General features: G+C 69.8%; 45 protein-coding genes, 1 tRNA gene, 2 pseudogenes and 1 riboswitch (1 of these 49 running past the window's edge). Of the genes and pseudogenes, 20 read left to right on the top strand and 28 right to left on the bottom strand.

Annotation, left to right across the window (positions count from 1 at the left end; all coding sequences use genetic code 11):
* The 3 genes in view from ACFU53_RS09545 to ACFU53_RS09535 are tightly spaced (at most 9 nt apart) and all read right to left on the bottom strand, a layout consistent with a single transcriptional unit that may run on beyond the window.
* Positions 1–767: the 5' portion of a cystathionine gamma-lyase gene (locus ACFU53_RS09545; protein WP_383988223.1), read on the bottom strand. 379 nt of this gene lie to the left of the window's left edge; the window shows 767 of its 1146 coding nt (coding positions 1–767); the start codon lies at positions 765–767; its stop codon lies beyond the left edge, outside the window.
* Positions 764–1255 carry a low molecular weight protein-tyrosine-phosphatase gene (locus tag ACFU53_RS09540; protein WP_383988220.1) on the bottom strand — a complete coding sequence of 164 codons (492 nt, stop codon included), beginning with the start codon at positions 1253–1255 and terminating at the stop codon, positions 764–766. The genes ACFU53_RS09545 and ACFU53_RS09540 overlap by 4 nt, the downstream gene beginning before the upstream one ends.
* 9 nt (positions 1256–1264) lie before the next feature.
* Positions 1265–1642 (bottom strand): phage holin family protein, encoded by a 378-nt coding sequence (locus tag ACFU53_RS09535; protein ID WP_383988217.1) that lies wholly within the window; start codon positions 1640–1642, stop codon positions 1265–1267.
* 57 nt (positions 1643–1699) lie between these two features.
* On the opposite strand from ACFU53_RS09535, the gene ACFU53_RS09530 reads away from it, so the two are divergent.
* From ACFU53_RS09530 to ACFU53_RS09515, 4 genes are all read left to right on the top strand, one after another.
* On the top strand, positions 1700–2017 hold the full coding sequence (locus tag ACFU53_RS09530) for a cupin domain-containing protein (protein ID WP_383988214.1): 318 nt from the start codon (positions 1700–1702) through the stop codon (positions 2015–2017).
* Between the two features lie 164 nt (positions 2018–2181).
* Positions 2182–2394: a DUF5326 family protein gene (locus ACFU53_RS09525; protein WP_045558480.1), complete on the top strand. Its 213-nt coding sequence runs from the start codon at positions 2182–2184 to the stop codon at positions 2392–2394.
* 686 nt (positions 2395–3080) lie between these two features.
* Positions 3081–3806, top strand: a complete 726-nt coding sequence (locus ACFU53_RS09520; RefSeq protein ID WP_383988282.1) for an IclR family transcriptional regulator — start codon at positions 3081–3083, stop codon at positions 3804–3806.
* Between the two features lie 98 nt (positions 3807–3904).
* Positions 3905–4342: an SsgA family sporulation/cell division regulator gene (locus ACFU53_RS09515; RefSeq protein WP_005482911.1), complete on the top strand. Its 438-nt coding sequence runs from the start codon at positions 3905–3907 to the stop codon at positions 4340–4342.
* 30 nt (positions 4343–4372) lie between these two features.
* Here the strand turns inward: ACFU53_RS09515 and ACFU53_RS09510 are convergent, their stop codons facing one another.
* Positions 4373–5863, bottom strand: coding sequence for a YibE/F family protein (locus tag ACFU53_RS09510; RefSeq protein WP_383988210.1), 1491 nt, complete (start codon positions 5861–5863; stop codon positions 4373–4375).
* A gap of 71 nt (positions 5864–5934) precedes the next feature.
* Positions 5935–6091: riboswitch (TPP riboswitch) on the top strand.
* On the opposite strand from ACFU53_RS09510, the gene thiC reads away from it, so the two are divergent.
* Positions 6084–7910, top strand: coding sequence for a phosphomethylpyrimidine synthase ThiC (gene thiC / locus ACFU53_RS09505; RefSeq protein WP_383988207.1), 1827 nt, complete (start codon positions 6084–6086; stop codon positions 7908–7910). Its footprint overlaps the riboswitch before it by 8 nt.
* Positions 7911–8141: 231 nt before the next feature.
* Here the strand turns inward: thiC and ACFU53_RS09500 are convergent, their stop codons facing one another.
* The 3 genes from ACFU53_RS09500 to ACFU53_RS09490 form a co-directional block, all read right to left on the bottom strand.
* Positions 8142–9020, bottom strand: a complete 879-nt coding sequence (locus ACFU53_RS09500; RefSeq protein ID WP_383988204.1) for a hypothetical protein — start codon at positions 9018–9020, stop codon at positions 8142–8144.
* Positions 9021–9203: 183 nt separating this feature from the next.
* A complete protein-coding gene (locus tag ACFU53_RS09495) occupies positions 9204–10298 on the bottom strand; it encodes a metallophosphoesterase (protein WP_383988279.1) in 1095 nt (364 codons plus the stop codon).
* A 198-nt stretch (positions 10299–10496) separates the two neighbouring features.
* Positions 10497–11609, bottom strand: coding sequence for a LacI family DNA-binding transcriptional regulator (locus ACFU53_RS09490; protein WP_383988201.1), 1113 nt, complete (start codon positions 11607–11609; stop codon positions 10497–10499).
* 413 nt (positions 11610–12022) lie between these two features.
* On the opposite strand from ACFU53_RS09490, the gene hisC reads away from it, so the two are divergent.
* From hisC to ACFU53_RS09465, 5 genes are all read left to right on the top strand, one after another.
* Positions 12023–13102, top strand: coding sequence for a histidinol-phosphate transaminase (gene hisC / locus ACFU53_RS09485; protein ID WP_383988198.1), 1080 nt, complete (start codon positions 12023–12025; stop codon positions 13100–13102).
* Between the two features lie 197 nt (positions 13103–13299).
* Positions 13300–14808: a cytochrome ubiquinol oxidase subunit I gene (locus tag ACFU53_RS09480; RefSeq protein WP_383988195.1), complete on the top strand. Its 1509-nt coding sequence runs from the start codon at positions 13300–13302 to the stop codon at positions 14806–14808.
* A gap of 27 nt (positions 14809–14835) precedes the next feature.
* The gene (cydB, locus tag ACFU53_RS09475; protein ID WP_383988192.1) at positions 14836–15840 is read left to right on the top strand and encodes a cytochrome d ubiquinol oxidase subunit II; all 1005 of its coding nucleotides are present in this window, start codon (positions 14836–14838) and stop codon (positions 15838–15840) included.
* Positions 15841–15948: 108 nt separating this feature from the next.
* The gene (cydD, locus tag ACFU53_RS09470; RefSeq protein ID WP_383988189.1) at positions 15949–19587 is read left to right on the top strand and encodes a thiol reductant ABC exporter subunit CydD; all 3639 of its coding nucleotides are present in this window, start codon (positions 15949–15951) and stop codon (positions 19585–19587) included.
* Positions 19588–19967: 380 nt separating this feature from the next.
* Positions 19968–21032, top strand: a complete 1065-nt coding sequence (locus tag ACFU53_RS09465; RefSeq protein ID WP_383988186.1) for a M23 family metallopeptidase — start codon at positions 19968–19970, stop codon at positions 21030–21032.
* Between the two features lie 117 nt (positions 21033–21149).
* On the opposite strand, the gene ACFU53_RS09460 is transcribed toward ACFU53_RS09465, so the two are convergent.
* From ACFU53_RS09460 to ACFU53_RS09435, 6 genes are all read right to left on the bottom strand, one after another.
* Entirely contained in the window at positions 21150–22019 is an 870-nt protein-coding gene (locus ACFU53_RS09460; RefSeq protein WP_383988183.1) for an HAD family hydrolase, read from the bottom strand.
* 244 nt (positions 22020–22263) lie between these two features.
* Positions 22264–23166 (bottom strand): LLM class flavin-dependent oxidoreductase, encoded by a 903-nt coding sequence (locus tag ACFU53_RS09455; RefSeq protein WP_383988180.1) that lies wholly within the window; start codon positions 23164–23166, stop codon positions 22264–22266.
* A gap of 36 nt (positions 23167–23202) precedes the next feature.
* On the bottom strand, positions 23203–23751 hold the full coding sequence (locus tag ACFU53_RS09450; RefSeq protein ID WP_383988177.1) for an RNA 2'-phosphotransferase: 549 nt from the start codon (positions 23749–23751) through the stop codon (positions 23203–23205).
* A gap of 123 nt (positions 23752–23874) precedes the next feature.
* On the bottom strand, positions 23875–24822 hold the full coding sequence (locus ACFU53_RS09445; RefSeq protein WP_383988174.1) for a MerR family transcriptional regulator: 948 nt from the start codon (positions 24820–24822) through the stop codon (positions 23875–23877).
* Positions 24823–25655: 833 nt separating this feature from the next.
* Positions 25656–27440 carry an SDR family oxidoreductase gene (locus tag ACFU53_RS09440; protein ID WP_383988171.1) on the bottom strand — a complete coding sequence of 595 codons (1785 nt, stop codon included), beginning with the start codon at positions 27438–27440 and terminating at the stop codon, positions 25656–25658.
* Entirely contained in the window at positions 27437–28285 is an 849-nt protein-coding gene (locus ACFU53_RS09435; protein ID WP_383988168.1) for a M24 family metallopeptidase, read from the bottom strand. The genes ACFU53_RS09440 and ACFU53_RS09435 overlap by 4 nt, the downstream gene beginning before the upstream one ends.
* A 352-nt stretch (positions 28286–28637) precedes the next feature.
* Here ACFU53_RS09435 and ACFU53_RS09430 point away from each other — a divergent pair, with 352 nt between their 5' ends.
* The 7 genes and pseudogenes from ACFU53_RS09430 to ACFU53_RS09400 all read left to right on the top strand — a co-directional run.
* On the top strand, positions 28638–29627 hold the full coding sequence (locus ACFU53_RS09430; protein WP_383988276.1) for an ABC transporter ATP-binding protein: 990 nt from the start codon (positions 28638–28640) through the stop codon (positions 29625–29627).
* The gene (locus ACFU53_RS09425) at positions 29617–30570 is read left to right on the top strand and encodes an ABC transporter permease subunit (RefSeq protein ID WP_383988165.1); all 954 of its coding nucleotides are present in this window, start codon (positions 29617–29619) and stop codon (positions 30568–30570) included. The genes ACFU53_RS09430 and ACFU53_RS09425 overlap by 11 nt, the downstream gene beginning before the upstream one ends.
* Positions 30567–31478, top strand: a complete 912-nt coding sequence (locus ACFU53_RS09420) for an ABC transporter ATP-binding protein (RefSeq protein WP_383988163.1) — start codon at positions 30567–30569, stop codon at positions 31476–31478. The genes ACFU53_RS09425 and ACFU53_RS09420 overlap by 4 nt, the downstream gene beginning before the upstream one ends.
* A 10-nt stretch (positions 31479–31488) precedes the next feature.
* On the top strand, positions 31489–32208 hold the full coding sequence (locus ACFU53_RS09415) for an ABC transporter permease (RefSeq protein WP_383988160.1): 720 nt from the start codon (positions 31489–31491) through the stop codon (positions 32206–32208).
* A gap of 193 nt (positions 32209–32401) precedes the next feature.
* The gene (locus tag ACFU53_RS09410) at positions 32402–32701 is read left to right on the top strand and encodes a hypothetical protein (protein WP_383988273.1); all 300 of its coding nucleotides are present in this window, start codon (positions 32402–32404) and stop codon (positions 32699–32701) included.
* 317 nt (positions 32702–33018) lie between these two features.
* A tRNA-Ser gene (locus tag ACFU53_RS09405) sits at positions 33019–33101 on the top strand.
* Between the two features lie 114 nt (positions 33102–33215).
* Positions 33216–34099, top strand: a pseudogene (locus ACFU53_RS09400) (IS630 family transposase); the annotation flags it as partial.
* A 21-nt stretch (positions 34100–34120) separates the two neighbouring features.
* Here ACFU53_RS09400 and ACFU53_RS09395 read toward each other — a convergent pair.
* From ACFU53_RS09395 to ACFU53_RS09345, 11 genes are all read right to left on the bottom strand, one after another.
* Positions 34121–34885 carry an alpha/beta fold hydrolase gene (locus ACFU53_RS09395; protein WP_383988269.1) on the bottom strand — a complete coding sequence of 255 codons (765 nt, stop codon included), beginning with the start codon at positions 34883–34885 and terminating at the stop codon, positions 34121–34123.
* A gap of 94 nt (positions 34886–34979) precedes the next feature.
* Positions 34980–35789, bottom strand: coding sequence for an HAD family hydrolase (locus tag ACFU53_RS09390; RefSeq protein WP_383988266.1), 810 nt, complete (start codon positions 35787–35789; stop codon positions 34980–34982).
* 71 nt (positions 35790–35860) lie between these two features.
* Positions 35861–37138: a serine--tRNA ligase gene (gene serS, locus ACFU53_RS09385; protein ID WP_383988157.1), complete on the bottom strand. Its 1278-nt coding sequence runs from the start codon at positions 37136–37138 to the stop codon at positions 35861–35863.
* A gap of 596 nt (positions 37139–37734) precedes the next feature.
* Positions 37735–38670: a prephenate dehydratase gene (gene pheA / locus ACFU53_RS09380; RefSeq protein WP_383988154.1), complete on the bottom strand. Its 936-nt coding sequence runs from the start codon at positions 38668–38670 to the stop codon at positions 37735–37737.
* Positions 38671–38894: 224 nt separating this feature from the next.
* Positions 38895–40316, bottom strand: a complete 1422-nt coding sequence (gene efeB / locus ACFU53_RS09375) for an iron uptake transporter deferrochelatase/peroxidase subunit (RefSeq protein WP_383988151.1) — start codon at positions 40314–40316, stop codon at positions 38895–38897.
* 8 nt (positions 40317–40324) lie between these two features.
* Positions 40325–42520 carry a copper resistance CopC/CopD family protein gene (locus ACFU53_RS09370; RefSeq protein WP_383988148.1) on the bottom strand — a complete coding sequence of 732 codons (2196 nt, stop codon included), beginning with the start codon at positions 42518–42520 and terminating at the stop codon, positions 40325–40327.
* Positions 42521–42534: 14 nt separating this feature from the next.
* A complete protein-coding gene (locus ACFU53_RS09365; RefSeq protein WP_383988147.1) occupies positions 42535–43005 on the bottom strand; it encodes a copper chaperone PCu(A)C in 471 nt (156 codons plus the stop codon).
* Entirely contained in the window at positions 43002–43673 is a 672-nt protein-coding gene (locus ACFU53_RS09360; protein ID WP_383988143.1) for an SCO family protein, read from the bottom strand. Before ACFU53_RS09360 ends, ACFU53_RS09365 begins: the two co-directional genes overlap by 4 nt.
* Before the next feature lie 140 nt (positions 43674–43813).
* Positions 43814–44560 (bottom strand): YcnI family protein, encoded by a 747-nt coding sequence (locus ACFU53_RS09355; RefSeq protein WP_383988139.1) that lies wholly within the window; start codon positions 44558–44560, stop codon positions 43814–43816.
* A gap of 165 nt (positions 44561–44725) precedes the next feature.
* Positions 44726–45541: a hypothetical protein gene (locus ACFU53_RS09350; RefSeq protein WP_383988136.1), complete on the bottom strand. Its 816-nt coding sequence runs from the start codon at positions 45539–45541 to the stop codon at positions 44726–44728.
* Positions 45538–45978 (bottom strand): pentapeptide repeat-containing protein, encoded by a 441-nt coding sequence (locus ACFU53_RS09345; protein ID WP_383988133.1) that lies wholly within the window; start codon positions 45976–45978, stop codon positions 45538–45540. The genes ACFU53_RS09350 and ACFU53_RS09345 overlap by 4 nt, the downstream gene beginning before the upstream one ends.
* 117 nt (positions 45979–46095) lie before the next feature.
* Between ACFU53_RS09345 and ACFU53_RS09340 the strand changes: the two genes are divergently transcribed.
* Positions 46096–46542, top strand: coding sequence for an ATP-binding protein (locus ACFU53_RS09340; protein ID WP_383988130.1), 447 nt, complete (start codon positions 46096–46098; stop codon positions 46540–46542).
* A 633-nt stretch (positions 46543–47175) separates the two neighbouring features.
* On the opposite strand, the gene fxsT is transcribed toward ACFU53_RS09340, so the two are convergent.
* The 4 genes and pseudogenes from fxsT to fxsA form a co-directional block, all read right to left on the bottom strand.
* Positions 47176–51147, bottom strand: coding sequence for an FxSxx-COOH system tetratricopeptide repeat protein (fxsT, locus tag ACFU53_RS09335; protein ID WP_383988127.1), 3972 nt, complete (start codon positions 51145–51147; stop codon positions 47176–47178).
* 92 nt (positions 51148–51239) lie between these two features.
* Positions 51240–52487 (bottom strand): TIR-like protein FxsC, encoded by a 1248-nt coding sequence (locus ACFU53_RS09330; protein WP_383988124.1) that lies wholly within the window; start codon positions 52485–52487, stop codon positions 51240–51242.
* 114 nt (positions 52488–52601) lie between these two features.
* Positions 52602–55057: pseudogene (locus tag ACFU53_RS09325) on the bottom strand (FxsB family cyclophane-forming radical SAM/SPASM peptide maturase).
* Positions 55058–55084: 27 nt separating this feature from the next.
* A complete protein-coding gene (gene fxsA, locus ACFU53_RS09320) occupies positions 55085–55282 on the bottom strand; it encodes an FxSxx-COOH cyclophane-containing RiPP peptide (RefSeq protein ID WP_383988121.1) in 198 nt (65 codons plus the stop codon).
* 382 nt (positions 55283–55664) lie between these two features.
* On the opposite strand from fxsA, the gene ACFU53_RS09315 reads away from it, so the two are divergent.
* A complete protein-coding gene (locus tag ACFU53_RS09315) occupies positions 55665–56603 on the top strand; it encodes an intradiol ring-cleavage dioxygenase (RefSeq protein WP_383988118.1) in 939 nt (312 codons plus the stop codon).
* A gap of 9 nt (positions 56604–56612) precedes the next feature.
* Entirely contained in the window at positions 56613–57443 is an 831-nt protein-coding gene (locus ACFU53_RS09310; protein ID WP_383988115.1) for a triphosphoribosyl-dephospho-CoA synthase, read from the top strand.
* Positions 57444–57671: the final 228 nt, after the last annotated feature.

The following is a 57671-nucleotide window of genomic DNA, read 5'->3' as shown; positions in this document are numbered from 1 at the left end:
TGGAGCGTGGCGAGCGAGCGATGCGCGAGCCATGCCTCCATCGGGCCCGGGATCGCCCCGACGATCTTGCGCCAGCGTCGTACTGCGGCCATCAGCGAGGGGTCGCGCCCGACGACGTACCCGAGCAGGACGTCCCCGTGCCCGGTCAGCTGCTTGGTACCGCTGGCCACGGCGAAGTCGGCGCCCAGATCCAGCGGCCGCTGCCCGAGCGGGGTCGCCAGGGTGTTGTCGACGGCCACGAGACAGCCACGCGCACGTGCCTCCTCGCTGAGCCGCCGTACGTCGCACACGTCCAGCCCGGGGTTCGACGGCGTTTCGAGCCACAGCAGCTTGGCGCCGTCGAGAGCATTGAGCTGGGAGTCGCCGCCCGTCGGGGCGCTGCGCACCTCGATGCCGTACGACCGCAGCTGCTCACCGGCCAGAGGCAGCACGTTGTAGCCGTCGCTCGGCAGGACGAGGACGTCCCCGGTGCGCAGCTGGGAGAACAGGACGGCAGAGATGGCAGCCATGCCGGAGGCGAAGACGACTGTTTCTGCGTCATCCTGCCCAGGGGCCTCCAGTTCGCCGATGGCGCGTTCCAGGAGGGTCCAGGTGGGGTTCTGGTCGCGCCCGTAGGCGTACGGGCCGGTGGGCTCGCCCGGCAGATGGTAGTGGGCGGCGAAGACCGGCCCCGGCAGGGTCGGCTCGTGCTTGACGGGCTCGGGCAGTCCGACCCGCACCGCGCGGGTGCCGTCACCGGGGCCCGCAGCGCGATTCTCCGTGCTCATGCGGCCTGTCCCTCCACCTTCTCGCGTACGGCGGCCAGCAGACCGGGGCTCGCCGCCTCCACGAGCTCCAGGCACTCCTCGAAGCCGTCCATGCCCCCGTAGTAGGGGTCCGGAACGTCGAGGTCGTCGCCCGCGGCGGGGTCGTAGGAGCGCAGGAGCCGGATCTTGTCCGCGTCCGTCGCGGTGGGCGCGAGGCGGCGCAGGGCCTTGAGATGGCCTTCGTCGAGGGCGATGACGAGGTCTAGGCGGGAGAACCAGGAGGTCTGGAACTGCCGGGCCGCGTGGATGCTGCCGTAGCCGTTCGCCTCCAGGACGGAGACGGTGCGCGGATCGGCGGCGTCGCCCTCGTGCCAGCCCCCGGTGCCCGCGCTGTCGACCACGACCAGGCCGTCGAGCCCGGCCTCCTCTATGCGGGCGCGGAAGACGGACTCGGCCATCGGGGAGCGGCAGATGTTGCCGGTGCAGACGAAGCAGACTCGGTAGGTCATGCCGGACCCTCAGTCGCCGTCGGGCAGGACGAGGGAGAGCGCCCAGGAGACGATCGAGATGATCAGGCCGCCGAGGACAGCGGTCCAGAAGCCCTCCACGTGGAAGCTCAGCTCGAGATTGTCGGCCAGCCATGAGGTGAGCAGCAACATCAGGGCGTTCACGACCAGTGTGAACAGGCCGAGCGTCAATATGAACAGCGGTAGGGTCAGCAGCTTCACGAGAGGCTTGACCACCGCGTTCACCAGGCCGAAGACGAGGGCGACCAGCAGCAGCGTGCCGACCTTCTTGCCCGTGCTGTCCCCGGTCAGCGTGATCTTGTCGAGCAGCCAGACGGCGACAGCCAGTGCGCCCGCGTTGGCGATCGTCTTGACTAGGAAATTCATCATGTGTCTGATCGTGGCAGAAGCGATCGGTACGAGCACTGGGCAGGGGCGACTAAGTCGATGAAGGCATTCCGGTTGGATGAGCTGGAGGCGGAGCGCGCCGCCAACGACGGTGCCTACCTGCAGTTTTTGCGCGAGCGGAACATGTCGGTCGGCCTGTACGCGCTCGACGCCGGCGAGCTCGACCCGCAGAATCCGCACAGCCAGGACGAGGTGTACCTCGTGGTCAGCGGCCGAGCCGCGCTCACGGTCGGCTTCGAGACCACCCAGGTCGCGCGCGGCAGTGTCGTGTACGTGCCCGCCGGGGTCGCCCACAACTTCCACCACATCACCGAGGACTTGAGGGTCGTGGTGGTGTTCTCTCCGCCGGAGGGCTGAGGTCCGCTTCGGCATTCCCTAGGGGGACGATCAGGGTCGGACAAGGGGTGCGAAGCGCCCGGACGGCCCCTTCGCGGCCCTAGCATCGGTGGCAGGACAGCAGAAGGCCCGGAATCAGTGCCCCGGTGGCGGGGCGACGGGTGGAGACACAAGGAGCAAGGGCGATGCGGGAGATCTTCGCGGGGATGCCGTGGTGGGTGAAGTGGATCGCGGTGCCGGTCATCGCCCTGCTGGTGTTCGGAGGGCTGATAGTCAGCGTCGTCCAGGTCGTGGTGGGCCTGCTCTTCAAGGTGCTGGTCTTCGTGGCGCTGGTCGGCGGACTGATCTACGTCGTGAGGAAGTTCACGGCGGGCTCCTCGTCGCGCGGCGACTGGTGAGGCGTCAGCACCACGTAACAGCTGAGGCGTGAGTGGGTGATGCCCGGTCAGGGCGCGGCGGTAACAGGAACGTGAGGTTCCCTCGCCCGAGGGAAGTTTCCCGGCGGGGCCGTCTGCGGGCGGTGACGGGCGGCTAGAGTCCGGGAACTCGTCGCGGGCTCGACCCCGCGGGCGGCGCATCTCCCTCCCGTGTCCCCGCACGGGCGGCCCTCCTCGCGCTTCGGGAGTGACCCTTGGCCACGGCTGACACCGCACCCGCAGAACCGCTCTCCTCGTCCGGGCGGCCGCGCTCCCGGCCGGCACAGAGCGCCGTTCCTCCCACACAGCCGGGCCCGCGATCGACACCGCCAGCTGCCGTCGAGCAGCCGCGTCTCCGGGCCGCGGAGACTCATGTCCCGCCGCGTACGACGCCCTCGAAGGCTCCGGCTCCTCCCGTGCAGCCACGTACTTCGCCGGGCGAGGAGAACGTGCGATGTCCCGAGCCTCCCGCGACACAGATGCGGACGCAGTCACCGGCCCTGCCACAGGCGCAGCCACCGGCACCGCCGCCCCGGGGCAGGGCGCAGGCGGCGGGGCCCGTCCGCCCCGTGCCGTCTCACGGACACGGTCCTGGAAGGGGAGCGCGCATCCCGTCCCCGGCATCGCCGACCGTGTCGGAGGCGAACTCCGGCACCCTGATCGGCTCCGTGCAGCGGGCGATGCGGCTGCTGGAGGCCGTCGCAGCGCGGGAGCACGGGGCGCCCGCCAAACAGTTGGCGCGGGACGCCGGGCTCGCGCTGCCCACGGCGTACCACCTGCTCCGCACCCTGGTGCACGAGGGCTATCTGCACCGGGAGAAGGGCCTGTTCTTCCTCGGCGAGGCGGCCGAGCGGCTGAGTAGCAGCGGAGCACAGCAGAAACGTCGCAGCACGGTGGGCGAGGCCCTGGCGCACTGGCGGGACGCCCTCGGCGTACCCGTCTACTTCGCGATCTACCGGGACGGCGAGATCGAGGTCATGTGCGTCGCCGACAGCCCGAACACCCCGGCCGTCGAGGAGTGGGCCGATTTCCGTGAGACGGGTCACGCACACGCCATCGGGCAGTGTCTGCTGTCCCAACTGAGCGACGAGGCCCGCCGCGACCACCTGGACCGCTATCCGGTGCAGTCGCTCACCCCGTACACGGTCCGTGACGACGAGACGCTGCTACGGCGCCTGGATCGGATCGGGCGGATGGAACCGGTCGTCGAGCGGCAGGAGTACGCCCTCGGGACGGTCTCCGCCGCGATTCCCATCACCGCGGGGACGACCGCCGGGACCCTTGCCATCTCGCTGCCCTCGCATCAGGCGGACAGGCTGCTGCCCGCCGCCCATCAATTGCAGACCGAGATCGGAAAGCTACTAGGGACACTCGCGATCTCTATCAGCATCTGAAAAATCACTCCTTGTGATCTCCCGTGTACTTTCAGCAAACTTCCAGGGGTGTCAGGCGGATGATTCCTGGCCAGTCGACGAACACGGCGGGGTAGGCGATGCGCGAGTCGGTACAGGCAGAGGTCATGATGAGCTTCCTCGTCTCGGAGGAGCTCTCCTTCCGCATCCCGGTGGAGCTGCGTTACGAGACCTGCGATCCCTATGCCGTGCGGCTGACCTTCCACCTGCCCGGCGATGCTCCGGTGACCTGGGCGTTCGGGCGGGAGCTGCTCATCGACGGCGTGGGGCGGCCATGCGGGGACGGGGACGTCCACATCGCGCCCGCCGATCCGGAGACGTTCGGCGAAGTCCTGATCCGGCTTCAGGTGGGGACCGACCAGGCGATGTTCCGGGTCGGGACAGCGCCCCTGGTGGCCTTCCTGGACCGTACGGACAAGCTGGTGCCGCTCGGGCAGGAGCGTTCCCTCGCCGACTTCGACACGCTGCTCGACGAGGCTCTGGACCGCATCCTGGCGGAAGAGCAGAGCGCGGGCTGAACCGTTACGGCGCCAGGGTGCCGTAACGCTTCAGCGCTTCCGGCGGCGGCCTCTTCCCCCACGTGCCGGAGCGGGGACGGCCGCCGCTTGCGGGGCACCCGGGCGGTCGGCCGAGACGACCAGGGCGGCCAGCGCGGTGGTCACCGGCACCGAGGCCACCAGGCCGATCGAGCCGATGAGCGTGCGCACGATCTCCTCGGCGACGAGCTCGCTGTTGGCGACCGTGCCGACACTGCTCTGTGCGATCGAGAAGAGCAGCAGCAACGGCAGTGCGGCGCCGGCGTAGGCGAGGACGAGGGTGTTGACCACCGAGGCGATGTGGTCCCGGCCGATCCGGATACCCGCGCGGTACAGCCCCCGCCAGCCCATCGCCGGATTGGCCTCGTGCAGCTCCCAGACCGCCGACGTCTGTGTGACCGTAACGTCGTCGAGCACACCGAGCGAACCGATGATGACGCCCGCGAGCAGCAGACCGCTCATGTCGATCGTCGGGTACAGCCCATGGATCAGGCCGGTGTTGTCGTCCGTGTTGCCGGTCAGATAGGCCCAGCCGATGAACAGCGAGCCCAACAGGCCGATCAGCAGCAGCGAGATCAGGGTGCCGATCACCGCGACCGATGTGCGGGCCGAGAGCCCGTGGCACATGTACAGCGCGATCAGCATGATGGCGCTCGCCCCGACCACCGCCACCACCAGCGGATTCGAGCCCTGCAGGATGGCCGGCAGGATGAAGAGGGTCAGCACCAGGAAACTGATGGCCAGTGCGACCAGGGCCATGACACCGCGCAGCCGACCCACCACCACGACGACGAGCGCGAAGATCCCGGCGAGCAGCGCCATCGGGACCTTCCGGTTCACATCGGTGACCGAGTACTGCAGGTCCTTGGGTGCGGCGGGTTCGTACGCGACTACGACCTCCTGGCCCTGCTCCAACTGCCGTGACTGGTCCGGCTGAACGATCTCCGTGAACGTTCGGCCCTTGTCGTCGCCGGTGTCGACCCGGATCGTGGCCTTCTTGCAGGTGCCGTTCGCTTGTTGCTGGGCGGACGAGCCCTCGGCGGTGGACGTGTCGCCGGTCGGGGTGTCTCCCGACGCGTTCACCGACGAGCAGTCGACCTCTTCGACCTTGGTGACGGTGGCCTGTTGCGTCTGCCGATCGAAGCCCACCCCGGTGCGCTCGTGCGCCGGGGCGCCGCCGGGCCAGAGAACGACGAGGCCCACGACGACCGCGGTCGCGAAGGGGATCAGCACCGCCGCGATGACCTTGCGAAGGTGCTGCGAAACAGGCGCGGCGGGCCCGTGGCTGTGGGAATGGCCGTGGCCGCCGGCGGAGGACGGGCCTTGGCCATGTCCGTCACCGGGGCCATGGCCGCCTCCAGAGCCGTGGCCACCCCCGGAACCGTGGCTGCCGCCGGAACCGTAGCCGTGGCCACAGTCGGATCCATGCCCATGGCCGTTTCCGGGGCCATGGCCGTGGGGCGGCTCGGGGGGCGGAGGCGGGGGCTGCTGCGTCGTGGTCACCGACCGATCATCGCAAGAACGAGCGATGCCCACTGTTCACCGCGCCACATCTGCCGCTAGCGTGGAGGCACCTTTGCACACGCGGGAGCTCGGAGCACCGGGCTGAGAGGGCGCTGACCTCCGCAGACGCGATGTTTCACGTGGAACATCGTCGGGCGGAAATCGCTGCGTCGACCGCTGAACCTGTTACCGGGTAATGCCGGCGTAGGGAGTAGGTCTCATGACCATCGAGGACACACGCACGCCTGCCTCCAGCCAGACGGACGGGACATCTGCCTCGTCCGAGGGCGAAACGAACCAGGGCGAACAGCCTCTGGAGGCCGGGAAGTCCATCGGCTGGCACAAGGCGTACATCGAGGGTTCGCGCCCCGATCTGCGGGTGCCGGTCCGCCAGGTGCACCTCACCAACGGGCAGTCCGTCACCCTGTACGACACCTCCGGCCCGTACACCGATCCGTCAGCGGAGACCGACGTCAGGCGGGGACTGCTACCCCTTCGCGGGAACTGGATCACAGCCCGGGGAGACACCGAGGAGTACGCGGGCCGTCCCGTCCGCCCCGAGGACGACGGGATCAAGCACACCTCGCCGCGTGGCGGGCTGCGCAACCTCGACGCGGTTTTCCCGGGGCGGCCGCGACTGCCGCGCCGGAGCTGTGACGGCCGGCCGGTGACCCAGCTCGCGTACGCACGACGCGGGGAGATCACCCCCGAGATGGAGTACGTGGCCGTACGGGAGAACGTCTCGCCGGAGGTCGTCCGCGAGGAGATCGCCGCGGGCAGGGCCGTACTGCCCGCGAACGTGAACCACCCGGAGATCGAGCCGATGATCATCGGTAAACGGTTCCTCGTGAAGGTCAACGCCAACATCGGCAACTCCGCGGTCTCCTCCTCCATCGAGGAGGAGGTCGAAAAGATGACCTGGGCGACCCGCTGGGGCGCCGACACGGTCATGGACCTGTCCACCGGCCGGAACATCCACACCACTCGCGAATGGGTGCTGCGCAACTCCCCCGTCCCCATCGGCACGGTGCCGCTCTATCAGGCGCTGGAGAAGGTAGACGGCAAGGCCGAGGAGCTGACCTGGGAGATCTACAGGGACACGGTCATCGAGCAGGCCGAACAGGGCGTGGACTACATGACGGTCCACGCGGGCGTGCGCCTCGCGTATGTGCCGCTCACCGCGAACCGCAAGACCGGCATCGTCTCGCGCGGCGGCTCGATCATGGCGGCCTGGTGCCTGGCGCACCACAAGGAGTCGTTCCTCTACGAGAACTTCGAGGAACTGTGCGAGATCCTCGCCGCCTACGACGTCACATACTCGCTCGGCGACGGCCTTCGGCCGGGCTCCATCGCGGACGCCAACGACGAGGCGCAGTTCGCGGAGTTGCGCACGCTCGGGGAACTCAACCGGATCTCGAAGCGTTTCAATGTGCAGACCATGATCGAGGGCCCGGGACATGTCCCGATGCACAAGATCAAGGAGAACATCGACCTGCAGCAAGAGATCTGCGATGAGGCTCCGTTCTATACGCTCGGCCCGCTGACCACGGACGTCGCACCGGCGTACGACCACATCACCTCAGGCATAGGGGCCGCGATGATCGCGTGGTGGGGCACTGCGATGCTCTGCTACGTGACGCCCAAGGAGCACTTGGGGCTGCCCAATCGTGACGACGTGAAGACCGGCGTCATCACCTACAAGATCGCGGCCCATGCGGCGGACATCGCCAAGGGACATCCGGGCGCACAGGAGTGGGACGACGCGTTGTCGGACGCCCGCTTCGAGTTCCGCTGGGAGGACCAGTTCAACCTGGCCCTCGACCCCGACACGGCCCGTGAGTTCCACGACGAGACCCTCCCGGCCGAGCCGGCCAAGACGGCCCACTTCTGCTCCATGTGCGGACCCAAGTTCTGTTCGATGAAGATCTCCCAGGACATCCGTCGTGAACACGGCGGTTCCCGGGGTGAGATCGAGGCGGGTATGGCTCAGAAGGCCAAGGAGTTCGCGGAGGCGGGGAACCGGGTCTATCTGCCGATGGCGGACTGAGACGCGTCGGCGCCGAGAGTCGCGCGGACGGCGGCCGTGGTCCGGTCGTGCTGCCGCTGCCGCTGCCGCTGCCGCTGCCCGTGCGACGAGCGGTGCTCTTCCGGCCGGTTGCCGGGAGAGCCCGCCGCCGCGGGTGGGGGGTGCCGTGGGGCTGTTCCGGCCGAGGGCCGGATCGTGCCGGGTGGCCGCCGAAGCCCGGTGGTTTCCGGGGCGGCGGCCGGAGCCCGGGCGCTACTCGGGATGGTGCTCAGGGCCGCCGAAGTCCGGGCTCGAGAAGTCCGGGCTGCTGTAGCTGGGGCGGGAACCGGTGCTGCCGCTGTCCGGGCTGCTGCTGAAGCTCGGGCGGTTGTAGCCGAGGTGCGGCATGCGGCTGGGCGGGGCCGGCCGGTCCGGCTCGCTCCGCGCCGCCGGGCCCGCATTCGCCAGGGCGTCGCGGAGGAACGGCAGGATGCCGCGCTCCCGGAGCGCTTCGCGCCAGGCTTCCCTGGCCCGGGTCACCTCCTCGTTCAGCTCGCTGCGCGTTCCGTCGTCCAGGAGGGCGGTGGCGTTGTTACGCAGGGCGGTGAGCAGGAGGCCGACGGCGGCCACCAGGATCGCCGCCGCGGTGACCGCGCCGAAGACCCACCCTGTGGTGAGGAGCGTCTCGGCGATCGCTCGCTCGGGGTCGAGGACCTTCATGCCGTACCCCACGAGCAGGAAGAGCACCGCGGCGGTTCCGGCCAGGACGGGAGCGAGCACCGCGGCGACGGCACCGGCGCCCGCGCCGGCCGCCTCGGTGACCTCGCCGACGGTGGCCGCGAGTCCCACCGCGGTGCCGTCCGGTTCGCTGGAGCCGGATGCCGTCCCCTCATGGGCGGGTGCGGTGGCCGACGACGGGCTGCGGAATTCGTCGCGGACCTTTACGTAGTACTGGTATTCGGTCGTCGCGGCGGCCGTGATGATCGCCGTGGCGTTGAGGGCCATGGTGCGCAGCTGTTCGGGGTTGAGCCGCTGGAGGCCGGCGGCGAATTCCGGGCGGTGTGGTGCGGAGCGCAGCGCCTCGCCGAGGATCCGCTCGTACTCCTGGCGGTCCTCACTGAGCAGGTGCTGCGGAACGCTGTTCATGTGCATCCCCCGATGCTCCGTAGGGCTTGTGGCTCGGCATGCTGACGAGCCGTCGGGCAGAAACGGAGGGGAGCCTGCTACGGATAAGCCGATGGTAGAGCGGTGACGGCAGGCGGTGACAGGGGGTTTGAAAAAATTGGCCCCTGGCCAGCGAAGTCTTCCGACGCCAAACGCCTGCCCGTTGAAGGCTCAGGTACGCAGCGGAAGTTCCTGGACCAGCAGCTTTCCAGCCATGGTCACGCCGCCGTCCATGGCGACGGCCAGACCGTCCGCATAGGTGAACGGCCCGTCGACCGAGGGGCCCGTGCCGTCCTCGCCGTCCTCCGAGCCCACCTCGCCCAAGAGGTACGGAATAGGGCTGTGACCATGGACGATGCGGGTGCCACCATAGGTCTCCAAGAGCGAGCGCACGGCATCGGCGCCGCCCTCGTCGCGGAAGGAGAAGCGCCGGGTGAACTTGCGGAAGAGGTCCCAGACCTCGTCCGCGTCGTTGCGCGTGATCGTCTCGCGGACGGTGTCGTTGACCGCCTCGATGGAGTCGCCGTAGTCGCGGTAGGCGGTGGTGTCGGAGTGCACCAGGAGATGGCCGTCGACCTCCTCCATGGCATCCAGGCGGGCCATCCACTGGAGGTGGTGGTCCTGGAGGCGGTCCATGTCGGTCTTCTGGCCGCCGTTGAGGAGCCAGGCGGCCTGGAAGGTGGCGGTGCCGGCGCCGGAGTTGACGGGGGTGTCGCCGAACCGCTTGGCGCCGAGCAGCAGCAGCTCGTGGTTGCCCATGAGGGCCTTGCAGTAGCCGCCGGCTGCGGCCGCCTCGGCGGACAGGCGCATCACGAGGTCGATGACGCCGATGCCGTCCGGGCCGCGGTCGGTGAAGTCGCCGAGGAACCAGAGCCGGGCGGTGCCCGCCGACCAGTTGCCCGCTGCGTCGACGAGGCCCTTTTCTTGGAGCGCGGCGAGGAGCTCGTCGAGGTAGCCGTGGACGTCCCCGACGACGAAGAGCGGACCCGGCTTGGCGGAGGACTGCTCGGCCGCCGCGGCTTCCGGGTCGATCGCGACCTGAAGCGTGTCACCCCGGTTGATCACCGGCAGGTCCCGCTGGGTCGGTGTGTACCCCTCGGGGTAGCCCTCTGGTTCCTCGGGAGGCCTGGAGGCCTCGCCGGGGTCTGTGGTGTGTCCGTACGGACCGGCCTCGTGGACGTACGCGGGCACGCGAAAATCGCGCACCGTCGGCGTCCGCACCTCGGGTCCCTGACCGGCCCCCTGAGTCATCGACCCCTCCACCACCATCGCCCGCATCTGCACCGCATCGGACTGCCTGGTCGCAGCGGCCCGCGGTGTGTGCGCCCATCATAGGAATGCGGATCGCGCCATGTGATGACCCAGGGGTGGTGAAATGGCGCAGGGCCCCAGTTCGCTGCGGTTTTCTCCCGAATTGGGCGGGCTCTCCCCGCCCAAATCCCGTTCGGATCCTCAGCTCGGGCGTCAACCCTGCTCAGGTGATCGTGGCGGGCTGACCGTCGTACGCGGTGGACGCCGCTCGGACGAGGTCCGCACGATCAGCTCCGTCGGTATCACCTGCTCGACCGGTTGGTCCGATTCGACCCCCTCGATGGCGTCGATGAGGAGTTGGACCACAGCTGTGCCGATCCGGCGCGGCTTGAGCGAGAGCGTGGTGATCGGCGGTTCGGTGGTCGCGTACACGGCGGACTCGCTGCAGCAGACGAGCAGCAGGTCGTCGGGGACGCGCAGACCGTACCGCCGGGCCGCGGCCAGCAGGTCGGTGCCGTTCGGGTCGAAGAGGCCGTAGACCGCGTCCGGACGGTCCGGACGGGCCAGCAGTCGGTCGGCGGCGATGGCCCCCGCGCACGGATCGTGCGCCGGATAGGCCTCGTACACCGGATCCTGGCCCACGCGCTCGCACCAGCGCAGGTATGCGGTGGTGGAGAGGTGCGTGTACGTGTCAGTCGTCGTGCCCGTGAGGAGTCCGATCCGGCGGGCGCCCGCGTCGGCCAGGTGGTCCAGGATGCCGAGGACCGCGTCCTCGTGGTCGTTGTCGACCCACGCGGTGACCGGCAGTGAGCCGGCCGGACGGCCGTCGGAGACCACCGGTAATCCCTGGCGGACCAGTTCGCTGACGACCGGGTCGTGGTCGGAGGGGTCGATGACCACGGTTCCGTCCAGGGCGACGTTCGACCACACGTCGTGCCGCGAGGTCGCGGGGAGGATGACCAGGGCGTAGCCCCGGGCCAGCGCGGCCGAGGTGGCGGCCCGCGCCATTTCCGCGAAGTACGCGAACTCGGTGAAGGTGAAAGGTTCATCCCCGTATGTGGTCACGGTCAGGCCGATGAGGCCGGACTTGCCGGTTCTGAGGGTTCGGGCCGCCGCCGAGGGGCGGTAGCCAAGTCGGTCGGCGACCTCGCGTACATGGCGTCGGGTGGCGTCCGGGAGCCGGCCCTTGCCGTTGAGGGCGTCGGAAACGGTCGTGATGGAGACTCCGGCGGCGGCGGCCACGTCCCGGATGCCCGCCCGGCCCGAGCGGCTGCCTCGGCGGGGAGTTTCCGCGCGGCTCACCTGGTGCTTCCCTGCTGCTGTCATGGCGAGCCGATAGTAGGGCTCATGCGGTGGGGTAGTGCGGACGCATATGCACTCGTTGACAGGCACGTTTCTGCATGGTCACCAAGGATCAATTTCCTTGCATTGCAAGGGAGTTAAGCGATCCAATGTCACTACGTGACTTGTCGACGCGTATGGGCCTGCCAAGTAGCTCATGTTTCGAAGAGGTCTCAACTCACCTGCACGGGTGATGCGCGCCACGGCGTGAGCCACCGGCGCGTGCGCCTGCGAGCAGCGCGCCCCCCTGATTCGTACGCCTTCATGCGCTGATGCCCATGGGACCTGCGGGACGTCAGAAGCGCGGACATGGGGTGGACGCGGTTGTCCACAGGCCATTCGCAGGGGCCCCGAATCCTCATAAGGTGAGAAGCATTACGTCGACGAGGAGGACTGCGGTGAGCGAGACGAGCCCCAAGCTGCGATCCGAGCTGGAGGGTATCCCCACCTACAAGCCCGGCAAGCCGGCCGCGGCGGGCGGCCCGGTGGCGTACAAGCTGTCCTCCAACGAGAACCCCTATCCGCCGCTGCCCGGCGTGCTGGAGAGTGTGACGGGGTCGGCCGCGTCCTTCAACCGGTACCCGGACATGGCGTGCACGGGGCTGATGAACGAGCTCGCGGACCGCTTCGGAGTGCCGGTCGCACACCTGGCCACGGGCACCGGCTCGGTCGGTGTCGCCCAGCAGCTGCTGCAGGCGACCTCGGGCCCTGGCGACGAGGTGATCTACGCCTGGCGGTCGTTCGAGGCGTACCCGATCATCACGCAGATCAGCGGGGCGACGCCCGTGCAGGTGCCGTTGACGCCGGGTGATGTGCACGATCTGGACGCGATGGCGGACGCGATCACCGACCGGACCCGGCTGATTTTCGTCTGCAACCCGAACAACCCGACGGGGACGGCGGTCCGCCGGGCCGAGCTGGAGCGGTTCCTCGACCGGGTGCCCGGTGACGTGCTGGTGGTGCTGGACGAGGCGTACCGGGAGTTCGTGCGGGATGCCGAGGTGCCGGACGGCGTCGAGTTCTACCGCGAGCGCCCGAACGTCTGTGTGCTGCGCACCTTCTCCAAGGCGTACGGCCTCGCGGGACTCCGGGTGGGCTTCGCGATCGCCCGTGAACCGGTGGCGGCCGCTCTGCGCAAGACGGCTGTGCCGTTCGGTGTGAGCCAACTCGCGCAGGACGCCGCGGTCGCCTCGCTGCGTGCCGAGGACGCGCTCCTCGGCAGGGTCGGCTCGCTGGTCTGCGAGCGGAACCGGGTCGTCGAGGCGCTGCGCGGCCAGGGCTGGACGGTGCCGGAGACACAGGCGAACTTCGTGTGGCTGCGGTTGGGGGAGCGCACGGTCGAGTTTGCCGGTGTGTGCGAGCAGGCCGGTGTCGTCGTGCGGCCGTTCCCGGGTGAGGGCGTGCGCGTGACGATCGGCGAGACCGAGGCGAACGACATCTTCCTCAAAGTGACGGAGACGTTCCGCAAGGAGCTCTAGAGGGCTTCTGACCAGGGGGTTCGGGGATTTCCTCCGGACCCCTTGCTTTTTTGGGACCCCACGCTCCCGCGTCGAACGGGCATGCGTCATAATTGCTTGTGAATGTGAACGCGTTCACAAGCGCGTCCCGGTTGTCCTGAGATGTACGTGACAGGCGGGACAAACTGCCGCAGTGCCACGGCATGTAAGGAGAAGACGTGGACCTCGCTCTGGCGCCGGAGACTTTGGCGCGATGGCAGTTCGGCATCACCACCGTCTACCACTTCCTCTTTGTCCCCCTGACGATCTCGCTCGCCGCGCTCACCGCGGGCCTGCAGACCGCGTGGGTGCGCTCGGGGAAGGAGAAGTACCTCAAGGCCACCAAGTTCTGGGGCAAGCTGTTCCTGATCAACATCGCGATGGGTGTCGTCACCGGCATCGTGCAGGAGTTCCAGTTCGGCATGAACTGGTCCGACTACTCCCGCTTCGTCGGTGATGTCTTCGGGGCGCCGCTCGCCTTCGAGGCGCTGATCGCCTTCTTCTTCGAGTCCACCTTCATCGGCCTGTGGATCTTCGGCTGGGACAAGCTTCCGCAGAAGATCCATCTGGCCTGCATCTGGATGGTCTCGATCGGCACCATCCTGTCGGCGTACTTCATCCTCGCGGCCAACTCCTGGATGCAGCACCCCGTCGGCTACCGGATCAACGAGGCCAAGGGCCGGGCCGAGCTCACCGACTTCTGGCTCGTCCTGACCCAGAACACCGCGCTCACCCAGGTCTTCCACACCCTCTCGGCCGCCTTTCTCGCCGGTGGCGCCTTCATGGTCGGCATCGCCGCCTTCCATCTGGCCCGCAAGAAGCACATCCCGGTGATGAAGACCTCGCTGCGACTCGGCCTGGTCACCGTGGTGATCGCCGGCATGCTCACCGCGATCAGCGGCGACCTGCTCGGCAAGGTCATGTTCAAGCAGCAGCCGATGAAGATGGCCGCCGCCGAGGCCCTCTGGGACGGCGAGGCGCCCGCGCCCTTCTCCGTCTTCGCCTACGGCGACGTCGACGAGGGCCACAACAAGGTCGCCATCGAGGTCCCCGGTCTGCTGTCCTTTCTGGCCAACGACGACTTCGACTCGTACGTCCCCGGCATCAACGACGTCAACAAGGCCGAGCAGGCGAAGTACGGGCCCGGCGACTACCGGCCCAACATCCCCGTCGCCTACTGGGGCTTCCGCTGGATGATCGGCTTCGGCATGGCGTCCGTCGCCATCGGCGCCGTCGGACTCTGGCTCACCCGCAAGAGGTTCCTGCTGCCGCAGCACCTGCGGGTCGGCGACGACGAGGTACCGCATCTCGTGCTGCTGCCGAAGAAGGCCCTCGGTCCGGCCCTCACCAAGTGGTACTGGCGCATCGCGGTCCTGACCCTGGGCTTCCCGCTGATCGCCAGTTCCTGGGGCTGGATCTTCACCGAGATGGGCCGCCAGCCGTGGGTCGTCTACGGCGTGCTGCGCACCGAGGACGCGGTCTCCCCCGGTGTCTCCCAGGGCGAGATCCTCACCTCGATGCTTGTCTTCACCGCGCTGTACGCCATCCTCGCCGTCGTCGAGGTCAAGCTGCTCGTGAAGTACGTCAAGGCGGGGCCGCCCGAGCTGACGGAGGCCGACCTCAACCCGCCCACGAAGATCGGCGGCGACTCCCGTGACGCCGACAAGCCGATGGCCTTCTCGTACTAGGCCGCACCGGGCCAAGGGAGCACAGTCATGGAACTTCACGACGTCTGGTTCGTCCTCATCGCCGTCCTCTGGATCGGCTACTTCTTCCTGGAGGGCTTCGACTTCGGGGTCGGTGTCCTCACCAAGCTGCTGGCCAGGAACCGTCCGGAGAAGCGGGTCCTCATCAACACCATCGGGCCCGTCTGGGACGGCAACGAGGTGTGGCTGCTGTCGGCGGGTGGCGCGACCTTCGCCGCCTTCCCCGAGTGGTACGCCACGCTCTTCTCCGGCTTCTACCTGCCGCTGCTGCTCATCCTGGTCTGCCTGATCGTCCGCGGTGTCGCCTTCGAGTACCGGGTGAAGCGGCCCGAGGAGAATTGGCAGCGCAACTGGGAGACGGCGATCTTCTGGACCTCGCTGCTCCCCGCGTTCCTGTGGGGCGTGGCCTTCGCGAACATCGTGCGCGGAGTGAAGATCGACCGCGACTTCGAGTACGTGGGCACCGTGGCCGACCTGCTCAACCCCTACGCCCTGCTGGGCGGTCTGGTCACGCTGACGCTGTTCACCTTCCACGGAACCGTGTTCGTCGGCCTCAAGACGGTCGGGGACATCCGGGAGCGGGCGCGGAAGCTGGCGCTGCGCGTCGGGGCCGCGACGGCCGGACTGGCGCTGCTCTTCCTGCTCTGGACCCAGATCGAAAGGGGTGACGGCGTGTCGCTGGTCGCGGCGGTCGTGGCGGTCGCCGCGCTCATGACGGCACTGGCGGCGGTGCGAGCGGGGCGTGAGGGCTGGGCGTTCGCCCTGTCGGGGGTCACCATCGTGGCTGCCGTTGCGATGCTCTTCCTGACGCTCTTCCCGAACGTCATGCCGTCCTCGCTGAACGAGGACTGGAGCCTCACGGTCACCAACGCCTCGTCCAGCCCGTACACCCTGAAGATCATGACGTGGTGTGCGGTCATCGCCACACCGGTTGTGATGCTCTACCAGGGGTGGACGTACTGGGTGTTCCGCAAGCGGATCGGTATACAGCACATCGCCGAGTCGGCTCATTGAGTCCCGGTGGGGAGATGTGTTTGACGATGTTTCACATGAAACACACCTCCTCGGGCCTAAGAGGCATGTTTCACGTGAAACATGCCTGCTGAGAAGAGGGTGTTTCACGTGAAACCGATCGACCCACGACTGCTGCGGTACGCCCGCGCCACCCGCCTCTTCCTGATGGTGGTCGTCGGCCTGGGTGTTGTCGGGGCCGTGCTCGTCATCGCGCAGGCCATGCTCATCGCCGAAGTGGTGATCGGTGCCTTCCAGCACGGGATGTCGGTAGCCGAACTCCGCGCTCCCCTGCTGCTCTTGGCGGCGGTCGCGCTGGGGCGGGCCCTGGTCTCCTGGCTCACCGAGCTGGCCGCTCACCGGGCGAGTGCGGCGGTGAAGTCGGAGTTGCGGGGGCGGCTGCTGGAACGGGCCACCGCGCTGGGGCCCGGCTGGCTGAGCGGGCAGCGCACCGGCTCGCTGGTCGCCCTCGCCACCCGTGGGGTCGACGCGCTCGACGACTACTTCTCGCGCTATCTGCCGCAGCTGGGCCTCGCCGTCGTCGTGCCCGTCGCGGTGCTCGCGCGGATTGTCACCGAGGACTGGGTGTCGGCGGCGATCATCGTCGGCACGCTGCCGCTGATCCCGGTCTTCATGGTGCTCATCGGCTGGGCCACCCGCTCGCAGATGGACCGTCAGTGGCGGTTGCTGTCGCAGTTGTCGGGGCACTTCCTGGACGTCGTCGCCGGGCTGCCGACGCTGAAGGTGTTCGGCCGGGCCAGGGCTCAGGCCGAGTCGATCAAGCGGATCACTGGCGAGTACCGGCAGGCGACCATGCGGACGCTGCGGATCGCCTTCCTGTCGTCGTTCGCGCTGGAGCTGCTCGCGACGATCTCGGTCGCGCTGGTCGCGGTCACCATCGGCATGCGGCTCGTGCACGGTGAGATGGACCTGTACATCGGGCTGGTCATCCTCGTCCTGGCCCCCGAGGCGTATCTCCCGGTCCGGCAGGTGGGTGCCCAGTTCCACGCGGCCGCCGAGGGACTCGCGGCGGCCAAGGAGATCTTCGAGGTCCTGGAGACACCGATGCCGGCGTCCGGGACGGGGCCTGTTCCGTCCGCCGGTGACATCCACTTCGACGGGGTGACCGTCCGGTACCCCGGACGGTCGTACGACGCCGTCTCGGACGTTTCCTTCACGGTGGCCACGGGGGAGACGGTGGCCCTCGTCGGGCCGAGCGGCGTGGGCAAGTCGACGCTGCTGAACGTCCTGTTGGGGTTCACGAAGGCCACGGCGGGCGGGGTGCGGGTCGGGGGAGTCGATCTGACCTTGCTCGACCTGGACGAGTGGCGTTCGCGCGTCGCCTGGGTGCCCCAGCGGCCGCATCTGTACGCCGGGTCGATCGCCGACAACGTGCGGCTGGCCCGTCCGGACGCGGACGACACGACGGTACGGCGAGCGCTCGCCGACGCGGGGGCGCTGGACTTTGTGGACGCGCTGCCCGCCGGGGCCGAGACGGCCCTCGGTGAGGACGGCTCCGGTCTCTCCGCCGGGCAGAGGCAACGGCTCGCCCTTGCCAGGGCGTTCCTCGCCGACCGGCCCGTGCTGCTCCTCGACGAGCCGACGGCCTCGCTGGACGGGGAGACCGAGGCGGAGGTCGTGGAGGCGGTAAGGCGGCTGGCCGTGGGCCGGACCGTGCTGCTGGTGGTCCATCGGCCGGCGCTGCTGGGGGTGGCGGACCGGGTGGTGCGGTTGGAGGGGCGGGCGGCTGAGGTGCTGCCCACCCAGGAGTCCTTGTCGAGGGAACCGGCCGGTTCGCTCAGGCCCTCCGAGGGAGAAAAAGGAGAGGCTCAGGGAGAGTCCGGCGTTCCTGAAACCGTGGTCGGGCGGGCCGTCGGTGCGGGGGCGGGTGAGAAGACTGCTGCCGTAGGTGCGCCACTCGAGGCGGCTGGGGAGAGCGCAGGGGCAGGAGCGAAGACCCGGAGTGTGGTGCCTCGCCCCGACACGTCGCCCCACACCTCACGGCAGGGTGTACTGGGCCGCGTCCGCAACATGGCCGGGCCGCGGCGGGGCCGGCTCGCCCTCGCCCTGTTGCTCGGCAGCCTGGCGCTCGGTAGTGCCGTCGGGCTGATGGCGACTTCCGGGTGGCTGATCTCACGGGCCTCGCAGCAGCCTCCGGTGCTGTATCTGATGGTCGCGGTAACGGCGACGCGGGCATTCGGGATCGGGCGGGCAGTGTTCCGGTACGCGGAGCGGCTGGTGTCGCATGACACCGTGCTGCGGATGCTGGCCGACACGAGGGTGGCCGTCTACCGGCGGCTGGAGCGGTTGGCGCCCGCCGGGCTGCGGACGACCCGGCGGGGCGATCTGCTCTCGCGGCTGGTCGGCGATGTGGACGCCCTGCAGGACTACTGGGTGCGCTGGCTGCTGCCTGCCGGGGCCGCGATGGCCGTCTCCGCCGCCTCCGTCGGTTTCACCGCCTGGCTGCTGCCCGAGGCCGGTGCCGCTCTCGCCGTCGGACTGCTCGCCGCCGGGGCCGGCGTGCCCCTCGTGACCGGGGCCGTGGCCCGACGGGCGGAGCACCGACTGGCGCCGGCCCGCGGGGTGCTGGCCACCCGCGTGGCCGATCTGCTCACCGGCACCGCCGAGTTGACGGTCGCGGGCGCCCTGCCCGCGCGTTCCGCCGAGGCACGCCAGGCCGACCATGTGCTCACCCGGATCGCCTCCCGAGCCGCCACGGCCACCGCGCTCGGCGACGGGCTCACCGCGCTCGTCTCCGGACTCACCGTCGCCGCCACCGCGCTCTTCGGCGCACAGGCCGTTGGCGAGGGGCGGCTGAGCGGTGTGGCCATGGCTGTCGTCGTGCTCACCCCACTGGCCGCGTTCGAGGCGGTGCTGGGGATGCCGCTGGCCGTCCAGTTCCGCCAGCGGGTGCGCAGGAGCGCGGAGCGCGTGTACGAGGTGCTGGACGCCCCCGACCCCGTACGTGAACCGGAGGAGCCGGCCGAGGCGCCGGTGTCGCCGTTCCCGCTGCGGCTCGAAGGGCTCGGCGCGCGGTACGCCGGGCAGGGCCGAGACGCGCTCGCCGGGCTAAACCTCACCCTCGAAGAGGGGCGCAGGACCGCCGTGGTCGGCGTCTCGGGGGCGGGTAAGACGACGCTCGCACAGGTGCTGCTGCGATTCCTGGACGCGCGCGAGGGGACGTACACGCTGGGCGGCGTGGACGCGTACGCGCTCGACGGGGACGCCGTACGGCGGCTCGTGGGGCTGTGTGCCCAGGACGCGCACCTCTTCGACAGCTCGGTGCGGGAGAACCTGCTGCTCGCCCGGAAGGGCGCGGGCGAGGCGGAGCTGCGGGACGCTCTCGCGCGGGCGCGGCTGCTCGACTGGGCCGACGAACTGCCCGAGGGGCTGGACACCCTGATCGGCGAGCACGGGGCGCGGTTGTCCGGAGGCCAGCGTCAGCGGCTCGCCCTCGCCCGCGCGCTGCTCGCCGACTTCCCGGTCCTCGTCCTCGACGAGCCCGCGGAACACCTGGACCTGCCGACGGCCGACGCGCTCACCGCGGACCTGCTGGCCGCGACCGAGGGCCGTACGACCCTGCTGATCACCCATCGGCTGGCAGGCCTCGAGGCCGTGGACGAGGTGGTCGTGCTGGCGGAGGGGCACGTCGTGCAGCGCGGAACCTACGCGGAACTGGCCGTGGTCGAAGGCCCCTTGCGGGCGATGGTGGAGCGGGAGGCGGCGGGGGAGTTGCTGGCCGGGGTCTGAGCGCCTCGCTGGTTCACCGGAGAGAACCTCATCGCGGTTCTGCCGGGACGGTCGGCCGGGCGTACGGCTGACCGTCGCGGGCAACGACGCGGCATCCCCGAGGGCGGGCGGCGCATCGGCCTCCGCAACCCCGAACGGAGACAGATGCGCTGGGCGGGGCAGTTGGTACGAGGCGGGGATCGGGGACCATGTCCTGCCTTCGCGGTCTCCCTGACCAGGCCCGTCTCGTACTGACCAGCCCCGCCCGCAAGCCTCCGCGCCGAACACCCCGCAGTCGGGTCCCTGTTCAGCCCAACACTTTGGCCCGTCCGGGGCACTGCGTCCCCCAGCCGTACGACTCGAACGGGACTGCGGCGCCGGGCCGGGCCAGGATCGCTGACATGCGCTTCTCTCGTCGACACCCGCTGTTCGTCGTCGTGCTGCTGTGCGCCTCGGCGGTTCTCGTGGCCCGGCCGACGGCGGCCGACAGCGACGGCGGTGGGCCGCCGGGCGCGCCCGGCGAGCCAGGGATCAGCGCCCAGGTGGCGCGGCTGTTCGAGGAAGCGGCGGTCGCGACGCAGCGGTACGAGGTGGGGCGGCGGGCGGCGGCGGCGCAGAAGGTGGAGGCGGAGCGGCTGGAGACGCTGCTCGCGCGGGAGCGGAAGCAGACCGCGGTGCTGAACGCCGACCTCGGCCGGATCGCTCGCGCCCAGTACCGCGAGGGCGGCGGGGCGCCGTACACCGCGCAGATGCTGCTCGCGAAGGACCCGGAGGAGCTGATGCGCGGTCAGCGAGCTGTCTGGCAGGCCGATCTGGCGGTCAACAATGCCGTGGCCAAGAGCCGCCGCGCGGAGGCGAGGCTCGCCGAGGACGAGGCGAAGGCCGCGACGGCGTGGCGGGCGCTGGAGGGATGGAAGACCGAACTCGCCGGGATCAAGCAGGCGATCCAGCAGAAGCTCGAAGCGGCGCAGTGGACGCTCCAGGGGCAGGCCGACGCGGCGGTCGCGGCCGGTACCTGCCGGGGAGCCGCCCGGTTGGACCAGCCGGCCGGCGGGCCAACGAGCGCGTGGGTCGCGCCGGTGAAGAAATACGAGCTCTCCGCCGGGTACGGCAGCGGTGGTGAGCGCTGGGCCAGTCAGCACACCGGGCAGGACTTCGCGGTGCCGATCGGTACGCCGGTGCGGGCGGTCGGGGCGGGGAGTGTGGTGAAGGTGTCGTGCGGGGGCGTCTTCGGCATCGAGATCGTCGTCGAGCACGCGGACGGCTACTACACGCAGTACGCGCACCTCGCCGCCGTCACCGTCGACCAGGGCGAACGGGTGGCGCCGGGGCAGTGGATCGGCCAGTCGGGCACCACCGGCAACTCCACCGGACCGCACCTGCACTTCGAGGTACGGGTCACCCCGGAGCTGGGGTCGGGCGTGGACCCCGTGCCGTGGCTGCGGAAGCACGGGGTGGGGTTGTAGCCGGGTGCTCCGGTACGGGGTCGGCCGTGGGTGGAGCGGCCGTCGTGGGTGGAGCGGCCGTCGTGCGTGGAGCGGCCGTCGTGCGTGGAGTGGCGGTCGTGGGTTCGCCGGTCGCGGCTACAGCCGTTCCGCCAGCAGCCGCTCGATCACGACCGCCACACCGTCCTCGTTGTTGGCCACGGTCCGGCCCGAGGCCGCCGCGAGGACGTGCGGGTGCGCGTTGCCCATGGCGTACGACTGACCCGCCCAGGTCAGCATCTCGACGTCGTTCGGCATGTCACCGAAGGCGACGACCTCCTCGTGGGAGATACCGCGCTCGGCGCAGCACAGGGCGAGGGTGCTGGCCTTGGAGACGCCCGGTCCGCTGATCTCCAGCAGGGCGCTGGGGCTGGAACGGGTGATGGTGGCACGGTCGCCGACGGCGATACGGGCGGTGGCGAGGAAGTCGTCGGGGTCGATCGACGGGTGGTACGCGAGGATCTTCAGCACCGGCTCGCCGTCGGCCACACCACCCGGAGCCAGCAGCTTCTCGACGGGCGCGAGGGTGTCGGGGATCTCCATGTGGAGCTTGGGGTAATCGGGCTCCTGGTTGAAGCCGTACGTCTGCTCGACCGCGTACACCGTGCCCGGCGCAGCCTCGCGCAGCAGTCGTACGGCGTAGAGCGCGTTCTCCCGCGCCAGCTCGCGGACCTTGACGAAGCGATGTGCGCCGGGGCCGCCGTGCAGGTCGACCACGGCGGCGCCGTTTCCGCAGATCGCGAGGCCGTGGCCGTGGACGTGCTCGCTGACGACGTCCATCCAGCGGGCCGGGCGGCCGGTGACGAAGAAGACCTCGACGCCCGCCTCCTCGGCGGCCGCGAGGGCGGCGACGGTGCGGGGGGAGACCGACTTGTCGTCGCGGAGCAGGGTGCCGTCGAGATCCGTGGCTATCAGCCGGAGCGGGACGGTCGGGGCCGGGGTCTCGGGCTGTCTCGTCGCTGAGGTCACGGACCCCATTGTCGCGCATATGCGCGTACGGTCGTGCGGGCGCCTGCGCAGGTGAGTGATTACTGCCCTGGGCCGCCCGCTGCCTGCGCTGTTACGGCCGGCGGTCTGCGCGCACCTGTGGCCCGTCGGCCTTGTGTTCGTACGACTCGTCGCGCGCGCCAGGCCACGACCGTCCCAACTACGACGACCGTGGCCACGACGACCCCAGCTACGGCGATGCCGCAGTGATGGTCCGGGGGCGTTCTCACGCCAGCTGGGCCGGTGCCTCCATGGCGATCCGCTCGAAGACCTTCTCGTCCGCGGCGAAGTCCGAGTCCGGGATGGGCCAGTGGATCACGACGTCGGTGAAGCCCAGCTCGGCATGGCGGCCCGCGAAGTCCACGAACGCGTCCAGCGACTCCAGCGGTCGGCCGCGGTCAGGGGTGAATCCGGTGAGGAGGATCTTGTCGAGCTGGGCCGCGTCCCGGCCGAGCGCGGCGGCCGTGTCGGCCAGCTTCTCGACCTGCCCGCGAATGGCTTGAACCGACTGCTCGGGGGTGCCCGACTCGAACAGCTTGGGGTCCCCGGTGGTCACCCACGCCTGCCCGTACCGTGCGGCCAGCCGCATCCCGCGCGGCCCGGTGGCGGCCACCGCGAAGGGCAGCCGGGGGCGCTGGACGCAGCCGGGGATGTTGCGCGCCTCGTGGGCGGAGTAGTAATCGCCCTCGTACGAGACGGAGTCCTCGGTGAGCAGCCGGTCGAGCAGGGGGACGAACTCGGCGAGCCGGTCGGCGCGCTCGCGTGGCGTCCACGGTTCCTGGCCGAGCGCGGTGGCGTCGAAGCCGGTGCCACCCGCGCCGACGCCGAGGGTGACCCGGCCGCCGGAGATGTCGTCGAGGGAGATCAGTTCCTTGGCGAGGGTCACCGGGTGCCGGAAGTTCGGCGAGGTCACGAGCGTGCCGAGGCGCATATGGTCGGTGACGGCGGCCGCTGCGGTCAGGGTCGGCACGGCGCCGAACCACGGCCCGTCCCGGAAGGTTCGCCACGACAGGTGGTCGTATGTGAACGTGGTGTGGAACCCGAGCTGCTCGGCCCGCTGCCAGATGTCACGGCCGCCCTCGTGCCAGCGGAGGTAGGGCAGGATCACGGTGCTCAGACGCAGACTCATACATCGAGCGTAAGGGCAGCCGTCGGATGGTCCCGCTCAGTGCGACTCCGGGAACCGCAGGTAGTGGGGCGGAACCGCCTCGGTCAGCCACACCCCGTTGTCGCTGACGCGGAAGACGTGGCCGTCGCGGTGCATGGCACCCGCGTCGACGGAGAGCACGACGGGGCGGCCGCGGCGGGCGCCCACGCGGGTGGCGGTCTCGCGGTCGGGTGAGAGATGCACGTCGTGCCGGTTCATGGCGCGCAGGCCTTCGACGCGGATCGCGCCCAGGTAGGCCGCCACGGTCCCGTGGTAGAGGTACGGCGGCGGGGTGGACGGGGGCAGGCCGAGGTCGACTTCGACGGTGTGGCCCTGGTTGGCGCGGATCCGGTCACCCTCGACGGCGAAGCGCTGCTTGTCGTTGGCCTCGACCACGTGGTCGAGCTCCGCCCTGGTGAAGTGGAAGCCGTGGGCGGCGGCCGCCTCGATGAGCGTGTCGATCCCGACCCAGCCGCCCTGGTCGAGCGTGAGCCCGATCCGCTTCGGCTGGTGTCGCAGGTGTTTCGAGAGGTACTTCGACACTCTCACGGTACGTCTTTCGTTCATCCCGCCAGCGTGCCTGGCGAGACCCGCGTCACGCACTTGATTTTGATCCGGATGTTTGATCCACAGCCAAGTTGAGTTATCCACAGGGTAATTGAAGATTCTGTGGACAACCATCCATTGGATTCAGGGGGATTGTTGAATTTTGTGGCTTTCGCGCATATTTGCTGCAAGCGCGTCCAAGGTGCGCGACTGTACCTCCCGTTCGGCTGCCGCCGTGATGAAGGCCGATGCCTGCTCCGGACCAACCAGCTTCTCCACGGCTCGCATTGTGGACGCCGGGATCCGTACGGAAGACGACTCTTCCGCGGGCTCGGCAGGGGCATCCGAATCTAGGTGTCGGCGCAACCGCCGGGTGGCGAACAGCCGCATCGCACGGGCGAGTTCCGCCTCCACTGTCTGCTGGGCAAGCGGCCGCAGTCGTCGTACGAGCGTCGCCGCCTCGATCGCGTCGTCCTCGGTCGGCGGCGGGTGTTGCCCGAGATAGCGAGCGAACACGTGCTCGGTGGTGAACTCGAGGAAACGCGTGGCGATGTGCTCGACCTGTCCCCGCAACTCCCGTAGATGACCCGCGATCGCGGACAGCGGTATCCCCGCCTCGTGCAACTCGGCTGCCACGGCCAGCTCTTGGGGGCTCGGCACGAGAAACAGGTCCTCCTCGCCGGGCGCCGGCTCCAGCACACCCAGCTCGACCGCGTCCGCCACCGCTGCCTCGTCCGGAACGCCGCCGAATCGCTCGACCAACTCGACCCGCGATATCCGTACGGCCTGCTCGTCGGTCCACGGCCCGTCGACCTCCGCGGCCAGGCCGAGCACCGCGCCGAGACCGCGGCCCGTGTCCCAGGCCTCCAGAAGCTCCTTGATGGAGGCCAGGGTGTAGCCGCGGTCGAGGAGGTCGGCGATCTGGCGCAGTCTGATCAGATGCGCGTCCGAATACATGTTCGCCCGCCCGCGTCGCTCGGGGCGAGGTAGCAGTCCGCGGTCCTGGTAGGCGCGGATCGTCCGGACCGTGGCGCCGCTGCGGTGCGCCAGATCCTCGATGCGATACGCGGCCCCGGCCGGTTCGACGTTCACGGTCCTCGTGCCTCCTTCTGCCCCCCGTGCTGCCGTGCAGCCGGTCTACGGCTACGCCGACGCCGACGCCGCCCGTGCGATCGCACCCGCCGCAGTGCGTGCCGCGGGCGAACTCGCCAGATATTCGACCGCCCTGCGCAGATAGTGGGGGACGGCCGCGCCGAGCTCCTTCCACGTGGGCAACAGGTGCTTGCGTACGGCGCGGTTGTTCGCGGCGAGCGAGTAGCACAGGTGCCCGGCGAGCTTCGGGTCGTGACGTCCAGGAGAGGCGGCGCCCCCGCGTCCGCAGGCGTGGCGTCGAGGAGGCGGAGACCGCCATGCCTGTGAACCACCGGGCGTACAGGGGCAGCTCACCGCCCTCTGGGGGCCTCCTGCCCCCTGCACCGTTCCAACCGGGCGGCGGCACGGAGCCGGTCCGGGTCCGGCCCCGGTGGGTCGGGGCACCTCACGACTTGGTCTGACTAACGCAGCCAGCAGGCGGTTGGAGGCCCTGAACCATCTCTCCGGTGGATCGGGGGCCCGCACGCTGGCGCCAATGTTCGACCAGCCAGATCGCACGAACGACGCTACCGAGACGTGCCCCCTTCCTTGTAAGCCCAAGGTCCGATCATCACCCGATCGAGAGATCTGGACAGCTGCCAGCGGCAGCGCCTCCTTGAAGACCTTCACGAACCACCGCTCCCCCGTCGGCAGCAGCAGGTGCAGCACATTGATGACATGGACGGCGGTGGGCACGTCGGGGATCCGGTGCAGTGGGGTCTTCTCCCAGTCGAAGGAGACCTTGCGCGGGGCGATCACGTAGGGCCCGTTCTCGTTCTGCTCGTCCTGCGGGCTCACAGCGGCGGTTTCAGTCGGGCGAGCGCGCGGAGCGCTCGCGGGGCGAACCGGGACATGAAGCGGCCGCAGCGGGCCTCCGGAGTGACGGGAACGACCGCCTGGTTGCGGACGACAGCGCGCAGGACGGCGTCCGCGACCTTCTCCGGCGGGTAGTTCCGCAGTCCGTACAGCCTCGCGGTCTTCCGCTGGCGACGCTTCTCCTCCTCGGCGTCGACGCCGGCGAAGCGCGCGGTCGAGGTGATGTTGGTATTGACGATGCCGGGGCAGATCGCCGACACCCCGATGCCCTGCCCGGCCAGGTCCGCGCGCAGGCACTCGCTCAGCATCAGGACGGCCGCCTTGGAGGTGCTGTACGCGGGCAGCGACCTGGAGGGCAGATAGGCGGCGGCCGAGGCGGTGTTGACGATGTGGCCGCCCTGGCCGCGCTCGGCCATCTGCCTGCCGAAGAGCCGGCATCCGTGGATCACGCCCCACAGGTTGACGTCGAGGACCTTCCGCCAGTCGTCGGGGGTGGTGTCGAGGAAGGACCCCGACAGCCCGATCCCCGCGTTGTTCACCAGCACGTCGACCACGCCGTACTCGGTGGCGACCCTCTCGGCGAGCTTCTCCATGGCCTGCTCGTCCGAGACGTCGACCGCCTCGGCCCAGGCCTCGGGCGCGCCGATCAGCCGGGACAACTCCGCGGTACGGGCCGCTCCTTCGGCGTCCACGTCGACGGCGATGACGCGTGCCCCGGCCTCGGCGAACGCGAAGGCTGTGGCCCGGCCGATGCCGCCGGCCGCGCCGGTGACCAGCACCAACTGCCCACCGAACCGGTCCGTGTACGTCCCGGTGGCCACCGGCGCGGGTCGTCCGCCCTCGGTTGCCGTGACGAACTCGGTGATCCAGGCCGTCAGCTGATCGGGCCGTGTGCGCGGGATCCAGTGCTTGGCGGGCAGGGTGCGACGGGTGAGCTGTGGAGCCCACGACTCCAGGTCGTCGTAGAGCTGCTCGGAGAGGAACTGGTCGCCCAGAGGCGTGATGAGCTGCACCGGCGCGTGAGCGTACGCGTCGTCACGGGGCCGGGCCAGACGAGCTCGCATGTTGTCCCTGTACAGCCATACCCCGTGGGCGGCGTCCGTGGGCAGCGACGGGCTGGGGTAGTCGCCCTTGGGTAGCTTCTCGGCCCGCCGGACCAGGGCGGGCCACCGCTTGCCGAGGGGGCCGCGCCAGGCGAGCTCGGGCAGCACGGGCATGTGCAGCAGGTAGATGTACCAGGACTTGGCGCCCTGGCCGAGGAGCTGACCGATCCGGCGCGGGGTCGGGCGCTTGGCCCGCCGCTTGATCCAGTGCCCCATGTGGTCTAGGGAAGGGCCGGACATCGAGGTGAAGGACGCGATGCGCCCCTCGGTACGCTCGACCGTCACGAACTCCCAGCCCTGCACCGAACCCCAGTCGTGCCCCACAAGGTGCACGGGGCGGCCCGGGCTGACCGCGTCCACGACCGCCAGGAAGTCGTCCGTCAGCTTCTCCAGCGTGAACCCGCCGCGCAACGGCTTCGGTGCCGTCGACCCTCCGTGGCCACGCACGTCGTACAGCACCACGTGGAAGCGCTCCGCGAGCCGTACGGCGACCTCGGACCAGACCTCCTTGGAGTCGGGGTAGCCGTGCACGAGCAGCACGGTCGGCTGCCCGGGGTCGCCCAGCTCGGCGACGCACAACTCGACCCCGTCCGCGCGCACCCGGCGCTGCCGTGCGCCTTCGAGCGTCACCGCATCCGTCACGTCTCCCCCTCCGGTCATCGGCACTTCTCCTCCGCCCACCGCCGGACGTGCGGCAGGTCGTCGTCCAGCCAGAACGCGCTCTCCTCGGCATCTCTGGAGTCGGTGACGACCAGAATCTCCTCGAACTTCACGCCCGTGCCCCGGAAACCGAGGTGGGGCTCGACCGCCCACAGCCCTGGCTGCGGCGGGTGGTCGGAGAACCGGTACGGCGACCACAGCGGCGACCAGCCGTCGCGGTGTCCGTGCAGCGCGTCGGCCGCCAGACCCTTCAACGCGTGTGTGCCGAACCCGAACACATGCGGTGACCAGCGGCGTTCCTTCACCCGGCCCACCTTGTGCGCGATGACACCGAAGGGATAGGCGCGATGCCGGTTGGCATATCCCTGGTGGACCATGAGCCGGTCCACGTCCACGTAGATCTCGCGCAGCGACCGTCGCTCGCGCACCTCGCGCAGGATCAGCTCGCGGTGCGCTCGAAGGTCCGCCATCAGCTTGTCGTGGAGGGGACTCGGCCCGAGGCAGCCCGAGTAGCCGATGTCCGCCGTGCAGCCCTTGAATACGGGGGCCATGTCGAGGATGAACGGCATGCCCGCTTCGAGACGGCGGTCGGTGGGGAAGAACTGCAGCGGTATGCGGAAGTCGACGAACGTCGTGCGGTCGCCGAACCAGGCGAACGGCAGGTGGAACCAGTCCCGCACGCCGCGCTCGCGCAGCCAGTGGCGCTGCATCCGCGCTGCCTCGCGCTCTGTCACGCCCGGCTCGAGCTGGGCCGCGACGGCTTCCGCGCACTCGTACGCGAGGGCCTGGACCTGCCTGAACCCCCGCAGTTCCGCGGTGAGCCCGCCTGTCGGTACCGAGGTCATGTCACTGCCCCATTGTCTTCATCGACTACGGTCCGTGTTCGCAATGTGACACCAATGAATGTGACAGTGACTGGCGGCTGCGTCAATAGGGGTGTGCGCGGGCTGTGGAGAACCGGCGAGCACGAAGACATGGAGCGAACGCGGGCACGAAACAGCGACGCCGGTCGTTCGATCTCATGACGGCCGCTGCCCTGCGGCTCGGCTCCGTCGGGTTGTTCGACCTCAGGGTGACCCCTAGGGGGACCGACGGTGGAGTCCCCCTACGGGCCCGTACGACTCGAGGGTGACGCGGAGACAGCTCTGCGGGGTGATGACCGCGCTGGCCCGCGCCCCTAATGTCTAAATCGTGACTGTGATCGCGACCGAAAGCCTGAGCAAGCGGTTCCCGAAGGTGACCGCCATTGACCGGCTCTCCGTGGACATCGGACCCGGTGTGACGGGACTCGTCGGTGCCAATGGCGCCGGCAAGTCCACACTGATCAAAATCCTGCTGGGTCTGTCCCCCGCCTCGGAGGGCCGTGCCGAGGTGCTCGGCCTGGATGTCGCCACCAAGGGCGGCGACATCCGCGAGCGCGTGGGGTACATGCCGGAGCACGACTGCCTGCCGCCCGACGTCTCGGCCACCGAGTTCGTCGTGCACATGGCCCGCATGTCCGGACTCCCGCCGACCGCCGCGCGCGAGCGCACCGCGGACACCCTGCGCCACGTCGGCCTGTACGAGGAGCGATACCGCCCCATAGGCGGCTACTCCACGGGCATGAAACAGCGGGTGAAGCTCGCCCAGGCCCTGGTGCACGACCCGCAGCTGGTCTTCCTGGACGAGCCGACCAACGGCCTGGACCCGGTCGGCCGTGACGAGATGCTCGGCCTGATCCGCCGCATCCACACCGATTTCGGCATCTCGGTCCTGGTCACCTCCCACCTGCTCGGCGAGCTGGAGCGCACCTGCGACCACGTCGTCGTGGTCGACGGCGGCAAGCTCCTGCGGTCCAGCTCCACCAGGGACTTCACCCAGAGCACGGCGACCCTCGCGATCGAGGTCACCGACAGCGATGAGCACCCTGACGGCACCAGCGCTCTGCGCGAGGCGCTCCACGCACACGGGGTGACCGTCGCCGACGGCAGCGGCCTCCCGGGCGCCGGGCACATCCTGCTGCTCACCGCCCAGGGCGATGAGACCTACGACCTGGTCCGCGACGTCGTCGCCGACCTGGGCCTCGGCCTGGTCCGCATGGAGCAGCGCAGGCACCACATCGCAGAGGTCTTCCAGGACAACGACGAGCAGACGGGCACCCGGAGCGCCCAGGACACAGGGAAGGAGGCGGTCGGCCATGGCGGTTGAGCAGCACGGTGCACAGGCACCGGCCCTCGCCGGTGGACAGCCCGCGCGCACGGGCGAGCAGAGCCGCATCCACAACATCGGATACCGCTCGTACGACGGCCCGCGCCTCGGCCGCGCCTACGCCCGCCGCTCGCTGTACTCGCAGTCCCTGCGCGGCGCTTACGGACTGGGCCGCTCGGCCAAGTCCAAGGTGCTGCCCATGCTGCTGTTCGCGGTGATGTGCGTGCCGGCGGCCATCATGGTGGCGGTCGCGATCGCCACCCAGGCCCAGGGCCTGCCCATCAAGGACCTGCCCATCAAGTACACCGAGTACGCGGTCATCATGCAGGCCGTCATCGGCCTGTACGTCGCCTCCCAGGCACCGCAGTCCGTCTCGCGCGACCTGCGCTTCAAGACCGTCCCGCTGTACTTCTCGCGCCCGATCGAGACCGCCGACTACGTCCGCGCGAAGTTCGCGGCGCTGACCTCGGCGCTCTTCATCCTGACCGCGGTGCCCCTGCTCGTGCTCTATGTGGGCGCGTTGCTGGCCGAGTTCGACTTCACCGACCAGACCAAGGGATTGGCACAGGGACTGGTGTCCGTGGCACTGCTGTCGCTCCTCTTCGCCGGCATCGGCCTGGTCATCTCGGCGGTCACTCCGCGCCGCGGCTTCGGCATCGCGGCCGTCATCGCCGTCCTGACCATCTCCTACGGGGCCGTGTCCGTCGTCCAGGCCATCGCCGATGTGCAGTCCAGCGCCGACGCGGTGCCCTGGCTCGGCCTCTTCTCGCCCATCACGCTGATAGACGGCGTACAGACCGCCTTCCTGGGCGCCACCTCCGCCTTCCCCGGCGGACACGGGCCCTCCAGCGGGCAGGGAGCCCTCTACCTCCTCGTCGTCCTGGGTCTCATCGCCGGCTCCTACGGCCTGCTGATGCGCCGCTACCGAAAGGTCGGGCTGTGACCACGCTCAACATCGACCACGTCTCACGCTGGTTCGGCAACGTGGTGGCGGTCAACGACGTCACGATGACCATCGGCCCCGGTGTCACCGGCCTGCTCGGCCCGAACGGCGCCGGCAAGTCCACCCTCATCAACATGATGGGCGGCTTCCTCGCCCCCTCCACGGGCTCCGTCACCCTCGACGGCACGCCGGTGTGGCGCAACGAGCAGATCTACAAGCACATCGGCATCGTCCCCGAACGCGAGGCGATGTACGACTTCCTCACGGGACGCGAATTCGTCGTCGCCAACGCCGAGTTGCACGGCCTGGGGGCGAAGGCCGCCCAGCGGGCGCTCGCCACGGTGGAGATGGAGTACGCGCAGGACCGCAAGATCTCGACGTACTCCAAGGGCATGCGTCAGCGCGTGAAGATGGCGTCCGCGCTGGTCCACGAACCGTCCCTGCTCCTGCTGGACGAGCCGTTCAACGGCATGGACCCGCGTCAGCGCATGCAGCTCATGGATCTGCTCCGGCGCATGGGCGACGAGGGCCGCACGGTGCTGTTCTCGTCCCACATCCTCGAAGAGGTCGAGCAGTTGGCGGCCCACATCGAGGTGGTCGTCGCCGGGCGGCATGCGGCGAGCGGCGACTTCCGGCGCATTCGCCGCCTGATGACCGACCGCCCGCACCGCTATCTGGTGCGTTCCAGTGACGACCGGGCCCTGGCCGCCGCACTGATCGCCGACCCGTCGACCGCCGGGATCGAAGTGGACCTGGCCGAAGGCGCGTTGCGCATCCAGGCCGTCGACTTCGGCCGGTTCACGTCGCTGTTGCCGAGGGTGGCCCGGGACCACGGCATCCGTCTGCTCACGGTCTCGCCGTCGGACGAGTCCCTCGAGTCCGTCTTCTCGTATCTCGTCGCGGCGTAGGAGGCCGAAGATGTACGACCCCACAGTCGCCCGGCTCACCTACCGGGCCCTGCTCGGCCGTCGCCGGGCCCTCATTCTCAGCGCGCTGCCCGCCCTGCTGATCGTGCTCTCCGTGGCCGTGCGCGCCCTGAGTGGCGCCGATGACCAGGTGGCCGCGGACCTTCTCGGCGGGTTCGCGCTCGCCACGATGGTGCCGATCATCGGCGTCATCGCGGGAACGGGCGCGATCGGGCCGGAGATCGACGACGGTTCCGTGGTGTATCTGCTGGCCAAGCCGGTGAAGCGGCCGACGATCATCTTCACCAAGCTGATCGTGGCGATCGCGGTGACCATGGCGTTCTCGGCCATACCGACACTGCTCGCGGGCCTGATCCTGAACGGCAACGGACAGCAGATCGCGGTCGCCTACACGGTGGCGGCGCTGGTCGCCTCGATCGCGTACGCGGCGATGTTCCTGCTCCTCGGGACAGTCACCCGGCACGCGGTTGTCTTCGGACTCGTGTACGCGCTCGTCTGGGAGACCCTCTTCGGGTCCCTGGTGGACGGAGCGCGCACGCTCAGCGTCCAGCAGTGGGCGCTCGCCGTCGCCCAAAGGGTCACCGACGGCGACCTCGTGACCTCCGACGTTGGGCTGCCGACTGCGGTAGTCCTCCTGACGGTCGTCACGGCGGGCGCTACCTGGTATGCGGGTCAGAAGCTGCGGACGCTGAAGCTGGCCGGCGAGGAGTGACGGAACCCTCCGGGGCGCTCGGCCCCGGAGGCACACCCTTCCTTGATCTTGACAGGGGCTTCACCTACGCCCAGGCACACTGGCGCAAGGGGGAAGCGAAGGGGCATACACGGCCAGGAAGCGCGGCCAGGCGGCAGGAGGAGCGTGGATGGCAACGGAGGTGTCGCCCGACGGCGGCGAGGCGCAGGGCGCGGTGACCGACAGCACGGTTGGGGGCGGACCGGGTGCCAAGGGTGGCTCCGCATCCATATCGGGGCCGGGAGTCGGCGCCGAGGCCGGTGGCGGGAGCGCGGGCGAGGATGTCTGGGACGACATCGTTCTGGACGCTGACTTCATACGGTCCGCCGAGACGGCCGAACCGTCGGCGCGGGCCCGGATGCTCGCGGCGCGCTGGCGGCAACAGGCCCCCGACCCCCAGCCCTGGCGCTCGGACGAGCCGCCCGCGGGGTGGTTCTTCAGCAAAGCGCGACGCCGCAGGTGGCGCCGCCGGTGACCGCCCCGAGCGGCGGACACGGCCCTGCGGGCCGAAAAGCAGGGGTGGCCCGTGCGACGGATATTCGGTGGCGGGCAACTCGGCTGCCGGGCACAGTGGTTGATGTCCAGGTCGTCGGGTCGAGCCGACGCCACGTTCTGGGAGAGGAGCCCGACCCGATGCTGTCCTTCAGGCGCAGTACGTCGAGTTCCCGACAGGGCAGCCCACGGCGGGCTCCGGAGTAGTTACCCCTCCGTCGAGTCCGTCCCCCCCCAGCGGGGAGCTGCCCGGGGCGGCCGCTTCGAGCGCGCGAATCGCTTCGCGTGGGCCGCCCACCCGGAGGATTGGCCGAGTGGTAAGGCACCGGCTTGCTAAGCCGTGGTCGGGTTTGCCCGCGCACGTTCGATTCGTGCATCCTCCGCCGCTTCGCTGTCGCTGTGACGTGGCCGGGTTTTTGGGCCGGGGGTACGTGCAGGGAGGCTCACGGGCTGCGCTGGGCCTCGGGGCCGTTCTTGCGGTGCTCGGCGGTTTGAGCTGGGCGGGAGGCCGTCCCCGCCTGCTCAGCGATGACGACGAGGACTTCGTCATCCAGACGGCCACCACCCGTCCCACCAAGCTCGGCAGGCCCTTCACCCCGCTGGTCGATCCGGAAACTCGCGGACCATCTGCGGCGCCATGTCGCCCGTCCGATACGCATAGGCCGCGAGGCCCTGCGCTGTCTTCTCCACCGTCGCGGCGTGACGTTCCAGCGGACCAAGACCTGGAAGGAATCCAGCGACCCGGACTTCGACACCAAGCTGGACCGGATCGAGTACGCGATCAACGAGCGGCCCGATCGCACCTTCGCCTTCGCCGAGTTCGGGCCGCTCGGCATCCGCCCCACCGCCGGAACCTGCTGGGCGAAGGAGGGCAGGCCCGACCGGTTGCCGGCGATCCTCCACCGCACCCACGGGGTCACGTACTTCCACGGCTGCTACTCGGTCGGCGATGAGACGCTCCGGGGCATCAACCGGCGCCGCAAAGGGATCAATCCGACCTGGGCCGCACTCAAGACCATCCGGTCAGCGCGTCCTGACGGCGCCCCGATCTACGTGATCCTGGACAACTTGTCCGCCCACAAGAACGCACGCATCCTGCGCTGGGCAGTCAGGAATAAGGTCGAGCTGTGCTTCACCCCGACGACGAGTCCTGGGCGAACCCGATCGAGGCGCACTTCGGGCCGCTGCGGCAGTTCACCCTCGCCAACTCGAACCATCCCAACCACATCGCCCAGACGCGGGAGTTGCACCGGTACTTGCGCTGGCGCAACAAGAACGCCCAATATCCGGCGTGTTGGCCGCCCAACGACGCGAACGCGCCCGCGTCCGCAGCGAGAAGGGCATCCGCTGGGGCGGACGCCCTCTCCCCGACGCCGCGTGACAGGACACCCCGCGAGCAGGATCAACTGACAGGAACGCTCTGCTTGAGAAAGCCGATCAGCAGATCGGTGACAGCCGATGGCCGCTCCAGGCTGGGCAGATGACCTGCCCAAGGCAGTTCGACATGCTCGGCGTTCGCGAGCAAATCCGGCAGCCGAGCTGCGATCTGTCGGAAGTCCGCCAGGTCATGCGCCCCCGACGCGGTAAGGCAGGGAGCCTGAATGGCTGCCAGATCAATCTTGGCTTCTATTGGCTCGAACTCCTCAGCAGCGGACATCTGCAGCTCGAAGGCGTGTCGTTGCATCTGGCGTACCGCCTCGCGGGCGGTCTCGTCGGCATCCGGGCCCAGCCAGGTGGCGACCATCAGCTCCGTCGCGCCAGCGATGTCGCCCGCCTCGAGCAGCGCTTCCTCGCGCTCGCCGAGTGCGTTCAGTTCGGCAGAAGGTTCATGCCCGGGAAGGGCGGAGCAGAGCAACGCAAGGGCGTTCACACTGTCTGGCCACTGCGCGGCGATCTCCAGAGCGACGTGCCCGCCGTACGAGGATCCCACCAGTGCCGCCTGCGCGATACCCAGACTGTTCAGGAGGGCCAGCACATCCTCGGCATCGCTGTGAGGCCGGTCCGGCGCTGGAGTCTCACCGAAGCCCCGAAGATCACAGCGCACCAGCCGGTAACCGGCATCGATCAAGGCCGGCCACTGGGCATCCCACATCCGCCGGTCACACACCCCGGAATGCAACAGCACCAGCACAGGACCGTCTCCGGCCACATCATGAGAGAGCGTCATCCGGCAGACCCTACTCAGCTGCTGCTCAAAACGCCTCTCGATCAGCACCGCCACTGCCCCGCCCATCAGGCCGGGAACCATGCCGGTCACAGCACTAGCTCAGCAAGCGCTCCAGGACCTCTGCGATGCCGTCGTCCTCGTTGGAGGACGTCACTTCGTCGGCGATGGCCTTGAGGTCGGAGTGGGCGTTGGCCATGGCTACGCCGTGGGTGGACCAGGTGAACATGGGGATGTCGTTGGGCATGTCGCCGAAGGCGATGGTGTCGGTGCGCTTCGCACCGAGGCGGCGGGCGGCGACGGAGAGGCCGGTGGCCTTGGTGAGGCCGAGGGGGAGGAGTTCGACGATCCCCTCGCCGGCCATGGCGACCGTGACGAAGCCGCCGGCGGCCTGACGGGATGCTTCGGCCAGTTCGTCGGAGGTCAGGGTGGGGTGCTGTATGTAGATCTTGTTCAGCGGAGCCGCCCAGAGGTCGGACACGTCCGTGAGCGGGGTGGTGGGGAGCGAGCCGTGCAGGAGGGCGTACCCGGCGCCGACCAGTATCTCGCCCTCCAGGCCCGCACGGCTGGCGGCCAGGTGCAGTGGGCCGACCTCCGCCTCGATCTTGGCGAGTGCCACGGCGGCGAGCTGGCGGTCCAGGGTGACGGCGGTGAGCAGACGGTGCTCTCCGGCGTCGTAGACCTGTGCGCCCTGGCCGCAGACGGCCAGTCCCCGGTACCCGAGGTCGTCGAGGATGTGGCGGGTCCAGGGGACGGCCCGGCCGGTGACGACGATATGGGCGGCGCCCGCCGCAGTGGCCGCGGCGAGCGCCTCACGGGTGCGAAGGGAGACCGACTCGTCGGAGCGCAGGAGCGTTCCGTCGAGGTCGGTCGCGATCAGCTTGTACGGGAAGCCCGAGGGCCGCACGGACGCTTCGGAAACCTCGGACGCCGTGGTCTTCGCGGAGTTTGTGGAGCCCCCGGTGGCAGCCGCTTCGCTCACTTGGCTACCGGCTCCAGCACCTCGCGGCCGCCCAGGTACGGGCGCAGGACCTCGGGGACGCGGACGGAGCCGTCGGCCTGCTGGTGGTTCTCCAGGATCGCCACAATCGTGCGCGGGACCGCGCAGAGCGTGCCGTTGAGCGTGGCCAGCGGCTTGACCTGCTTGCCGTCACGGACACGGATCTGTAGACGGCGCGACTGGAACTCCGTGCAGTCGGAGGTCGAGGTCAGCTCGCGGTACTTGCCCTGGGTCGGGATCCACGCCTCGCAGTCGAACTTGCGCGAGGCCGAGGAGCCGAGGTCGGCGGAGGCGACGTCGATGACGCGGAAGGGCAGTTCCAGCGACGTCAGCCACTGCTTCTCCCAGTCCAGCAGGCGCTGGTGCTCGGCCTGCGAGTCCTCCGGTGCGACGTACGAGAACATCTCGACCTTGTCGAACTGGTGGACGCGGAAGATGCCCCGGGTGTCCTTGCCGTGCGAGCCGGCCTCGCGGCGGAAGCAGGGGGAGAAGCCCGCGTAGCGCAGGGGGAGGCGGTCGGCGTCGATGATCTCGTCCATGTGGTACGCCGCCAGCGCGACCTCGGACGTGCCGACCAGGTACAGGTCGTCCTTGTCGAGGTGGTAGACGTCCTGGGCGGCCTGGCCGAGGAAGCCGGTGCCGGCCATCGACTGCGGGCGGACCAGCGCCGGGGTCAGCATCGGGGTGAAGCCGGCCGCGGTGGCCTGGGCGATCGCCGCGTTGACCAGGGCGAGTTCGAGCAGGGCGCCGACGCCCGTCAGGAAGTAGAAGCGCGAGCCGGAGACCTTGGCGCCGCGCTCGGTGTCGATGGCGCCGAGGATCGTGCCGAGCGCCAGGTGGTCCTTCGGCTCGAAGCCCTCGGCCGTGAAGTCACGGATCTCGCCGTGCGTCTCCAGCGTGACGAAGTCCTCCTCGCCGCCGACGGGGACGTCGGGGTGGACGAGGTTGCCGAGCTGGAGAAGGAGCTCCTGGGTCTCGGTGTCGGCCGCGTCGCGCTCGGCGTCGGCGGCCTTGACGTCGGCCTTGAGCTGTTCCGCGCGCTTGAGCAGCTCGGCCTTCTCGTCGGCGGAGGCCTTGGGGATCAGCTTGCCGAGCGACTTCTGCTCGGCACGGAGCTCGTCGAAGCGGACGCCGGATGACCTGCGCCGCTCGTCGGCGGACAGGAGGGAGTCGACGAGCGCGACGTCCTCTCCACGGGCGCGCTGGGACGCGCGCACACGGTCGGGGTCCTCACGGAGCAGGCGAAGGTCAATCACCCCTCAAGGCTACCGGTGTGTGGTTCCGGCCCACGACTTGAATTCGCGGTACGCCGTTTCCGTGGTGGTTTGACATGAATGTCGATCATGGTGACAGACGATGGCGGATGCCGGTGAAAGTCAATGAATTGGGGGCCGACTCCCTGAAAGAGGGCACGGGTGTGGCGCCTGGTTGACTCGACTCCCTTGTGTCGTATGGGGCTTGGGGATCGGCCGTCCACAGAAATCCACAGCCCAGCAGAGTTATCCACAGGCTGTGCGAAAGATCTGTGGACTTCGGAGAAGATCGTTGGGAAAGCCGGGCGGCGACTTGAGGATTCCCGACTCAAACCACCTGCACGCCCACTTTCGAGTGGATTCGCACGGAAATGGGTCGCTCTAACGGGTTGACTGGAGGAAACGCGTGGACGAAGGGTGACCCACAGGGTTGTGGACACGGCGAGGCTCACGAAGGCGATTTGTCGACCGACTGGCGCCGTGTTGTCGACTTGTCCCCAGGTCGAGAAGCCGCCCTGTGGATAACTTCTGTGGACAAAGAAAATAGGCAGGTAGGACCAGCGGCCGTCCTCGGACCGGCCGTCCTCGGACCGGCCGTCCTAGAACCGGCCGTCCTGGCAGCGCGCCACCCAGTCCGCCGCCGCCACGAACTCGGCGTCGGAGGTGCCCGTCGGAGTGGGCCGGACCTCCGCGGTGGCGGCATCCGCACGCGGGTACGAACCGAGGAAACGGACCTGGAGGCAGACCCGCTTGAGACCCATCAGCGCCTCGGCCACCCGGCGGTCGGAGATGTGGCCCTCGGCATCGATGGCGAAGCAGTAGTTGCCGATGCCCTCGCCGGTCGGGCGGGACTGCAGCAGCATGAGGTTGACGCCGCGGACGGCGAACTCGCCGAGCAGGTCGCGCAGTCCGCCGGGGTGGTCGTCGCGCTGCCAGATGACGACGGAGGTCTTGTCGGAGCCGGTCGGGGCGGCGGGCCGGGCGGGGCGGCCGACCAGGACGAACCGGGTCTGGGCGTTCTCCGCGTCGTGGATCTCTGTCTCCAGGGCCTGCAGGCCGTACCGCGAGGCCGCGAACTCACCGGCGAAGGCGGCGTCGTAACGGCCCTCCTGGACGAGGCGGGCGCCATCGGCGTTCGAGGCGGCGGACTCCCAGACGACGTCGGACGGGAGGTTGGCCTTCATCCAGTTGCGGACCTGCGGCTGGGCGGCCGGATGCGCGGTGACCGTCTTGATCTCCGAGAGCTTGGTGCCCGGCCGGACCAGCAACGCGAAGGTGATCGAGAGGAGCACCTCGCGATAGATCATCAGCGGGGCGCCGGCGACCAACTCGTCGAGCGTGGTCGTGATGCCGCCCTCCACGGAGTTCTCGATCGGGACGAACGCGGCCTCGGCCTCGCCGTTGCGGACGGCGTCGAGTGCGGCGGGCACGGACACCATCGGGACGAGTTCGCGGGTCGCGGACTCCGGCAGCATGCGCAGGGCGACCTCGGTGAAGGTGCCCTCGGGGCCGAGGTACACGTAGCTGGCTGGCATGGACTCACCCTAATGGGCCTCGCGGGACCCCGGCGCACGTATCTCGCTCCACCGCCCCTGAGAGCGACGTACGGCCCAGGGGGCGCCCTCACGCCTCCCGGCACCCAACGGTGGGGACCGGGCGGGGGTGGGTTGGCTCACCGGCGCTTGCCGGGTGCCGCCGCACCCACCCTCCCCAGTCAGGAACAGGGCGTCCGGTGCGAGCCCGGTAGTCCTCCAGTCGGCTAACCCTCCAGCAGCCCCTGCCCCACGTACCCTCCCTCCGCCGCGCCCCCCGGTACCGCGAAGAGGCCGCTCGATTCGTGGCGGATGAACTTGGAGAGGGCGTCACCGCGGTCGAGTTTGCGTTGGACGGTGACGAAGCCGCGGAGGGGGTCGGCCTGCCAGCAGACGAAGAGGAGACCGGCATCGGGGACACCTTTCGCGTCGATGCCGTCATGGAAGGAGAACGGGCGGCGGAGCATGGCCGCGCCGCCGTTCTGGTCGGGGCGGGTGATACGGGCGTGCGCGTTGATCGGGACGAGGAGATTGCCCTGGGAGTCGGTCTTCTCCAGGTCCATCGCGGTCGTCTCGGTCGCTTTCCCGCCCCCGCTCAGCGGCGCGCCGTCGGACTTCCGGCGCCCGATGACGTCCTCCTGCTCCTTGACCGACAGCTGCTCCCAGTCGTCGAGGAGCATGCGGATGCGGCGTACGACGGCGTAGGAGCCGTTCGCCATCCACGCCGGGTCGCCGGAGGTGGCCGGTGAGGCGGACGCGGGCACGAAGATCCGCTCGTCGAAGTCGGACTCGGCCGCCTTCGGATTGCGGGTGCCGTCGATCTGCCCCATCAGGTTGCGTGCCGTCATGGGGTGGGCCGTGGCGCCCGGCGAACGGTTGAAGCCGTTCATCTGCCATCGCACCCGTGCCGCGCTGCCCGCGTCCTTCTGGATCGCGCGCAGGGCGTGGAAGGCGACGAGCGCGTCGTCCGCCCCGATCTGCACCCACAGATCGCCGTTGCTGCGCGTCCTGTCGAGCTGGTCCGAGGAGAAGTCGGGCAGCGGGTCCAAAGAGTCCGGGCGCTGCTTCTGCAGACCGGTACGGGCGAAGAAGCTGTGCCCGAAGCCGAAGGTGACCGTCAGCGACGACGGTCCCGCGTCACGGGCGATGTCCGTGTCGTCCTGGGCCGCCGCCTCGCCCGCCATCAGCCGCCGGGCTGTGTCCGACCAGCGCCGCAGCAGAGTGGCCGCCTCCTTGCGCCCTGCCCCGGCGGCCAGGTCGAACGCGACGAGGTGGCCGCGGGCCTGGAGAGGGGTGGTGATTCCCGGCTGATGTTTCACGTGAAACCTCACCTCCCCCGCGCCGAGGGAGGACAGAGGGGTGACCTTCTCGGTCGAGGAGGGCGAGGAGGAGGACCCGGCCGCGTATCCGGCGGCGCCGCCTGCCGCGCCCAGCGCGAGACCGGTCGCGCCGGCGGTGCCCAGCAGGAGGCGACGCGAGATCGTTCCACCAGGGGGTGGGGTGTCGCCGCTTCGCCGTGACTCCGACAGGCCGGACGGCGGCTGCGAGTCGTTCGTCGTCGCTCGCGCGGCGGTAGCGGCGTGTTCACCACCGCCCCGCGCCCCTTCAGGGGCGGCGGAGTTTCCTTCGGCAAGGTCCTGGTCAGCCATGATGTGTTTCAGCCGATCTTCGCGTTCTTGCTGACGGTCACCTGGTCGATCTCAGATGTCCGTACGGTGATCTCGATCCTCCAGTCGCCCGCCATGGGGATCTGCACGCCGTTCGCTGTCCAGTGGCCGGTGGTGACGCGGTCGGGGACCACTGGCAGGGGGCCGATCTCCTTGGCCTCCAGGGTGAAGGCGACCTGCACCTCGGGGACGTCGAAGGGCTTGCCGTCGGGGCCCTGGACATAGACGTGCATCTCGTTGGCGCCCACGCGCGCGGGGTCGATCTGCAGCCGGGCCACGCCCTTGCCGTTCTTGCCCCCCGTGTCGAACGACATGTCCAGCGCCAGCGCCCCTGACGTCTCGTCCTCCTGCGTCACGGCCGCGTTGGCCGCCTTGGCCTCCTCCACCGTGCGCCCCGGCTCGGTGGCCGTCAGCACCGTCGTGACGGCGAGCAGCACGACGGCGACCCCCGCCTCAGCCAGCACCGACCGGCGCAGACCCGTACGGCCCGGATCGGCGTTCCGCCTCCGCTTCTCACGCGCGCTCGCCATCGCCGCCTGCTGCCGGGCGAGCTGAGCGGCCCGCTCGGAACCTTCGCCGGTGGCCTTCTCGGAGCCGCCGCCGGCGCGTCGCGTGGAGCTGTCTTCGGCGATCTGCGTGGAGCCGCCACCGGTGGCGTGCCTGGAGCCATCGGTGGCGTGCCCGGAGCCGCCGCCGGCGTGCGCGGCGGCCGGCTCCTTCTCCACTGCGGCTTCCGCCTCCACCGTGGCCGGTGCATCCGTCAACTGCGCGGTCCACCGGCGCGAGATCCACGCGATCCCGACGAGCAGGGCGACCAGGCCGATCTTCACGAGGAGCAACTGCCCGTACGATGTGCCGGTCAGCGCCGACCAGGTGCCGACCTGGCGCCACGACTGGTAGATCCCGGTCGCGGTCAGTACGAGCACGCTGCCGAACGCGACCCGCGAGAACCGTCGTACGGCCGCGGTCTCGATCTGCGCGTCGACGGGCGCCCGGAACAGTGCCACGAGCAGGGTCGCCAGGCCACCCAGCCAGGCGGCGACCGCCAGCAGGTGCAGGATGTCGAGGGGCATCGAGATGCCCGTCTGGATGCCGGTCGAGGCGTGCTCGGCCATCGCCCAGCTCGCGGCGAGACCGGCGGAGACCACGCCCCCACCGACGGCCAGCCCGAAGGTGAGGTCCCGGTGGTGGGATTCGTCGTCGGCCTCTTCGTCCTCGGAGGCGTCTTCGGCCCCCCCGGAAGTGCTCCCACCGGAGGCGTCGTTCCCAGAGGCGTCACGGGCGGCGGAGGCGGTCCGGCTCCGAGAATCCTCCTCGGCCCCAGCGGCACCCTCACCGATCGCCGCGCCGACCTCCTCGGCCTCCGCGCCGACCTCCTCGGTCCCCTCTTCGTCCTCTTCGTCCTCGACGTCCTCGTCCCGTCGCGCGTACGCCCCGAACAGCACCGCGATGAACAGTGCCGCCGCGGCGAGCAGCAGGAGGCGGGAGACGAGGGCGGCACCCGTCTTCGTCTGGAGGACCTGGCCGAGGAGGTCCAGGTCGAAGATGTCTCCGAGCTTTCCGGAGCCGGTGTAGGAGCCGCGCAGGAGCAGCATCGCGAGAGTGGCGGTGGTCAGCGCGAGCCAGCCGGAGACCACGAGCCGCTGCACGGGCCGTACCCCGGCACCGCGCTGCCAGCAGGCCAGCACGAAGGCCGCGCCGCCGACCAGCAGGATGAAACCCGCGTACGAGAGGTAGCGCGCGAACCCGTAGAGACCGCCGACGACCCCACCGCCGGCCTCCTGCTCGGGTACCGCGACCGTCGTCTTGGAGGGTGCCCCCACGGAGAAGACGAAGGCGCCGGAGACGGGATGGCTGTCCGCCGAGACGACCTGGTAGGTCACGGTGAACGTGCCGTCGGGCAGGCCCGAGTGAAGCCCGACCGCGTAGCTGTTGCCGCCCAGGTCGGTGACCTCGCCGGTGTCGGCCTCTTTGCCCTTGGGGTCGTAGACGCGCACCGAGCCGTCGGACATCGCGACGTTCTCGGAGAAGGTGAGCGACACCTGGTCAGGTGCCTCCTGGACCACCGACCCCTGCTGTGGGTCGCTGCCGGTCAGCGCGGCGTGCGCGGAGACGGGCGCGGTACCGGCGAGCAGCGCCCCGACGGTGGCGAACAACAGCAACAGCAACGGCCTCAACCGGCTCAACGGTGCTACCTCCCTCAGTGCCCGCTGGTCGGCTGGTACGTCGCCGACTTCACTGGCATCTCGACCGTGATGGCCTCGGACTTGGTGAAGTTCAACCGCAGAGCCACCGTCTCGCCTTCCTTCGGCTTGCGCTTCAGGTTCTCGAACATCAGGTGGTTTCCGCCGCTCTTGAGCACGAGTTCGCCGTCGGCGGGGACCTTTAGGCCCGCGACCTCCTGCATCGACTGCCCGGTCGTCTCGTGGACGGTGACGTCCTGGGCGATGTCGCTGGTGACGGAGGTCAGCTCGTCCGTCGTACCGCCGTCGTTCTCGATGACGAGGAAACCGGCGGCCAGGGAGTCCGTGACGGGCTGCGGCATGTAGGCGGACTTCACGGACAGCTTCGCTGCGGAGGAGGCGGCGGAAGAAGAGGAGTCGGAGGAACCGCACGCGGTCAGGACGAGCGCGGCGGCGGTGATCAGGACGGGTCCGGCGAGTGGTCTCACGGGTTCTCGCCCTTGAGCAGTTTCGGCAGGTCCTTCTCGTAGTCCTGCACGGTGGCCTCCTCGTCGTACAGCACATAGCCCCCGTCGGTCTTCGGCGAGAACGCGATGACCTGGGTGCCGTGCTCGGAGATGGTCTTGCCGTTCTTGTCCTTGGTCGGCGGGTTGATGGAGATGCCGAGGGTGCGGGCGCCGGCCTGGATCTCGTCGAAGTCACCGGTCAGGCCGACGATCTCGGAGTCGATCCCCTTGAGCCACTTGCCGAGTTCCGCCGGGGTGTCCCGCTCCGGGTCGGTGGTGACGAAGACGAGCCGGAGGTTTGCCAGCTCCGACTTCGACAGCTTCTTCGCCATCTCCTTCTTCGCGACCGCGAGGTTGTTCATGGTCAGCGGGCAGACGTCGGGGCAGTTGGTGTAGCCGAAGTAGATCAGCGTCGGCTTGCCCTCGGTCTCCTTGCGGAGGTCGTACGACTTGCCGGCGGTGTCGGTGAGGACCAGGTCCGGCTTGGTGAACGGCTGGTCGAGGACCGTGGCGGGCTTCCGCGGGCCGGTGTCGGAGACCTCGGCGACCGACGTCGTGGAGTCGTCGCCCGTGCTGCAGGCGGAGAGGGTGAGGACGGCCGCGACGAGCAGGGCGCCGGCCGCGATCTTCTTCTTCGTGTTCGTGCGCATAGAAAAATGTCCCATATGTTCGAGCCCCGGCGCGCACGGGGGCGTACGCCGTCGCGGACAGTCCTGTGTACGGAGTTCTGTACGGACTTCTGTACGGGGCCCCGTGCGCGCCGAGGGGAAAGGGCCGAGAAGCCGGAGGCTCAGGCGTTCGTGCGCCGACGGCTGGCCAGGACGCCGTACGCCACGCCCGCGGCGCCGACGACGATGCCGACGATGCCGAGTACGCGGGCGGTGGTGTCGCTGGTGTCGGCGGGCGCGGCGGCCGTCTCGTTCGACGCGGCCTCGGCGTCTGCGGCGTCCTCCGACTCGTCGGCGGCGGTGGAGGCGGCGGACGAGCCGTGGTGGTCCTCGGACGCGGCCGACAGCGCGAGTACGGGCGCCGGGTTGTCGGGCTCCTCCTCGCCGTCCTTCGGTACCTCGATCCAGCGGACGACTTCCTTGTTGGAGTACGTCTGGATGGCCTTGAAGACCAGTTCGTCGGTGTTCTCCGGGAGTTGGCCGATGGAGACCGGGAATTTCTGGAAGAAGCCAGCCGCGATGCCGTCGCCGGATGCGGTCCAGGTGATCTTGGAGACGGCCTCGTCGATCTGCTCGCCGTGCAGTTCGACCGGCTTGTCGAGCTTGGCCTTGGTGACCTGGATCTTCCAGCCGGGGATGGCCTCCGGCTGGGCCGAGGCGAGTGGGTGGTCGGTCGGGAAGTTGACCTCGAGCTTGGTGGTCGTGGCGTCGTCGCGCTCGTTGGGGACCTTGAAGTTGACGGTCGCGTACCCGCCCTTGGCCGCTGGGCCCTCCGGCGCGACGCTGACGTGGGCGAACGCGGGGCCGGACAGAAGGAGGACGGCGGAACCGGCGAGGGCGCCGACGGCGGCGATACGAGAAACCTTCATGACTGGTGACACTCCACAGTGAGTGAGGAAGAAGAGAGGAAGGGGGCGGCGCGCGCCGAGAGCCGGCAGCCGAGGCGGAGAGCCGGTAGCGGAAGCGCGTGCCTCTCGGCGCCGTACGACGCGGTCTTCCCTCCGAGGTGTGGCGTGGAGTGAGCGCGCGGCGTGTCAGGCGGCGAGGGTGCAGGCGGGCGCGGCGGTCGGCGGGCCGCGCCGGACGAGCGTGTGCTGGAGGGCGGTCGTCCGCGGGGCCGCGGGCGCCGCGTACACGGCGCGCGGGGCGCGTGAAACGGCCTCCGGCGCACTCGGGAGCCCGGACCGCAGGGCCCGCGCCAGCGCGAGCGCCCCACGCAGGGACCGTACGAGCGGCTCCTGGGCCGGCAGCCGGGCCAGGCGCAGCAGAGCCAGGTCGCCGTGGCGGAGCATCCACCCGGCGGCGACGGCCGCGAGTACATGGCCGAGCAGCATGGGCAGGGACGGCAGGAGGGCGGCGGACGAGCCCGCCGCGGTCGTCATGGCGTCCGCCGGATCGTGCGCGGTGTGCGTGCCGCCGACCCCGGCCTCGACGAGGATCCGCTGGGCCTGCGCGGGGCTCAGGGCCGCCGCGGTCGTGCCGCACACGAAGCGGGCGGCGCGCTCGACGAGCACCGCGTCCATGGTCTCCGTGGTCCGCGACGCGGCCGTCGCCCCGTGCCGGCCCAGCCCGAACAGAATGTGCAACATGGTCTGGCCCACCGCCAGCGTTGCCGCGATGCCCGGCAGCGAGCGTTCCCGTCCGGACAGCGCGGCCGCGACGGAGAAGACGCCGACGAACCCGACGCCCAGGCTCCACAGCGGGATCGTCGCGCACGAGGCGAGCGCGTGCCCGGCCCCGGCCAGCACGACGCAGACCGCGGCGAACACCGCGGCCCGCAGAACCCGGAGATCACCTCCGGCGCGCGACCGGCGCGGGGCGCCTGGCCGGCGTGGGTGGGGGGCAGTCATGGCGGGCTCATCATCGCACCGGGGCGCTCCGCTGGGTTCGGCGGGTTCATGAGGGGAGGTACGGGGGGGACGGGGCCGGTGTTCAGGTGGGCGTTCGGGCGCGGTAGGGGGTGGGGGTGGGGCGCAGATGGCGGGTGCGGGTCGTGTGTGGCTTGTCGCGCAGTTCCCCGCGCCCCTAAGAGATGCGCAGTTCCCCGCGCCCCTGACAGCCGCGCCGCTGACAGCCGCGCCGCTGACAGCCGCGCCCCTGACAGCCGCGCCGCTGAAAGGTGCGCAGTAGTTCGCCGTGGCCCTGGAAGATGCGCAGTTCCTCGCGCTCCTGAAGCACGCGTGGCCGCCCCTGTCCCCGCCCCGCGCGGTTGCCGGCGTCCCTGAACAGGTGTGGGTCGGAGTGGCGAGAGTGAAGGGTGATTCGGAAGGGTTCGCTCCGCATACACCGATTGTGAGGTGGACGCATCCGCCGTATGGGCGGAGAGACGGCTTCCGGGCGATTGCGCACCGCCCTCGGCGGCAATACGTAACGGTATGTCGAGCCGCGGCCAGGAGGCTGGAGCATGAGCATCTGGTGGTCACTCCATTTGCGGCGTGAGGCTGCGAGCGTGCCGCTCGCCCGGCGACTGCTGATCGGCACGATGGAGACGGCGGGCGTCGACCCGGACGTGTCCTACGACCTCTCCATCGCCCTCAGCGAGGCCTGCGCCAACGCGGTCGAGCACGGCGGCGCGGTCGCGGCCGACGCGACCACCGAGGCGTACCGGGTCACCGCCTACCTGGACGGCGAGAAGTGTCGCATCGAGGTCACCGACTCCGGCCCCGGCTTCCCGCACCGCCACCCGGTCCGCCCGGCCCACACCGACGCCGAGAACGGCCGCGGCCTCTGCCTCATCCGCGAACTCGCCGACCACGTCCACATCGGCAACAAACCGGGCCACGGCGGCGCGATCGTCAGCTTCGACAAGATCCTGAAGTGGCGCGAGGACGCGCCGCTGGTGGCGGTGTAGTCCGCCCAGACCCGTTCCGGCCCGCGCCCGGGTCGAGTGGGGCCCGCGCGTTCCCGGTGCAGAGCCGCGGCCGACGGAGCGTCACGAAACAGGGCCGGCCTGGCCGTGCGACGACTAGGCGGAGTGCGGTTCCACGGTGCGGGGTTCCACGGTTCGTGTATCCGGCGATGCGTAGCTCCACGACGTACGACGACGTCATCTCTTATGCCCGTGCCCGTGCCCGTGCCCGTGGCGTGCCGTACGACGACGGTGTTCCGTACGGCACGCCAACCCGCCCCGAGCCACCCTCGGCCCGCGTGCCCGGCGCCCCTGGGTGTGGCCTCCCCGGTGTTCCCCACCGAAGCCGGACGCGGTGCGAAGCCCGTGCCGCCGCGGCGGTTGACGACAGGCGGAGGCGGGGATCGGCGGGACATGGCCGGGACGGGACGACAGGGGATGGCGATGCAGCCAACGGGGCACGCCTCGGACGGCCGACGGCTGTCGGTCGAGCAGAGCGGGCCGCCGCCCGCCCACTCCGGTGCGCTGCGGGTGCTGCCCCAGGCCCTGAGCTGGGCCTCAACCAGGGGCCTCCCCGCGAGGGCAGGCCCCGGCTCCACTCCCGACGCGGGCCCCGGCCCCGGCCCCGGACTGAGGTCACGTCTGCTGCGGCTCCAGGTCCCTGCCGACCCTGCGCCCGGCGCGGACGGACTCGGTGACCGGATGGGCGTCGCCCAGCAGCTGTGACAGCTTGGCCTCCGCCTGCTGCTGGAGCCGTTCGGCCTCGCCCACCCGCCGCATGCCCCGCAGGGTCACGGCAAGGTTCCCGGTACTGACCAGGACGTCCGGGTGATCCGCCCCGAACCGGGCGCGCAGGCCCTCGATGGCCGTCCGCTCCCACTGCTCGGCCCGGTCGTGGAGCCCCAGGTCGCCGTAGGCGTTGGCGAGATTCAGACCGGCGGACAAGGCGGCGGGGTGGTCGTCCCCGAGGTCCTCCGCGAGGGCATCGCGGGCCTGCTCACCGAGTTCGGCGGCCTTCTCCGCCTCACCCAGGGCCCGGCGGTAGATGGAGAGGTTGTTGAGGCAGTACATGACGAACGGGTGTTCGCGCCCGAAGATGTTCTTGTAGCCCTCCAGCACCTCGTCGACCAGTTCGACCGCCCGCCCGGCGCCGTTCTCCGGATCCGTGGCGAAGTAGTCCGCGGCGAGGTTGAGCCCGCAGGCCAGCGCCTCGGGGATCGTGCTGCCGTAGCGGTCGTGGTAGAGGGCGTAGGTGTCCCAGGTCTCCTGGGTGATCCGCAGCGCCTCCGCGGTGTGGCCGCCCTTGCGCAGGGAGACCGCGAGACTCTTGTCGACGCGCAGCACCTCGGGCACGTTCGGGTTGAGGACCTTCTTGAAGCCCTCGCGCACCTCGCGAAGAATCGCTACCGAGGCCTCGTAGTCGCCCAGTTCGCGCAGGTCGCGGGCGTGGTGCCCCTTGGTGGTCAGGGTGTACGGGTGCCGCGGGCCCAGCAGCGCGGTGCGGCGGCGGACCGTGTCCTCGTCGAGGCGGCGGGCGTCCTCGCTCCGGCCGGCCAGCCGGTAGTCGATCGCGAGGTTGTTGGCGGACGTCAGGCTGCGCGGGTGGTCCTCGCCGAAGATCTCGCGGAAGCCCCGGTAGATCCGCTGGTCCAGTTCCAGGGCCTCCTTGAAGCGGCCCACCGCTCGTAGGTCGGCGGCGAAGCTTCCGGACGTGATCAGGATGCTCGGGTGGCCCTCGCCGAGCAGTTGCCGCTGGTCGGCGAGGGTCTTCTCGTCCAGGTCGAGGGCGTCCTGGTACTGGCCCTGTGAGCGCAGCACGTTCGCCAGTTCGAAGCGGAGATTGAGGATCTGCTCGTCGGTGGCGTCCGGGAACTCACCCGACCAGAACTCGTTGAGCTGGGTGCTCAGGGTGCGGGCGGCGTGCAGGTCGCCACGCTTCCACAGATAGCGGACGCGGTGGACCATCAGCTGCCGCGGGTCCTCCTCCGAGCAGTTGCGGATGTTCGAGGGCGTCAGATGCGGCCAGATCACCTCGTAGCCGGGCCACTGGGCGGGGTCGTCCAGGGCCTCCTCGGGCGGCCGGGCGGCGGCGAGGATGCGGTGCACCTCGTGGATGGTGTCGTCGAACTTCTGCTCGTCCATGCTGTCGCGCACGGCGGCCTGGACGAGGCGGTGCACCTGGATGGAGTTGTCGGTCGAGTCGACCTTGGCCAGGGCGAAGCGGTTCAGCGCCTGGGTGACCCGGCCGAGCATGTAACGGGCGCGCAGATCCCGGTCGTACGGCAGCAGGGCCCTGATCATCGCTTCGCTGCCGATGAGGTCCATGGAGATGGGCTCGGCCGCGAAGAAGGCGCACAGTTCGAGGAGGCGGGCGGCGGCCGGGGACTCGTCGCGGAGCCGGTTGATGGAGATGTTCCAGGTGGCTCCGACGGACCGGGGGTAGTCCACGGCCTCCACGGCCTCCTTGACGGAGAGCACCTGGGTGGACTGCTCGCGCAGCTGTTCGATGTAGAGGTCGACGGGGGTGGCCGTCGCCTCCAGCCAGGCGGCCGCCACCTCGATGGCGAGCGGCAGGTCGCCCACCGCGTCGGCGACCAGCCCGCCGTCCTCCTCGCTCAGACCGGGCACCCGGCGGCACAGGTGCTCCACGCTCTCCTCGCGGGTGAAGACCTCCACCTCCAGTGGCTGGACCTTGGGCAGCGCGGGCCGGGTGCGGGTGGTGGCGATGATGTGGCCGTAGACGTCGTCGGGGATGGGACCGGTGAACTCCGGGAAGCTGTGCAGCACCTTGTCCAGGTCCTCGACGTTGTCGAAGATCAACAGCCAGCGGTTGAACGGTTCACCGTTTCTGAGGGCCTGGATGACCGACTCGGCCGCTTCCTTGACGTCCTCGCCGACGCCGAGTCCGAGGTACTGGGCGAGCGCGGCCAGCTTCGGCGGTACCAGCTCCGGCTGCTCGGCGTCGACCCACCACACCAGGTCGTAGTCCGCCATGAACCGGTGGGCGTACTCACGGGCGACGTGCGTCTTGCCCACACCGCCGAGACCGTGCAGGACCTGGGGCACGCCCTGTCCGGGGCGGTTCGTGGTCAACTGCTCGCGCAGCCGGTCCAGGATCGTCGAGCGACCGGTGTACCAGCGGTAGCGGGCCGGGACGTTGGAGATCCGCCGGCCGAGAACGGGAAACCGCAGGCCCCGGGAGCTCGGGGCCATGATGGGGACGGCCTCCGGGCGGTCCAGTCCGTTCAGCAGCGTGGTGTACGCCTGCGTCTCGGTCAGGCCCTTGAGGTCGATGACTCCCCGGGCCGCGAACGGAAGACTGAGCTGCACATCGTCGACGCGGATCGACACCGGCTGCTGCCGCTTCTCCGAACCGCCGGAGTGCACGGCCGCCTCCCACGCCACCCGCGCCCGGCGGGAGTCGACGAAGCCCGGCGAGAGCACGGCGAGCACCCGGTGCGCCCCGCCGGGCATGGCCTCGGCGACGATCTCGGCCGTCGGCATCGACTGGACGTTCTTGGGTGTCACCTCGAAACCCACACCGCGCAGCACGGATTCGAGCCAGTCCACCCACATCCGGTCCTCGGGCACGTAGTAGAGCGTCAGTCGGGACGGCGGTGCCGGCCGCTGCCGGGTGTACGCGCTCTTGTACTGGGCCCGCTTCGCCTCGCTGATCGGCGGCAGCTTCGTCACCCGCTCCTCGGTGATGATCGAGGTGAGCCGTTCGCAGGCGCTCAGCATGGAGTTGGCCGACTTCGGCGGGTCGCCGAACGCCGCGAGGATCTCCTCGTAGGCGTAGTACGGCTGGTAGAGGATCTCCGTCGAGGCCCAGTAGTCGGCCAACTGGTCGGGGTTCAAGCCGGCCGGCAGCCCGGAGAAGCGTTCCTTGGCACGTGCGCGTCCGGCGTCGAGCTTGTCCTTCTCACCGAGGTCGACGCGCATGGCGACGGGCAGGATGCGGATGCCCTTGTCACCGTACAGTTCCTTGATGTCCTGGGCGACGGCGGCGGCACCCTCGATGCTCTGCTCGCTGAAGGTGTAGCAGACGACCAGGGTGTTGGGCATCAGCACGGTGCAGATGTCCGCGAGGTCGCTGAGACCGGTACGGCTGTCGATCAGGGTGAAGTCGTAGTGGCGCTGCATGTCGGCGCGCATCGCGTCGAAGAACTGGCCGCCGCCGTAGCTCGCGTAGAAGCGGTCCCAGTCCATGTTGCCGACGATGGGGTAGTCGCGGTGCCGTTTCCCGGCGGACAGGAAGTCCAGGCCGCCGCCGTCGGGGAAGGTCCAGTCGAGGGAGAGCGCGTGCGGCCGGACCCGTGCGTAGCCGCGGTGCCAGTCCGCCGCCCGGCCGGGCAGGTTGCGCAGGGCCTCCCGCCGGTACTCGTCTATGAGGTTGATCAATCCGGGCGTTCCACGCAGTAACGGAGCGTCCAGAAAAGGGTGGAAGAACTTGTGGAGGCCCGGTGCCTCCAGGTCCCAGTCCACGGCCAGCACACGATGGCCGTTCGCGGCGAGGATCCACGCCACGTTGGCGAGGGCCATGGTCCGTCCGGTACCGCCCTTGTACGAGTAGAACGTGATCACGGTGCCGTTGCGGCTTTGCGCCATGTTTCTGCCTTCCGCCCTGTCGGCCTCGCTCGTCGCGCGCTTTTCGATGGTCGTGCCAGATGGTGCTGCCGGGGTCCGTGACCCGGGTCCCGCTAGGCCAGATCGGGCCCCTTCAGCCGTGGAGGCTTGATCGGTGGTCCTTCTGGTGGATACGTCTCGACGTGCTCCCAGTAGGAGAAGACGGCCGAGGCGATCGCCCGCTGCAGCTCGCTGCCGAAGGCGTCCAGATCGCGGATGTCGCCGTTGGCCGCGCAGTGGCCGGCACCGTCCGCCAGCCGCGGGATCAGCGTCCGGTACGTGTGCTCCTCGAGCTGCTGCTCCGTCTCGGCGGCCACGATGTCGTTGCGGTGCCGCGGGATCATGACGCTGACCCAGGGGCGTTGTTCCTCGCACAACTTGCCCATGAGGTCCTTGCCCCTGGTGGATTCGAGCGCCCACCGGTCGATCAGCAGCAGCCCGGGAGCCCTGGGCTTCTCCTGGTGGAGCATGCGGGAGTTGTCGTCGAGGGCTTCGACGTTCACCGTGTAGCCCATGGTGCGCACGACGTCGGCCGCATGGTCGCCGAGCGGCAGGGTGGACTCCGGGTGGTACGGGTTCCAGTCGTGCGGCCGGTCCCCGTAGTAGTCCGGATTGCGGCCCTGCGGCAGGTCCGAACGGGTGCAGGCGAGCACCGATATGTCGAATTCCGGCGGAGGCTCAGCGGATCCGAACGCGGCCGGCAGCGACTCGTAGTCCCTGGAGAACTTGCCCTCGTCGAGCGAGCCCTCGTTGGCCACCCGAACGATTCGCTTCGCCAGCCGGTATACCGCCCGTTCGTACTCGTCACGGTGGTAGCGCAGTTTGGTCAGCCCGTAGAAGCCCTCGTCCGCGTAGTCCTGCCCGAAGGCGGCATGGTCGAACTGCAAGTCCCTTGCGACCTGTGGCATTTGCGCCGGTTCCACGGACGTCCACAAAGCCGGGATGATCGCGCTGTCCCGTGTGACGCCACCGCGCGCCCGATGGTTGACCTGCCGCTGGGAGAAGGCCCACCACTCCCGGCCGCACTGCTCGCTGCGGAAGTAGCGAGGTGAGTACAGCGGCACGAACACCTTGCAGCGCGCGAGGCTTACCGACAACTCGTCGGTCCCACGGGCGCCGACCTGTATCCCCTGGTCCAGAAAACCGACCTTGGCTCCCTTGGGCAGGTCGGTCAGCTCCATGATGTGCCGGCACAGCTCGTCGAACAGCTTCTTCACCCACAGGATGGGGTCGGCACCCCTCGAATCGTGATTCGGCGTGTGCGCATGACTGAGGAAGAAATAGGGACTACTCCCCCCTCGGCCCAGACTGGCTCCTTGCACGTATGCCCCCCGACGCTCCGTGACCGGGCCCAGTGCAGGAAGCCTCAAGTCCTGTTCGGAACAGGATGAATACCCCTTTCCCGGCTCTGAGATTCAGATCTCGAAGACCTGACATCAGGTCGGTTGACGCGCTGCCGCTCGCCAGCTGCTCTGGTGCTCCTCAGTCATCCGCCGGGCCTCCTGGAGGGCCTGCGGACCGACCGATTCCGTCATCGACCCGTGTACGGCCTCCCGCATCCCCGCGACGAAGCGTTCGCCCACGGGTGTGAGTGCGCCAGAGGTGGCCAGCGTTTCCACCGCTTCGGCTGTCTGGTCGCGCCAACGGGAGAACTGGATATCGGCAGTGTGGGTCGCATCGCCCGTGGTGGTCCTTCGGTGTGCGAGCCAGAAGTCGACCACGGCGAGATGGGCGTACGTGCCCTGGAACAACCCTTCCAAGGGGCGTGGGTCCGGTCGCCAGGGGGCGTAGAACAGGCGGTCGCAGGACCGGTCGTAGAGGTCGACCAGATCCAGCACTGCCCCCAGCTTCACATGCTGGAACTCATGGACGAGGAGCAGCGCAAGCGCCTGAGGTGTGGCGGGGCGGGCGATGGCCACCGCGCCGAAGGCGTCGCGGGCCGCCGAGCTGATGTCGGCACCCTCGGGGGAGGGAAGGAGCGGGGTGATGACACGGAGCCCGGCGGCGATTCCCGGCGCGTACTGGGGCAGTTCGCGGCGGATCCAGGCCCAGGCCGCGGTCAGGTCGGCCCGCCACGCCTCTGCCTCCCTCTCGGTGAGCCGGGGGTGCGCCGGATGGCCGTGGCAGGCCCGCCAGGGGTCGGTGTCCTCCAGGGCCACGGACCAGCCGTCCAGTTCGAACCGCCGACTCCCCCGCCAAGCGGGATTCTCGGGGCCGTTCCGGGCCATCGTGTACGTCCGGTCGCCCGCGTGGACCGTGAAGCCGTCGGCATCCGTGCGTACCACGGCCTGCTCGGCGCCCGCATCCACCGTCAGCGTCCCGAGCGAGGGCAGTCGCAGCAGCCTGTCGTGGACCGGGACGACGACCGCTGCCGTGCGCCCGGCGCGCAGCGCGGCGGCAGCGGCGATCTCCGCGATCCCGCGCGTGGCCGTCGCGGCGGCCTTCGCGTCGCCCCCGGTCGGTCCCGCCGGCGGACGAGCACCGAGGGAGCTGAGGGCCCAGGACCGTACATAGGGGTGGGCCAGGACCCCGTCCACGGATTCGGGGGCCTCGCTGTCGAGGACGGTCAGCGTGTTCCAGGCTTCCTCGGCGTCCTCGACCGGCCGGGTGTGCGTCGTCTCGTGCCGCACATGGCCCAGCAGCTCGCGGACCAGCGCGAGTTGGTGGCGGGCCAGCAGGTCCACGGTTGTGCCCGTGCCGCGACCGGTGGCCAGCTCGTCCAAGTGGTGGTCGGCCGGCACGGGTTGTACGGACTGGTCGGTCAAGTGACGGTCCCGGAGGTCGGTGATGAAAGCCAGCAGATCGGAGCAGTACACGGGCGGGTTGAGGAATCCGCTGCCGTCGGACCGGTATCGATGGGCGTAGAGGCCGCCTCCGCAGGAGCGCACCACCGGACAGGAACGGCACCGCGCGGCCAGCCGTCGAGGCCTCGCTGCCGGGCCACGATGCCCGGATGCGCGGCGACCTCGTCCAGGGAGTGGGTGAACACGTCCAGGCCGGTGGCGGGGGCTCCGTCGTGCGCGGACTTCAGGGAGTCGGCCTGTTCGAAGGTCCCGTCGGTCTCGATCACGGCGAGGTCGGCCGGGGCCGGCCCCAGCGACTCGGTCAGGCTGCTCTCGCCGCGCAGGGTCCGCAGGACCGAGTCGAAGAAACGGACGTCCATGGAGCGGCCGGTCGCGGTCCAGCGGTCGTGGACGGCCAGCAGCCGGCGCGCGTACGCCGTGCCGTCTCTGTCGTCGGCCGGACGGCCGGGCGGCTCGTCCCAGGTGGCGTGCGGGAGGAGGAAGTCGACGCGGGGCGGGGCGAGTTCGGCGAGCGCGTCGTGGACGGCGACCGGGTCGTTGCGTACGTCGATGGTGCAGAGGATGCCCGCGAAGAGGTGGCGATAGCGGGGCCGGCTGAGCAGGGCGATGGCTCCGAGGACCCGGTCGTGGCTGCTGCGCCCGTCGCTGTAGCGGCGGTGCAGGTCGTTCGCGGCCCTGTCGCCGTCCAGCGAGACGCCGACCTTGATGCCGAACTCGTCGAACAGGTCCAGGAACCGTTCGTCGAGCGTGACGGCGTTCGAGTGGATCCGCAGATCCAGCTCGCACACGCCGCCGAGGGCGGCCGTCAGTTCCGTGGCGGCCCTGCACAGCCGGGTCGGGCCCGCGAGGAGGGGCTCGCCGCCGTGCAGCACCACGTGAACGGCGGCCGGCTCATGGGTCTTCGCGTGCTCGGCGATACGTTCCGCCGTGGCGCGCAGGACCTCGTCCGACACCACCCGGGGCCGACCGCGCCAGCTCTGGTCCGCGTGTTCGTACACATAGCAGTGGTCGCAGGCGAGATCGCAGCGACTGTGCATCTTCAGCACGAACTGGCGTAACGGCAGGAGCGGTCGCCCCATGACGGTCATGTGGATGTCGGCAGGTACGGGCGGGTGTCAGACGGAAGACTGGAAGGCCGCCACCGCGACCCTTCCCGGACCCGTCCGTTCGGCGCCGTTCGACACGGCACGGGTCAGAGCGGGCGACAGCGCGCCGCCGCTCCGCGCCGCCAACTGCTCCAAAGACACCCGCTCCGGAACGACGGCGGCCGTAGTCCCTGACTCTTCGGCCGTGGCGTCGAGGGATGCGTTCATGGGGACCTCATCAATCTGTGCGTGGAAACTGACGGGGTTGCGGAGTCTTGCGGCTCGATGAAGCAGATGCCGACAGGAATTTCTCACTCAAGCACCGGCCGCAGAAGAAGTTAGCGGCCGACCGGGCGAACGGTGCCGAATATTCGGTCAGCTGCTGGTCGCGACCAGAAGATAGCCGACGCCGAGGAGTGCTTCGGACGGCAACACAAGCCTCGTCCGTATTCGGGGCGGCAAACGTGAGAACCGTCTCATCTCCCGGCGGGATCACGGCAGTTGAGCGGAAAGGGCCGCGTTCCGGGCGGCTTCAGGCTTCTCAGCACTCTCAGTCCCCTCACAGCCGCACCTCAGCCCCCTGACGGACTGCGTCCCTAACTTCGCTGACATGACGGGAATCCACAAAAGCAAAACGATCACGCGGCGCCGCGCTCTCGCGGTGACCGGAGGAGCGGTTGCCGCCGGTGGGCTGTCGGTCGCCGGGTACCAGTCGGCGTTCGCGGACGCGACGACGAGCAGCACCGAGGCGACGGCCACGGCGTCTACGACGAGTACCGGCGGCGAGTGCATGACGCTGATGTCGAGTGTCACCGAGGGCCCGTACTACCTGGACGGCGCCCTGGTCCGGAAGGACATCACCGAAGGCAAGAGCGGTGTCCCGCTGACGCTGCGCCTCACGGTCGTGGACGCCACCGACGGCTGCACCCCGGTCCCCGGCGCGGCCGTCGAGATCTGGCACTGCGACGCCTGGGGCTACTACTCCGGCTACACCACCGCGAATCCCGGCGGTTCGGCGCCCGCCGAGAGCGAGGACGGCTCGACCGCCGACGACGCCACCTACCTCCGCGGCTACCAGATCGCGAACGCGAACGGCGTCGTCAAGTTCGAGACCATCTTCCCCGGTTGGTACACCCCGCGCACCTGCCACATCCACGTGAAGGTGCACACCGGCGGCGAGAAGGATGACGGCACCTACGAGGGCGGCAAGGTCAACCACACCGGCCAGTTCTTCTTCGACGACGAGATCGCCCAGGAGATTTTCACGCTCGACCCCTACTCCCAGCACAGCGGCAGCTACACCACCCTCGACAACGACATGGTCTACGGCGGCGGCGGCGCCTCCAGCGGCCTGCTCACCCTCACGGCCGTGAAGAAGGCCAACCCGGCCCGCGGCTACAAGGGCTTTCTCACCCTCGGCATCGACCCCGACGCCGAGAACACCGGCGTCGGCAGCGGCGGTGGCGGCGAGGGCGGTACGCCCCCGTCGGGCGAGCCCCCGACGGACGCCCCGACCGACAGCGCCACCAGCTCCGAGTCGGCCTCGTAGGGTTCACCCATGAGCAGCCGCGAGGACGAGACGCTGGCGCGGGCCGCGGTGGCCGCGCTGACCTGGCAGTTGGAACTGACGCCCAAGCCCGGCCTGCCCGACCCGCGCGACCTCGGCGCCCGGGTCACCCGGCAGGACCACCGTGCCCTGCGCTGGTCGGCGAAGGCACTGGTGCCCGGCCTCGCGGCGATGGCGGCCTGCGCCCGCCGCAATGGTGTCGCGACCCCCGAACTCCGCGCCGAGCTCGGCGCGATCGGGCGCTGCACCGAACACTCCATGCAACTCGCCGGGGGCGGCCATCGCGGCGCCACCTGGGTGCTCGGCCTCCTGGTCGCCGCGGCGGCCATGGATCCCGGTGCGCGGGGGCGTGAGCTCACCGCCACCGCGAAGAAGATCGCCGCGCATCCCGATCGGCGGGCGCCGCGGCGTCCCTCCCGGGGGTCGTCGGTCTCCGCCAAGTACGGGGCGGCGGGCGCCCGGGGCGAGGCCCGCGCGGGCTTTCCCCATGTGCGGCGGGCGTTGGACGTCCTGGCCAAGGCCCGCACCGCCGGCACACCCGAGCCGGACGCCCGCCTCGACGCGCTTCTCACGGTCATGTCGACGCTCCAGGACACCGAGTTGCTCTACACCGCCGGTCCCCATGGGCTTCGGCATGTGCAGGCCGGGGCTCGGGGCGTGATCGATGCGGGGGGTACGACGACCGGTGCCGGGCGGGAGGCTCTGAGCGCGCTCGACAGGGATCTTCAGGGGCGGGGGTGGAGTCCTCGCGGGAGCGGGTCGTTGCTTGCCGGGGCCCTCTTCGTGGACGCCCTGCCAGTCACCTCGCGGGTGCCCGTGTAAGGGGTTCGCCCCCGCCGCCCCTACCCGTCCCATCCCAGGGGGGCTGCCCCTTCGACCCCCTGGGCGCCTCATAGGTCAGGGATGACTGTGGTCGGGCGGCTGCGGGTTGTTCGTTGTCGGTCGCGCAGTTCCCCGCGCCCTGAAAAGCAGGGGCTGCGCCCCGTGCCTTTCGGCCCGCAGAACCGGGTCTTCAGGGGCGCGGGGAACTGCGCGACCAGCCCCCACGCC

This window comes from Streptomyces sp. NPDC057474 (genome assembly GCF_042802555.1).
Lineage (GTDB): Bacteria > Actinomycetota > Actinomycetes > Streptomycetales > Streptomycetaceae > Streptomyces.
Note: the sequence above shows the minus strand (reverse complement) of the source record. Positions and strands in the feature narration are given on the sequence as shown.

What these genes read in the sequence shown, in the direction of transcription:
- cydB (WP_383988192.1), top strand. Translation starts at nt 14,836, where the DNA reads ATGGAACTTCACGACGTCTGGTTCGTCCTCATCGCCGTCCTCTGGATC.
- ACFU53_RS09530 (WP_383988214.1), top strand. Translation starts at nt 1,700, where the DNA reads ATGAAGGCATTCCGGTTGGATGAGCTGGAGGCGGAGCGCGCCGCCAAC.
- ACFU53_RS09315 (WP_383988118.1), top strand. Translation starts at nt 55,665, where the DNA reads ATGACGGGAATCCACAAAAGCAAAACGATCACGCGGCGCCGCGCTCTC.
- ACFU53_RS09355 (WP_383988139.1), bottom strand. Translation starts at nt 44,560, where the DNA reads ATGAAGGTTTCTCGTATCGCCGCCGTCGGCGCCCTCGCCGGTTCCGCC.
- ACFU53_RS09540 (WP_383988220.1), bottom strand. Translation starts at nt 1,255, where the DNA reads ATGACCTACCGAGTCTGCTTCGTCTGCACCGGCAACATCTGCCGCTCC.
- ACFU53_RS09500 (WP_383988204.1), bottom strand. Translation starts at nt 9,020, where the DNA reads ATGCACATGAACAGCGTTCCGCAGCACCTGCTCAGTGAGGACCGCCAG.
- ACFU53_RS09515 (WP_005482911.1), top strand. Translation starts at nt 3,905, where the DNA reads ATGCGCGAGTCGGTACAGGCAGAGGTCATGATGAGCTTCCTCGTCTCG.
- ACFU53_RS09340 (WP_383988130.1), top strand. Translation starts at nt 46,096, where the DNA reads ATGAGCATCTGGTGGTCACTCCATTTGCGGCGTGAGGCTGCGAGCGTG.
- pheA (WP_383988154.1), bottom strand. Translation starts at nt 38,670, where the DNA reads ATGCCAGCCAGCTACGTGTACCTCGGCCCCGAGGGCACCTTCACCGAG.
- ACFU53_RS09435 (WP_383988168.1), bottom strand. Translation starts at nt 28,285, where the DNA reads ATGACCTCGGTACCGACAGGCGGGCTCACCGCGGAACTGCGGGGGTTC.
- ACFU53_RS09455 (WP_383988180.1), bottom strand. Translation starts at nt 23,166, where the DNA reads ATGAGTCTGCGTCTGAGCACCGTGATCCTGCCCTACCTCCGCTGGCAC.
- ACFU53_RS09450 (WP_383988177.1), bottom strand. Translation starts at nt 23,751, where the DNA reads ATGAACGAAAGACGTACCGTGAGAGTGTCGAAGTACCTCTCGAAACAC.
- ACFU53_RS09425 (WP_383988165.1), top strand. Translation starts at nt 29,617, where the DNA reads ATGGCGGTTGAGCAGCACGGTGCACAGGCACCGGCCCTCGCCGGTGGA.
- ACFU53_RS09350 (WP_383988136.1), bottom strand. Translation starts at nt 45,541, where the DNA reads ATGACTGCCCCCCACCCACGCCGGCCAGGCGCCCCGCGCCGGTCGCGC.
- ACFU53_RS09465 (WP_383988186.1), top strand. Translation starts at nt 19,968, where the DNA reads ATGCGCTTCTCTCGTCGACACCCGCTGTTCGTCGTCGTGCTGCTGTGC.
- ACFU53_RS09440 (WP_383988171.1), bottom strand. Translation starts at nt 27,440, where the DNA reads ATGACCGGAGGGGGAGACGTGACGGATGCGGTGACGCTCGAAGGCGCA.
- ACFU53_RS09525 (WP_045558480.1), top strand. Translation starts at nt 2,182, where the DNA reads ATGCGGGAGATCTTCGCGGGGATGCCGTGGTGGGTGAAGTGGATCGCG.
- thiC (WP_383988207.1), top strand. Translation starts at nt 6,084, where the DNA reads ATGACCATCGAGGACACACGCACGCCTGCCTCCAGCCAGACGGACGGG.
- ACFU53_RS09490 (WP_383988201.1), bottom strand. Translation starts at nt 11,609, where the DNA reads ATGACAGCAGCAGGGAAGCACCAGGTGAGCCGCGCGGAAACTCCCCGC.
- ACFU53_RS09535 (WP_383988217.1), bottom strand. Translation starts at nt 1,642, where the DNA reads ATGATGAATTTCCTAGTCAAGACGATCGCCAACGCGGGCGCACTGGCT.
- fxsT (WP_383988127.1), bottom strand. Translation starts at nt 51,147, where the DNA reads ATGGCGCAAAGCCGCAACGGCACCGTGATCACGTTCTACTCGTACAAG.
- ACFU53_RS09415 (WP_383988160.1), top strand. Translation starts at nt 31,489, where the DNA reads ATGTACGACCCCACAGTCGCCCGGCTCACCTACCGGGCCCTGCTCGGC.
- fxsA (WP_383988121.1), bottom strand. Translation starts at nt 55,282, where the DNA reads ATGAACGCATCCCTCGACGCCACGGCCGAAGAGTCAGGGACTACGGCC.
- efeB (WP_383988151.1), bottom strand. Translation starts at nt 40,316, where the DNA reads ATGGCTGACCAGGACCTTGCCGAAGGAAACTCCGCCGCCCCTGAAGGG.
- ACFU53_RS09395 (WP_383988269.1), bottom strand. Translation starts at nt 34,885, where the DNA reads ATGACGCTCTCTCATGATGTGGCCGGAGACGGTCCTGTGCTGGTGCTG.
- ACFU53_RS09310 (WP_383988115.1), top strand. Translation starts at nt 56,613, where the DNA reads ATGAGCAGCCGCGAGGACGAGACGCTGGCGCGGGCCGCGGTGGCCGCG.
- ACFU53_RS09360 (WP_383988143.1), bottom strand. Translation starts at nt 43,673, where the DNA reads ATGCGCACGAACACGAAGAAGAAGATCGCGGCCGGCGCCCTGCTCGTC.